Here is a 55,705-nt window from a genome sequence, read left to right as displayed (position 1 = left end):
CTTCGAGATACCGCGCCGCACACCGAGCACCATGATGGCGATGATGACGGCCCAGACGATGAACAGCGGGATCAAGACCCCCGGCACGTAGTCGAAGCTCAGGCCGGGGACTTCGGCGACCTGCAGGAAATCACTGGAGAAGAACGCGTCCGCGTCGTCGCCCCAGGCCTTGTCGAAGGAGAAGATCGTGTACATCGCAGCCCAGGCGATGATGACCGCATAGTAGATGGCGATGACGAAGCAGATCAGGACCTGCCACCAGCCCAGCGGTTCGGCGGCGCGGTGCATGCGCCGGTAGGCCAGCGGGGCCGACCCGCGGTATTTATGGCCCACTGCGTAGTCCAGGAAGAGCAGCGGGATGCCTGCCGTCAGCAGGGCCACCAGATACGGGATCAGGAAGGCGCCGCCACCGTTTTCGTAGGCAACGTAGGGAAAGCGCCAGATGTTGCCCAGGCCGACGGCGGAACCGATGGCCGAAATGATGAACAACTTGCGCGAGGAGAAGGTTTCTCGTTTGTGGCTCTTGGCTGTCGCTGCCCCGGCCTGAGATGGAGTGGTCATGCCATACACCGTAAACCGCTGTTGCGCTCGTCACAATTACCCCGAGTCGCGTTCGTCACAACAACCAAAGATCCCAACTGTTGTAAGGCCGATGCACAACCACGGACTAGACTGGCGCTTATGGCGATGACGCTCTCCGGACTTTTGTCCTCCCCCACCTTGAAACTCAAGCCCCTCGCCGGGACGGACGACGCCGCAGACAGCGCGCTGTCTTGGGCGGCCGTCACCGAATTGGCCGATCCCACGCCGTTCCTGGCCGGCGGCGAGGTCCTGTTGACCACCGGGGTCCGCCAGAAGACCGTCGCCTCCCAGACCGGGTTCGTCGATCATGCCGTCCGTGCCGGGGTGCTGGCCCTGGGCTACGGCACGGGGCTGACCCACGCCAGGGTCCCCGCCGCCGTCATCCGACGGGCCACGGAGGTGGGCCTGCCATTATTCGAGGTGCCGTACGAGACACCCTTCGTGGCCATCACCCGGATCATGGCCGAAGCACTGGCCGCCGAGAACGTCGCCCGTGTGGAAGGGCTCCTGCAGGGCCACCAACGACTGGCCTCGGCACTGCTCAGCGGCGGTCTGCACCCCTTGCTGCGCGAGCTGCGCCGACAAGTCCAACGGCCTGTTGCGCTCACCCAATACGGGGCCCGGATCCATGGGCCGGCCCCCGCTGCCGAGGGATGGCAGAGCGTGGCAGTCTCCACCGGCCTGCAGGATCGATGCACCTTGTATCTGGAAGGCTCCGGGGCCGGCGGGGGCCTCATCGAATACGCCCAGTCGCTGATCAGCGTCGAGCTGGCCGGCAGGGCCCGGTTGCGCGAATCCCGCCGCACCACCAGCGGACAGGTCCTCTCCGACCTCACCCGTGGAATGGTCGAGGGCCAGGACGCCGCCCTGCGGCTGCAGTCGATCGGGATCGCCCCCCACGCCGCGCACACCCTCCTGCTGGTCGAAGCGCTCAGACCCAACAGCAAGGCGCTACCCACCCTGCCGCTGCCGCCGGGACGGGAAAAGGCGGTCTCGGCCATGGTGGAGGATCGGCTCGCGGTGGTTCTGGACGCCGGGGACGGCGAGGTTGCTGCCTCGGAATTCGCCACCTACCTCTCGGGCGCCGGCATCCCGGCCAAGGTGTCCTACGGCGGCTCCTACGCCCAGGTGACCGGCCTGCGGTGGAGCTATTTCGAAGCCGTCGAGGCGCTGCGTCATGGGGCCCGGATCAACCACCCCTCCAGGATTTCGTTGACGTCGCTGCTCCTGGCGGCCCATGACGTGCCGCTGCAGGCACTGGCAGCCGAGGCGCTGGAGCCCCTGACGGACTTTGATGCCGCCCACGGCTCCGACCTGATGCTCACGCTGCGACGGTTCCTGGAGCTCAATGGCAGCGTCGGTACCGTCGCCGAGGCGTTGGGCCTGCACCGCAACACCGTCAGGTACCGGCTGCAGCAGATCGCCGATCTCAGCGGGTACGACCCTTCGAACACCCCGGACCGGGTCCAGTTGTGGCTGGCCCTCTCGGCCCGCGACGTCTACTGAGTCCCGGGACAGATAGTATTTAGGCATGGCTGAAATGTTCGTGGAGAAGTTCCGTTCCCTGATTCCCAAATACCTTGATGACCAGTGGATTTCACAGGACGGGTTGACTTCCGAAGAGCTCCGTGACGAGCTCGCGGATGCCGGCGTCGAGATCCCCCAGGTGCTCGAGGAGTTCTACCTGGCGGTCGGGGCCTGTGATGACCTCATGGAGGCCTACTACTTCTTCTTCGATCCGGACGAGTTGGAGATCGAGGACGGGTATCTGCTGTTCATGGAGGACGAGGACGAACAGTATGTCTGGGGCTTCCGGGCCGACCAGTTGGACGTCCCCGACCCGATCGTCCATCGTCGCCGCAACGCCAACGGATCATGGGACAGCGAGGAGGGGACCTTCAGCGAATACGTACTCGATTTGTTCGAGTGGGTCTTCGAGGAACTGGAACCCGAACTGGAGGTCTAGCCCACGTGCCGGTGCACCCCCATGGAAGCCATGAGCCGCCCGGGTACCACTGCCCCTTCTGCGAACTGCTGGCCGGCGGCCCGCTGTCGGAAGACAACCTGTGCGTGCCGACCGATCTGGTCTACAGCGACCAGACGGTCGCGGTCATCATGGCCTGCGACGGATTCGGTGATTACGGCGGGCATGCGATGGTCATTCCCGCAGCCCATCTGGAGTCCCTCTACGATCTGGATGACGCCGCCGCAGCGTCGATCATGATCATGACCCGCCAACTCGCCCTGGCCATGAAACTGGCGTGGAATCCCGAGGGGACCTCCACACGGCAGCATAATGAGCCGGCCGGAAACCAGCATGTCTGGCATTACCACCAGCATGTCTTTCCCCGGTATTCGGACGATAACCTGTACCGCCAGCTACGCCACCGGGTTCCCGCTGACATCAGGGCCCGCAAGGCCCGGGAGTTGTCGGCAGCCCTTGCGGCGCTCGGCTGGGCCCCGGACCCGGGACGAGCCCGCCCTTCGGGCTAGTTCTCCCGGGAGACCACGGCATCGGCGAAGGCCGCCAGTGAGGACTTCACCGGCCCCTCCGGCAAGGGGGCCAGGGCCCCGATGGCGTCTGCGGACCATTGGCGGGCCACTGCCCAGGATTTCCGGGTGACCTCATGGGCCGCCAGGGCGGTGACGGCGCGGGCCAGATCCTCGTCGCTGGACAGATCCCCGTCCACCAGTGTCAGCACCTCGGCCGCGGAGGCGTCCCCCGCGGCGGCGGCCTCGCGCAACAACAGCACCGGAAGCGTGGGGACTCCTTCACGCAGGTCGGTTCCGGGGGTCTTGCCCGAATCCACCTGGGCTCCGGTGACGTCGATGACGTCATCGGCCAGCTGGAAGGCCACCCCGACCTTCTCGCCGTAGTCACGCATGACGTCAACGTAGTCGGCGGCCCCGCCGAAGAGGGCGCCGAAGACTCCCGAGGTGGAGATCAACGACGCCGTCTTGTCCCCGATCACGTCGAGGTAATGCGCCACCGGGTCCTCCCCGTCGCGCGGGCCCACGGTTTCGTGCAATTGGCCCAGGCAGAGGCGTTCGAACGTCTTGGCCTGCAGTTCCACGGCCTGGGCCCCGAGCTCGGAGCCGATGACCGAGGCGCGGGCGAAGATCAGATCACCGGTGAGGATGGCCGTGGAGTTGCCCCAGACCTCATGGGCGGTGGGGGCTCCGCGCCGGTAGGAGGCCGAGTCCATGACATCGTCATGGTAGAGCGTGGCCAGGTGCGTGAGCTCGACGATGGCCGCGGCCTTGATGGTCTCGGGGCCCACGCCCTCGCCCAGCAGCGAGGTCAGAATGACCAGCAACGGGCGCACCCGTTTGCCGCCGGCTTCGACCAGGTGGCGGCTGGTGGCGTCGATGAGCGGATCGGAATTGGCCACGGCGGCGCGCAGGACCTTCTCGACCTTGGCCATGCCCTGCGAAATGGCGGGGCCGAATTCTGCGTCCTCGGCGACGGCTCGGAACCCCGGTGGCAGGTTGATGCCCGCGGCGATCGCCGAGGTTTCCGCGAACAAGTCAACGGATTCGGGCACACCGTGTCCGGCGGTCGTCCAGTTGGTCGGGGAATCATTCACGGTTCTAGGACCTGCTTGTCATCTGGGTGGGTCGTTTCTCGGGCCGTGCCCTTTGTGCTTGCCGGTTTCCCGTAGGCGGGGCCAACCGTTCCAGCACATGGATCACTCTATCCTCAAAAGAGCGTCCGCCGTCGTCGGTGAGGTTGGCGAGCATCCGCACGACGAACCGCATCAGCACCGGGGTGCTCATGCCGGTACGCAGCGCCAGTTTCATGATCTTCGGGTTGCCGATGAGCCGGGCGAACATCCGGCCGAGCGTGAAGTGGCTGCCCCAGGCGTTCCTCACCACGTCCGGGTAGGAAGCCAGGAGTGCCTCCCGGGCCGCCGGCGTCGTCCCGCGCAGCCCCGACCGGGCATCGATGATCAGCTCGGCCGCCATCCGGGCCGATTCCATTGCATAGCTGATTCCCTCGCCGTTGAACGGCGAGACCATGCCGCCGGCATCGCCGAGCAGCATCAGCCCCGGGGTGTAGTGGGGGGTGCGGTTGAACCCCATCGGCAGGGCGGCGCCGCGGATCGGCCCGACCTGGTTCGCTTCGGTGAACCCCCATTCCCCCGGCATCCCGGCGGTCCACTCGCGCAGCACCTGACGGTAGTCCATCTTGCCGAACTCCCGCGTGGAGTTCAGGATGCCCAGTCCGACGTTGGAGGTTCCGTCGCCGACCCCGAACACCCACCCGTAGCCGGGTAGAGGGCGTCCGGACTTATCCGGCAGTTCGAGCCATCCTTCCATCCAGTCGTCGTCGTGCCGGGGGGAGGTGAAGTAGGTCCGGTAGGCGACTCCCATGGGCCGGTCATCGCGCTTATGCAGCCCGCTACTGACCGCTGTACGCGTTGAGTTCCCATCGGCGGCCAGCACCACATCGGCCCGGAATTCGCGCCTCTGGCCCGTTTTGCGGCCGCGCTCGTCCAGGATGTTGGCCATGACGCCGGTGACGCGGCCCGTCGCATCCCGGACCACGTCGGAAACGCCGTGGCGTTCCAGCACGCGGGCGCCTCCGGCCTGGGCATGGCGGGCCAGCGTTTCGTCGAATCCCTCCCGGGTACGGATCAACCCGTAATCGGGGAAATCGCTGAGCTCGGGCCACGGGATCTCCAATGAACGTCCTCCGGCGACCAGACGAAGCCCCTGGTTCCGCCGCCAGATGCCGTTTTCGGAATGATCGACACCGAGCCGGGCGAGTTCACGGACGGCACGGGGGGTCAAGGCGTCGCCGCAGACCTTCTCCCGGGGGAAGGAGGTCTTTTCCAGGACGGTGACCTCGATGCCGGCACGGGCCAGGTAGCTGGCTGCGGTCGAGCCGGCCGGGCCGGCCCCGACGATCAATACAGACACGGGTGTTCCTTAATCGACTGGAGGCTAGCTGGCCGGACGGGCGGCGGCCCGGGGGTCAACCGGTTTGGTGGCCCGGTGAACGGCGACGATGCCGCCGCTGAGGTTGCGGTACCTGCAGTTTTGCCACCCGGCTTCGGCCACCCACCCGGCCATGCCTTCCTGGTTCGGCCAGGCACGGATCGATTCGGCCAGGTACACGTAGGCGGCGGGGTTGGAGGTGACCTTCCGTGCAACGGTCGGCAGCGCGCGCATCAGGTATTCGGTGTAGACGGTCCTGAAGGGTGCGAAGGTGGGGTGGGAGAATTCGCACAACACCAGCCGGCCGCCCGGCTTGGTGACCCGGAGCATCTCGGCCAGGGCCTTCTTCGGTTCGCTGACGTTCCGCAGGCCAAAGCTGATGGTGACGGCGTCGAAGCTGTCATCGGCGAAAGGCAGGTTCGTTGCGTCGCCGGCCACGAAATCAATATCCGGACGCCGGCGTTTGCCGACCTCGAGCATGCCCAGGGAGAAGTCGCAGGCCACGACGTCGATTCCGGCGTCGGCATAGGGTTCCGACGAGGTCCCGGTTCCGGCCGCCAGATCCAGCACCCGCTGACCGGGCACCGCGTCGACGGCTTCGACGACGACCTTGCGCCACAGCCGTGCCTGCCCCAACGAGAGGATGTCGTTGGCCAAGTCATAACGCGGGGCAACATCATCGAACATGGCTTGGACTTCTTCGGGACGCTTTTCCAGCGATGCACGGCTCATTCCCCAAGTATCCCAAAATTCAACGTCAGGGCGAAAAGCGCCCCGCACGCCCGGGTAGGCTGGGACCATCATGGACATTGATCTTCCCGGCTCCGTCGCGCCGGAAACCGGCAGCGCGCAGACCCAGGACCCATCCCGTCCCCGGTTGCGCAGCATCACCATCGCCCGCGCTACCGGCCAGGAGAGCTCACTGTTGGACCTGCTCGTTCGCGATGACTCCCTCGTCTGGGGCCGCCGCGGCGAGGGCCTGGTCGGGTTCGGGGAGGCAGCCCGCTTCACCGCCGACGGCCCGGATCGCTTCCGTCTGCTCCGTCATTGGTGGGCCGACGTCTCGGCGGCGGCCTCGGTCCAGGACGATGTCGACTTGCCCGGAACCGGACCGGTTGCCTTCTCCTCCATCGCCTTCTCGGGCACCAGCCCCCATGCTTCACGACTCATCGTCCCGCGCGTACTCGTGGGGCGCTCCGGCGACAGCGGCTGGTTGACCCTGGTCACCGACGACCCGGAGTTCGAGCTCAGCGCCGCTGCGGCCGAGGCGGAGCTGGCCGGGTTGCTCGAGGAGGCCTCCACCGAACGCGACCTCTCCCCCGGTGGCGACCAGCTGGTGCCCGGCCGGGTCTCGGAGGACCAGTATGAGGAGTCGGTGCGCGCCGGGGTCCGGGCGATCGCTGCGGGGGAACTGACCAAACTCGTTCTGGCCCGTGATGCCGTGGCCGAACTGGGCTCTCCGCTGGCCGTTTCCCAAGTGCTCAGGGAGTTGGCGCTTCGCTACGCCGATTGCTGGACCTACTCGGTCGACGGTCTGATCGGCTCAACCCCCGAGATGCTGGTCAAGGTCTCCGGGAACACCGCGCGGGCCCGGGTGCTCGCCGGGACCCTGGACCGGGCCACGGCACCATCCGGTGACGAGGGGTACGCCGAACGGATGCTCTCGGGCAACGAGAAGCAGCGCCACGAACACCGCCTGGCCATTGATTCGCTGACGGTCCAGCTGGGGCCCCTGGTGACCGGGATGACCGCCCCCGAGGAGCCCTTCGTCCTGGAGCTGCCCAATGTGTGGCATCTGGCCTCCGACGTCGAAGCGCAGCTGCGGGTGCACGAGGACGGAACCTCCCCCTCGGCGCTGGATCTGGCCGAGGTCCTCCACCCCACCGCTGCGGTCTGCGGAACCCCGACGGTGACGGCCGATGACCTCATCCTCCGGTTGGAGAACATGGACCGCGGCCCCTACGCCGGACCGGTCGGGTGGGTCGACGCCACCGGCAACGGGGAGTTCGGTATCGCCCTGCGCGGCGGGGTCGTCGAATCGCCGACGACCGTGCGGCTGTATGCCGGCTGTGGCATCGTCGCAGCCTCCGACCCGGCCGCCGAACTGGCTGAATCCTGGGCAAAGATGCGCCCCATGCGTGAAGCGCTTAATTTGTAATCTTTTTGTCACCTAAACAACTTGTTTACCGGAGCGACACCACTGTAGCTTGTGATGAACATCTCATTGGGCCCGTTCCCGGGCTACACTGGCCATCCCGGCGAGGATGTCCGTCGGATCACTCGAGAAGGACACTTACATGCGGATTCACTCCAGCTTCACTAAGGCTCTGGCCGTTTCGGCCGTTGCCTTGATGTCATTGACGGCTTGCGGCGGCTCGGACGGCGGGGACGAACAGTCCACCTCCTCGGCCGGCGGCGACGATCTGGGGCTGGTGACCGCGGGCACCCTGACGGTCTGCTCGGATATCCCGTACAAGCCCTTCGAATATGAGGAAAACGGTGAATACACCGGCTTCGACATGGACATGGTGGGCGCGATCGCCGAGGGGATGGGCCTGAAGCTGGACGTCAAGGACGTGGGCTTCGACGGCCTCCAGTCCGGCGTTGTCCTCGCCTCGGGGCAGTGCGACATGGGGGCCAGTGCCATGACCATCACCCCGGAACGCGAGAAGAAGCTCGCTTTCACCGATGGCTACTACGACTCCGAGCAGTCGCTGCTGGTGCCCAAGGGCTCGGATATCAAGTCAATTGATGACCTGGCCGGCAAGAAGGTGGGTGTCCAGCAGGGCACCACGGGTGAAAAATACACCCGCGAGAACGCCCCCGAGGACGCGAAGATCAAGGCCTACCCCTCGGATGCCGAGCTCTTCCCGGCCGTGCAGTCCAGGGGCGTGGACGCGGTGCTGCAGGACCTTCCGGTGAACCTTGAACACACCCAGGGTGGCAAGTTCGACATCGTCGCCAAGTACAAGACCGACGAGCAGTACGGCTTCGCCGTGAAGAAGGACGGCGGCGAGGCCCTCCTCAAGGAGCTCGATGCCCAGCTCGCCGAGCTCAAGGACAACGGCAAGTACGACGAGCTCTACGACAAGTACTTCTCCACGAAGTAGTAGTAATCCAGATGGCTGTGCCCCGGGGAAGAATCCCCGGGGCGCAGCCCTGACAACGCCCGGAAGGCCACACCGTTGAAACCCTCCACTCGCAGGCGCCTCTTCCGCGGCAGCCTGTACGTCATCCTCGTCGCCGCCATCGCAGCCCTCCTCCTGTCTGCGAACTGGAAGGAAATCAAATACAACTTCCTCGACGTGGAGATCGCCAAGCAGCTCTTCCCCGCGATCATCATCACGGCGGCGAAGAACACCGTGGTCTACACGGCCATCGCCTTTGCCGGTGGCCTGCTCCTGGGTCTGCTGCTGGCCCTGATGAAGCTGGCCCCGGTGGGCCCGTACCGCTGGATCGCCACCGCATACATTGAGACTTTCCGCGGTTTGCCGGCCCTGCTGGTCATCTTCGGTTTCGCTTTCGCCGTGCCCACCGCCTTCGCCTCCTGGGATCCACCCGGCGGTAGCGCCAGTAGCGGCCTGATCGGGCTGATCCTCGTCTCCGCCGCCTATATCGCCGAAACGATCCGCGCCGGCATCCAAGCCGTTCCTGCCGGACAGCGCGAGGCCGCCCGATCGCTGGGCATGGCACCGGGGTGGACCATGATCTCCGTGGTTCTTCCCCAGGCCTTCCGCATCATCACCCCACCGCTGACCAACGAACTGGTCATCATCATCAAGGACACCTCGCTGCTGTTCATCGCCGGCATGGCGCTGGGCGACCGCGAACTAACCGTATTCGCCCGAGATTCGCTGTCGCAGTTCGGCAACTCGACGCCGCTGATCGTGGCGGGACTGATGTACCTGGTCATCACGTTGCCGCTGACCCAGCTCGTGGCCAAGCTCGAACGCCACCAAAACAGAGGACGGTAAGGCCCATGAACGCACAGGAATCCGCACCGGCCCATCCGGCCATCGAGGTCCGCAATCTGCATAAGAGCTTCGGTGACAACGAGGTCCTCACCGGCATCGATTTCCATGTCGGCCAGGGCGAGGTGGTTTGCGTGATCGGGCCTTCCGGTTCAGGCAAGTCGACCCTGCTGCGCTGCGTGAACCGGCTCGAGGAACCCACCTCGGGAACGATCCTGGTCGAGGGGATCGACATCACCGACCCGGAAACGGACCTGAACAAGATCCGCACCCGCATCGGAATGGTCTTCCAGCAGTTCAATCTCTTCCCCCACCTGGACGTGCTGGACAACCTGGTGCTGGCCCAGCGCCGGGCCAAGAAACGTGGCAAGACCGAAGCCCGCCGGATCGCCCGTCAGAACCTGGAGAAGGTCGGGTTGGCCGATCGCGCCGACGCCTTCCCCTCCCAGCTCTCCGGTGGCCAACAGCAACGCGTGGCGATCGCCCGGGCCCTGTCGATGGATCCGGACATGATGCTCTTCGACGAGCCGACCTCGGCACTGGACCCCGAACTGGTGGGCGATGTCCTGGCGGTCATGCGTCGGCTGGTCGACGAGGGCATGACCATGATGGTGGTGACCCACGAGATGGGATTCGCCCGCGAGGTCGGCGACCGGGTGGTCTTCATGGACGGCGGGGTCGTCGTCGAACAAGGCAAACCGGACGATGTCCTGGGAAACCCCCAGCATGAACGCACCCGGGGATTCCTCTCCAAGGTCCTCTAGGAACACACCACCAGGACGAAGAGCGTGGCCCCTGCTTCGGTGGGAGCCACGCTCTTGCTGTGGTTGAAGGGCCCCGCCCACCGCCGGCCTCAGGTACGGGCGACGGAGGCCATGATGCGCTGGTGCAGTCCGCGCACTCCGACACGGTCGATCCGCACATCGACGATGCGCCGGCGCACCGCCGAGTCGGCCATCGGACCGGAGGCCAGGACGGTTTCCAGGGCGCGGCGGTCCTCGACCCGGACGTAGTCCACCCCGTAGGCGTCGGCCAGGGCGCGCAGATCCACCCCATGCGGGGTGGCGAAATAGCGTTCCACGGTTCCTGCATACTCCGGTTGTTCGGCCAGGGAACCATGTTCGAGCGTGGAGAAGATCGCCCCACCACCATCGTTGAGGACCACCAGGTCCATGACCGGGACCGTTTCCCCGGCGCCGACGAACAAGCCGCCGACGTCATGCAGGAAGGTCACGTCCCCCAGCAGGACCGTGGTGCGCTCCCCGACGCCGTGCGAGGTGCCCAGGGCGATGCCCGTGGCGGTGGCCAGGGTCCCGTCGATTCCTGCCAGCCCGCGGTTGGCATAGACGGCCCGCCCGGTACGGCCGGGGGTCCCGGCGAGATCGACATCGCGGATCGCATTGGAGGAGCCCAGGACCAGCGGGCCGGTATCTGCGCTCCAGACCGTCCGGGCCAGTTCCACACCGGTCAGTGTCGTCGCGGACGTCGCCTCGTCGATGATTCCGGTGGCCCGTTGCGCGGCAGCTCTCCACTCATCGAGCCACCCCGCGGGGCCCCGGCCGGCGAATCCCGCCAGTTCACCCAGTTCGGTGATGACCCGGTCCCGGCGGTGCCCGGCGTCGAACCAGGCCACCGGTTCGGGGACGTAGAGCGCCGGTGGCAGCTCGCGATGGGCCAGCAGCCGTCCCACCTGACGGTTCAACGTCGGCCTGCCGAAGACCACGACCCGGTCGATCCTGGCCTCGAATTCCGGGATCAATACCCGGTAGGGGCCGATCGCATTGGGACCGAAGCGGGCGTTGGAACTCGGCTCGGCCAGGAGCGGCAGGCCCAACATCCTGGCAAACCGTTCGGCAATGGCCGTTGCATCGTGTCCGGCGATGACCACCGTGCGTCGATTCTCCAGCTCCGCCTCGCGCAGTTCGTCCAGCACCGTGCCCGAAGACAGGTCCCCGACCGTGGCGGGATCCGGCTCGCCTGGCACACCGCTCCCGGGAGCCTCCGTCGGGTCCTCACGGCTGCCTTCGGTGTCCGGGACCAGCGGGTCCCGGAAGGCGAGGTTGATATGGATCGGTCCACGGGCCGCGAGTTGGACGGCGGGGCGCAGTGCCCTGGACGCCGGGGTGGGGGTGCTGACGTCCACCGCATGCACCCCGGCCCTGGTGGACCCTGCCAGCGGCAGCCCTTCCCCGGCCAGCAGGGCGCGCCTGACCTCCGGCGTCGGGTCCTGGCCTGCCGGGATGTCCACGCAGTAGCGGACATGCACCCCGAACAGGCCGGCCTGGTCGGTGGTCTGGTTGGCCCCGGTGCCGCGCAGCTCCTCCGGCCGGTCGGCGGAAACAACCACCAACGGCACGGCGGCGTGGTTGGCTTCCATCACGGCGGGGAGCAGCTCCCCCACCGCGGTGCCGGAGGTGGTCACGATGGCCACCGGGCGGCTCGTGGCCAACGATAGCCCCAGTGCGGTGAAACCGGCGTCGCGTTCGTCGATGCGGATGTGCACGCGCACCTGGCCCCGGGTCTCGGCCTCGGCGAGCGCATAGGCCAGCGGGGCACTGCGGGAGCCGGGACACAGGACGACTTCACGGACGCCGTCCTCGATCAGGGTCCCTACGGCGAACCGCGCCGCCTGCATGGAGGTCAGGAGGCTTTCCGAGAACGTCATGCCCCCATCCTATGGCTGGCCGGCCGCCAGGAGCCCGGCACAGCGCCGCAGGCGTTCCCTCCACCAATGCTGCCGCTCGGGGGAGGCAGCATGCCGGCACAGTAGATCCGGATCGGCCACCACGTCGCGGACCTGGAGCGAGCCGCCGTGGGCTTCATACCGGTCGAGGCAGACATCGTCGGCAAACAGCGATACCGTCCCGAGTCCGCAGGCGTATGGCAGCGCGGGCAACGCCGCGGCCAGGGCCACCCCGGTACGGATCCCGACGGAGGAATCCAGGGCCGAGGAGACGACGGCGGGCAGCCCGGCGTCGGCCACGACCCGCAGGGCGGCACGGACCCCGCCCAGGGGTTGGGCCTTGACGATGATCAGGTCGGCGGCCTCCGCCCGGGCCACCGCCAGCGGGTCCGATTCCTTGCGCACCGACTCATCCGCGGCGATCCGCACCCCCAGCCCCCGGCGCTGGACCTCCAGACGCAGCCGACGCAGCCCGTCGATTCCCGCGACGGGCTGTTCGGCGTATTGCAGGTCGAACCCGGCGAGCGCCTCGAGGCCTTCCAGGGCTTGTTCGTGGGTCCACCCCGCATTGGCGTCGACCCGCAGGGCGGCGGCGGGCAGCAGGCGACGGACCTCGGCGACGCGGGCCACGTCGTCGCGCAGGGTTTGACCGTGTTCGGCGACTTTGATCTTGACGGTGTCGGCGGCGTCGAATGAGGCGAGAACCCCCTGAACCCCTCCGGCCGGGACCGCCGGGACCGTGGCGTTGACCGGGATGCTGGTCCGCACGGGCGCGGGGAAACCCTGCCAGCCGGCCTCGAGTGCGCACCGCAACCAGGGGGCAGCCTCCGCGTCGTCGTATTCCAGGAACGGGGAGAATTCCGCCCATCCTGCTGGACCGTCCAGGAGCAGGACCTCACGGTGGGTCACTCCCCGGAAACGCACCCGCAACGGCAACGACACGACACGGGCCGAGGCCAGGATCTCCTCCACGGGGGGCAGCGCCCAGGGGGTCTTCATCTGCCTCGATGCCTGCGTGGGAACCTCGGAGGGGGATGGTGCGTTGTCCGGATTAGCCATCACACCATCGTATCGGCGGCGGTCCGCTCGAACCGGCCCGGCCCGTGGGATGCTAGGAGCGACATGAACGAGACCAGGGAAATACCCGTTCCGGGGGGACCGCCCCACCGTGCAGCCCGCAATCCGGGGTTGTGGATCCTGGCGATGCTGTTGGTCGCCGGACTGTTCGGCGTGGCCTATTGGGCCTTCGTCCTCACGGCCACGGGACAGCAGGCCGATGAAGACGCCCTGCGCGGGGCGACGGCCTTCCTTGACAGCGACACGGCCCGGGCCGCGGCCCTCTCGTTCTTGAACCAGCTGCCGTTGATCTCCGGCATCGTGGCGCTGGTGGCGCTGCTGGCTGCGGCAATCCTGCGGCGGGACCTGTATGCCCCCATCGTGGCAGCCTTGTCCTTCGGCGCCGCCATCGGCAGCACCCAGATACTCAAGCACTTCCTGCTGGTCCGCCCGAACCTGGGCATCTCGGAGGCCACCGGCAATTCCTTCCCTTCCGGGCACACCACGGTCGCCACCTCCGCGCTGATCGCGGTCTTCCTGGTGACCTCCCCCCGGTGGCGTCCCCTGATCGCGACCTGTGGCGGGCTCTATGCGGCGGTGACCGGGATCTCCACGTTTGCGCTGGGCTGGCATCGGCCCTCCGACGTGGTCGCCGCCTATCTGGTCGCCGGTTTCTGGGGGTTGCTGGCCGGCCTGATCATCCTGCGTCGGCAGCCGGAGTGGAACCGATGGAAGGGCCCGGATTCCTCCTGGTCCTCCTCCGGGATCTGGCCCACGCTCCTGTGGTTCCCGGGGATCCTGGGGTTCATCGGCGCCGCGGCGGTGTATCTGTTCGTCACGCATGTGGGCCCGACGGCGGGGACCACGGCCCGTGGCTGGTTCCTCGTCGCCGGGGCATTGCTCATCATCGGTGCCGCGGGCTGCCTGTTCGGCTTGTTGTGTGGGGTCTTTTCCCATCAGACCCGGAGCCGGGCCCCCCTGTCCTGACCCGGGCCGGACTCCTCACGAGGCCCGCGTCCTGCGGGCATCCAGGCTTCCCGGTGGTGCCTTGCGCGGGATGAACCAGGCGAAGAGACCTCCCCCGGCGAAGGAGAGGGCCGCGATGGCGAAGACCCCGGTCCCCAGGCTGGCCATCGCCGTCACCGCCGAAAGGAGGACGGGCCCGGACAACACCCCCACATCCGAGATCAGTCGCCAGAAGCCCAGGAACTGCGGCCGGCCCACCGAGGGGGAATGATCGGCGCCCAAGGTCATCACCAGACCCGAGCCGATCCCGTTGCCCAGGCCCAACAACATGGCCACCAGCAGCAGGGTCCCCGGCCCGGTGGTGAAGGGCATCAAGGCCAGGGAAACACCCATGACCACCATGCACGGTACCGCGATCCACGTCCGTCCACGCCGGTCCATCACCACTCCTGCCGGGTAGAACACCAGCATGTCCACGGCCCCGGAGAGCCCGTAGACCAGCGAGGTGGCGGAGGCGTCCATGCCCAGGTGTTCGGCCCAGAGCGGGATGACCGCCTGGCGGGTGGCCCGCACGGCGGAGATCACCACGATGGCACTGCCGATCGTGGCATAGGTGCGCCAGTGCGCGGCCAGGATCGCCCGCAACGTCACCGTCGCGGTCCGCGGCACCGGGGCGGCACCGGTTTCGCCCCTTTCCGGGCGTCCCGACCCGGCAGGGGCCTGGAGTTCGGGGATGCCGATGCAGACCCCGGCTGCGGCCACCATGGCCACCAGCCCGGCCCAGTAGGCCCCCTGCAGACCAAGGAAGTGCATGGTGGCTGCCCCGACGAAGGGCCCGACGAACAGGCCCACGCGCAGGGTTCCGCCCAGCCCCGACATGGCCCTGGCCCGGTAGGTGACCGGCACCGCTTCGGTCAGGTAGCTCTGCCGGGAGAGGTTGAAGACGGAACCGGCCATGCCGATCATCAGCACCCCGGCAGCATAGGGGGCCAGGTGGCCCGCCCCCAGGCAGACGGCCATGCCGACGCTGGCCCACAGCGCGGCACCGATCATGGCGGTGCGCTCGCCGAGGCGGGCGATCAGCAGGGACGCCGGGATGTTGGTGATCAGGGAGCCGACCCCCATGAGCGTGATGACCAATGCTGCTTCGGCGACCGTGGAGCCGTGCCCACGGGCGCTCAAGGCGATGACGGGCAGGATGCTGCCCCGGCCCACGGCATAAAGCAGTGACGGGGCGTAGATGCGGAAGATCAGCGTGCGCAGCGGGGGTCCACCGCCGGGCTGCGAAGTCGAGGTGATGTCCCTACTCCTGTTCCGTCCCGGCGGTGTCCCTCACCCGCAGGAACAGGTGCCGGGACTGGACCGGGTCGTAGGGCAGGGACGGGACGACCCCGGCGGGGTCGGTGGAGGGGTGCTCGAGCACGGCACGGCACCGCTCTATGGCTGTTTGAAGCTCCTCACGTTGGGCCCGGACGAACCCCAGGTCCACGATCTTCCCGTGCCCCGGCACCACCACCGGGTGCCTCGGGCCCAGGGCCAGGATCCGTCCGAGCGCCTCGTCCCAGGCGCCGGGGAAGGAGTCCTCGAATTGGGGGGCGGCCCCCTCTTCGACGAGGTCCCCGGCAAAGAGCACCCGGCCGGAAGCGATGAGTAGATCCCCGTCGGTGTGGGCGGGGCCCAGGTGGAAGAGCCTGATGGACCACCCGCCGAGATCCAGGTCCACCCCGTCGGCCCCCACGGTCCGGTTCGGGGGGAGGATCCGGGTGTGTGGACCCCGAGGTGCCGCCATGTCCGGATCCACCTCCAACACCAGGTCGCGCTGTTCGGCGCCGCGCAGGGCGATCGTCGTGGCGGCCCGGTCGTGGGCCCAGATATCGGCGACCCCTTGGGCACGGAAGTAGGCATTGCCGAAGAAGTGGTCCCCGTGGGCGTGGGTATTGATCAGCACCAGCGGCAGGTCGGTCAGCGTGCGGACTGCGGCATGTAGTTCGGCCGCTTCGGCCGGCCCGGCCCCCGAATCGATGACAGCTGCCCGCCGATCACCGATCACCAGCCCGGCATTGACGGCGAACCCCTCCAGGCGCAGGACGTGGGTGCGTCCCCCTGCCCGCTGCCAGGGAGCGGCCGTCGCCTTGGCACTCATGATCCGTCCTTGTCCCGGCAACCGTGGGTGGGCCGCGGTTCTCCGAAGTCGCTGTCGATGCTCCGACTCTATTCCCCCGGCCCCCCCGGGGCCGTGGGGGCCGGTCCTGGTAGGTAGGCTCGAGGGGACCAAGGCGCCGGCGAGGAACCGCCGGAACCACCCAAAGGACCGGGGGAAGCAGCGATGAAACGCATTTCGATCAAGCTCATGATCTACGGGGTCGTGATCTTCATCATCGGTGTGGCGCTGCAGCTGTTTTCGATGAACCTCATGCAGTACCTCTTCGACACGGTGGACCCGGAAGATATGGTCACCGCCAACGCCTTGAGGGCGCTGAGCACGATCTTCAGCACCGCGGTCATCCCGCTGGGCGTCGCGTTCATTGCCGCCTCGGTGGTGGTGCGCATGCTGGAGAACCATCTGCGGCTCGACGAACGGGCAACCCCGGCCGTGCCACACGGTGCCGCCGGGGACGAGGGACCCGAGGTCCCCCACGCCGCAGCCACGCCCGCCGAGGACGACGAGGCGGTGGAGACCTTCTCCGACGACTTCTACCGCCGTTAGGCCTTCCCTCCCGGCTGGCATCGGGGGCCCAACCCCACCTGTGTCGCCAGGAGCCGGATGGTTCGTTCGAAGATCTCCCCGGGGTCACCGAAGGTCGCGGGCCCATAGTGACCAAATACTTCGAAGGTGACTGCCCCGAATAGGCCCGACCAACAGCTGAATCCCCGGGCTACGAGTTCCGCGGGCATGGAGATTCCGTAGTCCTGCCTGATCGCCTCGAGGTCCCGGCCCAACCGCTCCGGGATGGCGGGCTCCTGGTCCCCGGCGGAACCACTGACCGCCGTCGTGATCATCCCGTTGGCCCACGCCTGGTCAAGAATCGTGAAGAGGGCGACCACCACCCGGGTCCCCGCGTCGTTCGTCAGCGCTGCCGGGGCCGCGTACCCCGGGACCGGGGTTCCGAACAGCAAGGCGTAGCGGGCGGCATCGTCCAGTGCCCAGCTGCGAACGGCCCGGGCCAGCGCCGTGAATCGTTCCAGCGGGTGCGCCGGGGCCGCGGCCACTGCCTTTTCGACCTGCCCACCGAGATCCGAATACGCCTCGACGATCAGCAGGGTCAGCAGTTCGTCCCGGCTGGAAACATAGCGGTAGATGGCCGAGGAGACGATGCCCAGCTGCCGGGCCACGGCCCGTAGCGACAGCGCGGCGGGCCCCTCGGCGACCAATTGGTCCCGGGCGATGCGCATGATCTCGGCCATGGTCCGTTCCCTGGCTTGTTCACGCGGCGTCAACGTCCTGGTCATGCCCTCATCAAACGACACCTCCGGGAGCACTGTCAACTTAAGAGAGCACTGCTCTTGACCACTCTGTTTCCCGGCTGTAGCCTTGCGTTAGAGAGCACTGCTCTCATTTCCGTCCAACGAAAGAGCGTGTCATGTCCCAGCATTTCCTGGTCACCGGATCCGGCCCCGTCGGATCCACCGTTGCCCTCCAACTGGCCGATGCCGGCCACACCGTGGTGATGGCCACCCGTTCAGGTGGCGGGCCGGCCCATCGGTTGATCCGCAGGGTCCGCGTCGACGCGACTGATGCCTCCCAACTGGCCGAGGCCGCCGCGGGTGCCTCCGCGATCTTCCACTGCGTCCACGCCGCCTACCGGGCCGACGCCTGGCGCAAGGTCCTGCCGCAGGCGGATCAGGTGGCCCTGGAGGTCGCCGGCGCCCAGGGGATTCCGGTCATCTTCCCCGAGGGCCTGTATTCCTACTCCGAGCCGGGGGTCGTCATGACCGAAGACTCCCCCCGCCAGGCGACGGGAGGCAAACGCGGGATCAGGACCGGGCTCTTGGCCGCGCGCGAGGCCTCGACGACCGCGACGGTCAGCGTGGTCGCTTCGGATTTCTTCGGCCCCCTGGTGGAGAACGCCCATGCCGGAGCGCGCATGCTGGAGGCCGTGTTCTCGGGCCAACGGCTCTTCGCGTTCGGTCACCCGGGACAGCTCCACTCCTTCACCTTCGTCCCGGACCTTGCCGCGGCGATGATCCGGGCCAGCGAACGGCCCGAGCTGTGGAACCGGATCCTCCACGCCCCCACCGCGACCGCCACGACGCAACGGGCCCTGGCGGCGGCGTATGCCCGGGCGGGCGGGGTGGAACCACCCCCGGTTTCGGGACTTCCTGGATGGCTGGTGCGCCTGCTGGGCGTCGCCGCCTCCGGCCTCGGGGAAATGGCGGAGATGGCCTACCAATTCGATCGCCCGTTCATCATGGATTCCCGCGCCAGCCAGGAAGCCCTCGGGCTCGAGCCCACCGCCCTGCCGGCGGCCGCAGCGGCGACCGTGGACTGGTGGCGGAACTCCCGGCTGGCACCGGCCTGAAACCTTCCGCCTCCAGGGCTTCCGCCGATTCCCTCGGGACCTTCATCGCCGGCTGCATGGTCCCGCCGGGCCGGCCCGGCCTACAGGTCCGCGAGCACCGAGCCGGGATTCTCGATGGCGTCGGCGATATAACGCAGGAACCCTCCTGCGGTACCGCCGTCGCAGACCCGGTGGTCGAAGGTCAGGGTCAGCTCCGTGACCTTGCGAACGGCCAGTTCCCCGTCCACGACCCATGGGCGGTCGATGATGCGCCCGACGCCGAGGATCGCGACCTCGGGGTGGTTGATGATCGCCGCGGACCCGTCCACCCCGAAGACGCCGTAGTTGTTCAGCGTGAACGTGCCACGGGTGAGCTCGGCGGGCGTGCATTTGCCCTCGCGGGCGACCCCCGCCAGACGGCGGACCTCGGTGTCGATCTGTCGGGCGCTGAGGTCCTGGGCCCGGGCGATGCTGGGCACCATCAGGCCGCGATCCGTCTGGGCGGCGATGCCCAGGTTGATCCCCTCGAAGCCGATGATCTCCTGTCCGCCATCGGAGGCGTCCTGGATCCGGGTGTTCAGTTCCGGGTACCGCTCCAGACCGGCGACGGTGAAGCGGGCGATGAACGCGAGCAGCCCGGGGGTGTTCTGCGGATCCGCCGCCTTGAGCTTCGCCCGCATCCGCACCAGTTCGGTGGCATCGACATCGACCCATACCGTGGCCTCGGGGATTTCACGGCGCGAGGTGCTCATGGCTTGGGCAATGGTCTTGCGGACGCCCTTCAACGGTGTCCGTGAGCTAATGCCCAGCCCCGAACGGGAGTCGGCTCCGACCATGCCATCGACCGAAGCTGCAGCCGCAGCCGGGGAGGCTGCCGACACTGCCGGCGCCCCGTCCGACGAGGCGTCGATGGCCCCTTGGACGTCGGCACGCATGATCAGCCCGCTGCGGCCCGAGCCGGTCAGCGTGGCGATGTCGATCCCGTGGTCCCGGGCCAGTTTGCGCACCAGCGGGGAGATCACGGTCGGTGCCGCGGTGCGGGCCTGCGTCAGAGCCGCTGCCGGGGCCGCGGTGGCGGATGGCGCCTTCGCCGCGGAGGGCGTCGAGGAGCGCGGGCGGCGGGTCCGCCGGGTCGCACCGGCCCCGCCGGGGGTGCCGTAGCCGACCAGCACGTTGCCGGAGCCCTCGCCGGTTCCGGCCCGCTCCTCCTCCCGGTAGGACTGGGCCGTTTCCACGGGGGCCGCCTCGGTGGCGACCGGGGCTTCCGGTGCCGCGTCACCGCCGTCGGCACCCTCGCCGTCGTCCACGGAGAGCAGTGCCTTGCCCACATCCATGGTGTCTCCAGCGGCACCATGGAGCTGGTGCACGGTGCCGGCGAACGGGCTGGGCACCTCGACCAGGGATTTGGCGGTCTCGACTTCGGCGATCGGCTGGTCCACGACGATCGTGTCGCCTTCGGCCACGAGCCAGTTCACCAGATCCGCTTCGGTCAGCCCTTCGCCCAGATCGGGCAGCAGGAATATCTTGATGCTCATGTCTAGTCCTCCCACTGCAGCGAGTCGACGGTGTCCAGGATGCGGTCCACGCCAGGCAGGAAGAAGCCTTCCAGCTTCGGTGCCGGGAACGGGATGTCGAATCCGGTCACCCGCAATACCGGGGCGGCCAGGGAGTGGAAGCAGCGTTCCTGCACCCGGGCCGTGATCTCCGAGGCGACGGAGGCGAACCCCGGGGCTTCGGAGATGACGACGGCGCGGCCGGTCTTGCGTACGGAAGCGCAGACGGCCTCATCGTCGAAGGGCACGATGCTCCGGACGTCGATGACCTCCAGCGAACGCCCCTCCTCGGCCGCGGCCGCAGCGGCGGCCAGTGCCGTGGAAACCGACGGACCGTAGGCGATCAACGTCGCGTCGGTGCCGGCACGGGCCACGGCGGCATGGCCCTCGGTGGGGTGTTCGCCGGCGGCGGCCGCGGCCTCGTATTCGGTGCGCAGGGCGTCCAGGTCCACCGTGTCCTTGGAGAAGTAGAGCTTCTTCGGCTCCAGGAACACCACGGGGTCGTTCGAGGCAATGGCCTCGCGCATCATCCGGTAGGCGTCGGACACCGTTGAGGGGGTCATGACCTTCAACCCGGGGGTATGCGCGTAGTAGGCCTCGGAGGAGTCGCAGTGGTGTTCGACACCGCCGATGCCCCCGGCGTAGGGGATGCGCACGACCACGGGCATGTCCACGGCACCGCGGGTGCGGTTGCGCATCTTGGCCAGATGCGAGGCGATCTGTTCGAAGGCCGGGTAGGCGAAGGCGTCGAACTGCATCTCGATGACCGGGCGCATCCCGTTCATGGCCATGCCGATAGCCATGCCGGCGATGCCGGATTCGGCCAGCGGGGTGTCGAAGCAGCGTTCGACTCCGAAGCGTGCCGTCAGCCCGTCGGTGATGCGGAAGACCCCACCCAAGGTGCCAATGTCCTCGCCGAAGAGCACGACGCCGGCGTCGGCTTCCATGGCGTCGGCCAGGGCCGTGTTCAGGGCCTTGGCGAAGGTGACCGGCCGCGGGCCTGCGGCCTCGGCCCGTTCTGCGGCGCGTTCGGTGGCTCGGGCCGTGGCGGCGCTGACGTTGCCGTTGGCCTCGGATGAAGTGGTGATGTGCGGGCTCACTTGGCGTCCCCTTCCCGGGAGAGTTCGTCCGCGAGCAGTGCGCGCTGTTCGGCCAGCTGCGGGGTCTGGGTGGCGTAGACGTGATCGAACAGTTCCAGCGGATCGATCTCCGGGTCCTGGTTCAGTCCATCACGCAGGGCCTGCGCCGTGTCTTCGGCGTGGGCGGCAATGCGTTCGGTGACCGCATCGTCGAGCAGACCCTTGTTCTTCAGGTAGGTGGTCATCCGGTTCAACGGGTCCTTCGCCTGCCAGGCCGTCACTTCCTCGTCCTCCCGGTACCGGGTGGCGTCATCGGCGTTGGTATGGGCCTGCATCCGGTAGGTATGGGCTTCCACCAGGAGCGGGCCGGAGCCGGTGCGGGCCAGTTCCACGGCGCGTCCCAGCACGGCCATGAGCGCGACCAGGTCGTTGCCGTCCACGCGTTCGCCGGCCATGCCGTAGCCGACGGCCTTATGGGCCAGCGACGGGGCCACCGACTGTTGGGACAGCGGCACGGAAATGGCGTACTGGTTGTTCTGCACGAAGAAGATCACCGGCAGGTTGAACACCGCGGCGAAGTTCAGGGCCTCGTGGAAATCGCCTTCGCTGGTCGCCCCATCGCCACACATCGCCAACACGACGGTGTCCTCGCCACGCAGCTTGGCGGCATGGGCGACACCGACCCCGTGCAGCAACTGGGTGGTCAGCGGGGTGGATTGGATGCCGACCTTGTACTGGCGGGGGTCGTAGCCGCCGTGCCAGTCTCCGCGGAAGAGCACCATCGTCTCCACCGGGTCCACTCCCTTGGCCATCACGGCCACGGAGTCCCGGTAGGTGGGGAACATCCAGTCGTTCTGGCCCAGGCAGAGGGCCGCTGCCACCTGGCAGGCCTCCTGGCCATGGCTGGAGGGGTAGACGGCCATGCGGCCCTGGCGGACCAGTGCCGAGTTCTGGTCGTTGGCCCGGCGGCCGATCACCAGCTGCTCGTAGGCCTTCAGCAGCGTCTCGTCGTCGGGAAGCGGGTATTCATGGCCCGGCTCGGTCCCCTGGTCCTCGGCGGGGCGCAACGAACCGCCCTCGTCGACGATCTGGATCTGGCCGCGCGAGGGCAGCAGGTAGTCCTCCACGGAAATGCCGAAGTGGCGGCAGACGCTGTCGAGGTCGGCGGCTTCGGCGGCTTGCGACTCACCTGGCACGGCGCTCATGATGTACTCCTTCGTAGAATCCCGGCGCCCGACGGGCCGCATCAGCACGGCAGCGTCGAAAGCACTTCGTGACTCAAGTATGCGAAGCGGGAGCGGATCGTATCCAGTTAAGGACAAATGCCTAGAAAATAGGGAATAAATACTCTATTCTTGAAGACAGAACGTCACCGTGAGTGACGTTACATCGTCTTTCGTAGACATCCGTTCCGGAGGAGACCATGGACTCGATCCCCGTGAAACTCGACGACGTCGATCACCGCATCATTGCCGAGCTGACCCGTGATGGCCGGCAGTCGGTGACCACCGTGGCCCAGAACGTCCACGTCTCACGCGCCCACGCCTACTCGCGCATCAACCGGTTGCAGGACGAAGGGGTCATCACCCGGTACATGGCCGTCGTGGACCCGGTGCGGGCGGGACTGCGCTCCTCGGCCTATGTCACCTTGAAGTTGCGCCAACACTCGTGGCGTGAGCTGCGTGAACGGCTCGCGGCCCTGCCGGAGGTCCACCACATCGGACTGGTGGGCGGGAACTTCGACGTGATCCTGCTGGTCCGGGCGAAGGACAACGTGGATCTGCGCCGCGTGGTGTTCGATAACATCCAGTCGATGCCCGGGGTGCTGGACACCCAGACGTTCCTGGTCTTCGAGGACGTCGACACCCGCTAACGGGCACGGACCGGGCGGATGCCGCCCGGACCGGCTCAGCCCTTGAAGTCGGGCTTGCGCTTCTCCTGGAAGGCCTTAAAACCCTCGGCGTAGTCGGCGGTGGCGCAGAGTCCGTCCTGGGCCCGGTTCTCGTGGGCCATGGACTCCCAGAGCCCGAGCCGCTGGTCGCGCACCTCGGCCACCAGCGCCTTGGAGGCCACGAAGGCCCGGGTGGCCCCCTGGGCGACCTTGCCCACGATTCCCCGCGTGGTCTCCAGCAGGTCATCGGCGGGCATGGACCGGCTGAACAGCCCCGAGCGCACCGCTTCCACCCCCGAGATCAGCTCGGCCGTGTAGATCATGTCCAGCGTCCGGTGGGCACCGAGCCGTTCGGTGAACAGCCAGTGGCCGCCCGAATCCAGCGTGGCCCCGAGATTGGCGAAGGGCGAACCGATCTTGGCGTTCTCCGCCACGTAGACGACGTCGGTGGCGATGGCCAGGCCCAGCCCGACGCCGAGGCAGGCGCCCTGCACCGAGGCGAAGGTCGGGGCCGGGAACTCGGACATCCGGCGCAGCAACGGCTGCACCAGACCGCCCAGGTAGCCCTGGACGTCGTCCTCCGCCGGGTCGACGTCGGAGATATCGCGTCCGGCGCAGAATCCGCGTCCTTCACCGCGCAGCAGCAGGGCCCTGACCTCTCCGGAGTCCGCGGCCCGGGCGGCACGCCCGTAGACCTCGGAGAGTTCGCGTAGGGCGTCCTCGTTGAGGGAGTTCATCTTCCCGGGTGCGTTGAGCACGACTTCGGCGATGCCGTCGGAGATCTGCAGATCGATCATGCGGTGCCTCCTAGGCGTCGTAGTTCACGGACACGGCGTCCGAGGTCGGGTGGGACTGGCAGGTCAGGATGTAGCCGGCTTCGATCTCCTCGGGTTCCAGCGCATAGTTCTCTTCCATCTCCACGGTTCCGGTGACCAGCTTGGCGCGGCACGTGCCGCAGACCCCGCCGGCACAGGCGAAGGGGACATCCGGGCGGACCCGCAGGGCGGCGTTGAGGATCGTCTCGCGGGCGGAGAGCGGGGATTTCACCTGGCCCTGAAGTCCGTCCAACCGGAATTCGATGTCGTAGTTCTCACCGGAGTCATCGACTTCCACTGCCCGGCCGATCTGGCCTTCGGGACGGTTGGGCCGGCCGGTGGTGAAGAGTTCGTACCGGACCTTCTCCGGCGATACCTCTTGTTCGGTCAGGTGGTCACGGACCAGCTGGACCAGCTCGAAGGGTCCACACAGGAACCATTCGTCGATCTGGTTGGTGCGGATGACCGAGCCCAACAGCGAGGTGAGCTTCTCGGCGTCCAGGCGTCCGGACAGCAGCGGGGAGATCCGTTGTTCACGCGAGAGCACGTGGTGCAGGGCGAAGCGGGAGGGGTAGCGGTCCTTCAGATCCGCCAGTTCCTCCAGGAACATGACGTCCATGGCGGCCCGGTTGGCATAGATGAGGTCGAAATGGACGTGCTCGTTGGCGGACAGCACGGTCCGGGCGATGGCCATGACCGGGGTGATCCCCGAGCCGGCGGCGACGGCGACGAAGTTATGGCTGACGTTCGTGTCGATCGATGTCGGGTCGTTCAGCGCGGTCATCTTGTGCTTGGAGATGAAGGCACCCGAGGGGCTCATCACTTCCATCGTGTCGCCGGCACGCAGCGATTCGTTGGCCCAGGAGGAGAAGAGGCCACCCAGATCGCGTTTGATCGCCACCTTGATCTCGCCCGGCTTCGGCTCGGCACAGATGGAGTAGCTGCGCCGGACCTCGGAGACGTTGCCCTCCTCGTCGGGCAGGTCCTTGCGCAGGGCGACGTACTGACCCGGAAGGTAGTCGTACTCCCCGATCAGGTCTTCCGGGACGGCGAAGGTGACCTCGATGGCCGCGGCCGTCAGGCGGCGGACCTCGCTCACCTCGAGGGTATGGAACGCGGCCCGGCGGCGCGAGGAGGTCCCGGTCCCGGAATCCTCCGGCATATCGGTGTCGGCTGCCTCGGGCAGGGGGGTCGTTTCAGTCATGAAAGCACCTTGAAGTAGTCGAAGGGTTCCAGGCACTCCCGGCACTGGTACAGCGCCTTGCAGGAGGTGGACCCGAAGCGGGAGAGTTCCTTGGTATTGAGGCTGTGGCACAGCGGGCATTTCACGGCCAGGCCGAGGGTGACCGGACCGCGGTGACCGGTTCCGGTCGGCGGGGCGATCCCGTATTCCTCGAGCTTGAGCTTGCCGGATTCGCTCATCCAGTCGGTGGTCCATGCCGGGGAGAGCACCAGGTCGACGGTGACGTCGCCGTAGCCCTCGGCGTGGAACGCCGTCTGCAGGTCCTCGCGGATGGCGTCCATGGCCGGGCACCCCGAATAGGTCGGGGTGATGACCACCCGCACACCGCCGTCCTCGGCGAGTTGGACATCACGCAGGATGCCCAGGTCCTCGATGCTCAACACCGGGATCTCGGGATCACAAACCTGCGCGGCGATGGCCCACAGGGTCGTCGTGCTCGTGCTCATGGCTTGCTCCTTACCAGCTGGCGCCGGGGTGCTTGCGCGCCAGGACCTGCATTTCCGCCAATAAATGGCCCAGGTGTTCGGAGTGCTCGCCGTGGCGGCCGCGGCAGAGCGCGAACGGGCCGGTCGGGACCTCGAGATCGGCCGACTCGAGGACGGCGGCGAATTCGGTGTCCCATCGTTCGCGCAGGCTCGAGGGCCGCACCCCGGCGTCGCCGAGTTCGTCGTAGAGGTCCTCGTCTTCGAAGAGTTCGCCCACATAGGGCCAGAGGACCTCGAGGGCATGGCGCATCCTGCGGGCCGATTCCTCGGTGCCGATGCCCAGCCGGCGGGTCCACATGATGGCGTGGTCACGGTGGTAGTCGACCTCCTTGACCGCCTTGGCACAGATCGCCGAGATGGTCTCATCGGAGGAATCCAGCAGCTCGGTGTAGAGCAGGTGCTGGTAGATCGAGATCATCAGCTGGCGCATGATGGTGACCCCGAAGTCGCCGTTGGGCTGCTCGAACAGGTGCAGCGAGCGGAAGTCCTCCTCCTCGCGCCAGTAGGCCAGATCGTCTTCGCTCTTGCCCCAGGCCAACCCGGCATAGGACAGGAACGAGCGGGCATGGCCGAGTTGGTCCAGGGCGATATTGCCCAGGGCGATGTCCTCTTCGATTTCCGGGCCGCGCGAAATCCAGTTCGATAGGCGCTGGGCCAGCACCAGGGCGTCGTCGCCCAGACGCAGGGCATACTGGGCCACCGCTTCGCCCGGTGCCCCCTGCTGCAGCTGGATGTCTTCCGGGCGCAGGGCGTTGCCGGGGGTGATGCGGGTGGCCGAGGCGGTGGAGTCGCCGTAGCTCTCGGTGGTCTCGGTGGCGCTCACAGGTGCTTCACGCCTTCGCTCTTCTTGTAGTACGTGGCGTGCCGGTAGTCCTTGCCCTGGGGGGATTCGAAGAACTGGCCCTTGGAATCCGGGTCTGAGGCGATGATGTCCGTGGAGGCCACGACCCAGAGCGAGACGCCCTCATTGCGCCGGGTGTACAGGTCCCGGGCATTGCGCACCGCCATTTCGGAATCCGGTGCGTGCAGCGATCCGGCGTGCACATGCGACAGACCGCGGGCGGAGCGCACGAAGACCTCCCACAGGGGCCATTCGCGGGTGGCGGGGGCCCCGGCGTCGTGCTGGTTCTTTTCCTGGGCCACCTAGGCCACCTCTGCTTCCTGTTGCATCTTCTCGGCATATGCTGCGGCGGCCTCGCGGACCCAGGCCCCTTCGTGGTGGGCATCGCGGCGACGCTGCAGGCGCTGCGCGTTGCACGGTCCGGCCCCGGCGATCACTGCCTTGAACTCGGCCCAGTCCAGGTCCTTGTGGATCCATTTGCCGGTTTCCTCGTCGAAACGCAGTTCCGGATCGGGCAGGGTCAGCCCCAGCACCTTGACCTGCTCGGCGATCATGCCCACGAAGCGCTGGCGCAGATCGTCGTTGGTGAAGCGCTTGATCTTCCACTTCATCGTCTGCTGCGAGTTCGGCGAATCCCCGTCCGGAGGACCGAACATCATCAACGAGGGTCCGTAGAAGCGGTTGATGGCATCCTGCGCCATCTGCTTCTGGGCCTCGGTGCCGGCGGCCAGCTCCATGAGGATCTCGAAGCCCTGGCGCTGGTGGAAGGATTCCTCCTTGCAGACCCGCACCATGGCCCGGCCGTAGGGCCCGTAGGAGGCACGGCACAACGGAACCTGGTTCACGATGGCGGCACCGTCGACCAGCCAGCCGATGGCGCCCATATCTGCCCAGGAGCGGGCCGGGTAGTTGAAGATCGAGGAGTATTTGGCCTTGCCGGAGATCAGCTGCTCGGTGAGCACGTCCCGGGGGGTGCCCAGGGTCTCGGCGGCCGAGTAGAGGTAGAGACCGTGGCCCGCCTCGTCCTGGACCTTGGCCATGAGGATGGATTTGCGCTTCAGGCTCGGGGCGCGGGTGATCCAGTTGGCCTCGGGCTGCATGCCGATGATCTCGGAGTGGGCATGCTGGGAGATCTGCCGCGTGAGGGTCTTGCGGTACCCCTCCGGCATCCAGTCGCGGGGCTCGATGCGCGAGCCTTCGGCGATGACCGCGTCGAAGTGCTCCTGCGCCGCCTCTTCCTCCGGCGTCGGAACCGTGGACAGGGGCCCGTTCGGGTCGTTCTGTGCAGCCAAGCGGCTCACCTCACTGTGACAAGTATTCGAATTACTGACCGTTCGTTCAGGATATGGGGCAGATCACCTATTCGTCAATTGATGCGCCCGACCTCCCAAAAGATTGACACACTTACTAGTTAGACAGACAATCTACTCATGTCCATCCACCACGCGGCTGCCGACGACGGGCCCCCGGGAACCCCGTGGCCCACCGATTGGATGCGTGCCCTCTTGGGGCTATGCACCCTGCGGGCCCTGGAATCCGGGCCGTCCTACGGCTACGCGATCATCGCAGAACTGGAAGAAGCGGGACTCGGCGTGGTCAAGGGCGGGACCCTGTACCCGCTGCTCACGCGGTACGAGGGGGCCGGCTGGGTGGAGACCGAATGGCGCGCCGGAACCTCCGGCCCGGGCCGCAAGTACTTCTCCCTCACGACCGAGGGGCGGGCCGAGCTCGAACGCCACCGCCGCGGGTGGCAGCAATTCGCGGCACTGACCTGCCGCTTCCTGGCCTCCGAGCCGGACCAGACGGCAGTATCGCCGTCCACTGATCACGAAAGGCAGCCCCGGCCATGAGCTCCACGCAACCCAACGAATCCTGGATCGAAGAGTTCATCCTCGCCCTGCGCCTGCGCGAGGTCCGCGGCGATGCCATCGGCGATGCGACAGCCGTGGTCCGCGGGCATATCGCGGATTCCGGGCAGGACGCCCACGAAGCCTTCGGGGATCCAAGCTTCTACGCGAAGCAACTCGACCTGCCGCGTCAACCGAATCTTCGACCAGGCAGCCCGGTCATCATGGGGCCGGCGATCTCGCTGACGGGGCTGCTGGTCTTCGCCCAGTCCATCCCTGCCGTGTTCGCGGGGAGCCCCATGGAGGTGTCACTGCCGCAACTACTGCTCTTCGCACTTCCCTGTGCGCTCGTACTGGCCTTGCCGTATTACTTCAACCTCGGGGTGCGCCACCTCTGGGTCTTCGCGGTGGCCTTCTTCGTGGTGATCGGCGCCGGTATCGGGGCGGGCCTCTTCGACCCCGACCGAGGCTTCCCGGCCTGGCTCAACCTCCAGCCCCTGTGGTTCGCCATCGGTTCCGGGGCCGCGATGCTTGCGGCTAGCGTCTGGTCGGTCGTCGACGATCTCCGCACCCCGCAGGATCCCTTGCCGGGCCCGACGGGCCCGGCCCCTGCCCCCACGGGTATCGTCGCCCGGCTCATCGGGACGATCCCGCATTTCTTGATGCCGCTGATCGCCCTGGCCTTCCTCGTCTCGGAACTCAGAATGCCATGACTGCGTCAAGCAGCGAACTATACGTCTCGGCGTCAACCGATCACGAAAGGCGGATCATGAGCCCCACGCAGACCGACAAGTCCTGGATCAACGATTTCATTCTCGCCCTGCGCCTACGGGGGGTGCGCGGCGAGGCCATCGGCGACGCGGTGGCCGTGGTGCGCGAGCACGTCGCCGATTCCGGCCAGGCCGCCGGTGACGCTTTCGGGGACCCCCGCACCTACGCCGAAGAACTGGAGTTGCCCACGGTCCGGCGAACCGGGGCGTCCAGCGTTTCCGTCATGGCTCCGGTGGTGTCCCTGCTGGCAATCGTGGTGCTCGGCCGCGCCGCTTCCGCGGTCTTCGGCGGTTCCGCACTCGGGCTCTCACTGACGCAGCTGGGCCTGGTCCTGATCCCGATGGCCCTGATGCTTGGCTTGCCGTACTACTTCAACTTTGCCGTACGGCACCTGTGGGTCTTCGCGGTGGTCTTCGTTCTGGCCACGGGTGCCGCGGCCCTGTCAGGTTTCTTCGACCCCCACCATGGAACACCGGCCATCGTGGTCCTGAACGCGGGATGGGTGCTGGCCGTGGCCGCGGTGACCATCGCCCTCATGTCCGCCTGGCAACTCCGCCGGGCGCTGACAGATGCCGCGGATCCACTGGTGGACCCGCTGCAGCCATCGCCGGCAGCCGAACGCCACGCGAGGATCGCGGCCATGCTGCCGGCGGTGCTCATGCCGGTCATGGCGCTCGTCGTTCTGGCCATCGCCTGGGTGGCACGCTAACCGGCCGCTTCCGGCGGACCCTAGTTCGAGTCGAGGTCGTCGTCCGGGTCCGGATCCCCGTCGAGGTTCACGTCGTCCCCGGCGTCGGCTGCCAGGACCCGGTCCAGCCCTTCGTCTTCTTCCTCGTCGATCGAGGCGTTGGCCAGTCGGTCGGCCTCCGGGTCGGAGAGCTCGCCCTGGTCTTCCAGGTCTTCCACTTCTTCCTCGACGAACGGCAGCTCCTCGGCTTCGGCGTATCCGGCTTCATGCAGCGGGTCGCCCTCTTCCATCATGGCGGCATCGTCCGAGGACCCCTCGGCCGGTTGTCCTCCCCGACCATCGGTGGGCACCGGGTCCATTGGATCTCCGGTGGACTCTTCGGGGTCGGGCGCGAACTCGGATCCGGGGTCCGGTTCCATATTCGGGTCTCGTTCTGGCGTTTCGGAACTCATGAATCGCTCCTTCGCTGGTTGCCTGCAGGGCGACGAACGCCGCCTTGCCGTCCCCGGGGTGCGGTTCCGGGAACGTCCATCTTCACCGTAGGCACGGAGAGGGCCCGCGGACAAGGAGCCAGGGCCCCGGGAAACGACGACGGAGGCGAGCCGGCATCCATGCCGGCCCCCGCCGTCGGACCGGGTGGCCCTGGCCGGGTCAGAGGACCTTCGAGAGGAACTCCTTGGTGCGTTCCTGCTGCGGGTCATTGAAGAGCTGCTCGGGGGTCCCCTCTTCGCAGACGACGCCGTCGGCCATGAAGATCACCCGGTCCCCCACCTCGCGGGCGAAGCCCATCTCGTGGGTGACCAGAACCAGGGTCATCCCCGAATTGGCAAGATCCCGGATGACTTGCAGGACCTCCCCGACCATCTCCGGGTCCAGGGCACTGGTGGCCTCGTCGAAGAGCATGATCCCGGGGTTCATGGCCAACGCCCGGGCGATGGCCACACGCTGCTTCTGCCCGCCCGAAAGTGCGGCCGGCCGGGCATTGGCCTTCTCGGCCAACCCGACCCGGGTCAACAATTCCATCGCCTTCTCCCGCCCTTCGGCCTTGGACGCCTTCTTCAACTCGACGGGAGCCAGCATCACGTTCTCCGCCACGGTCATATGCGGGAAGAGGTTGAAGTGTTGGAAGACCATGCCGATATGGCGGCGGACGTCGTTGATATCGACTTTCGGGTCGGTGAGGTCGAAGCCGTCGACCACCACCGTGCCTCCAGAGATGTCCTCGAGCTTGTTCAGGCAACGCAGGAACGTGGACTTGCCCGAGCCCGAAGGGCCGATCACGCAGACGACCTCCCCCTCGGCCACCTCGGCGTCGATCCCCTGCAGGACCTCGTTGGAGCCGAACGATTTGCGCAGTCCACGCACCTCGATCATCAGCTTGCGGGCCGTTTCCGTTGTCGACGCACTCATTTGTTGAACCTCCTGTCAGCGAAGTTGGCCAGCTTCGTCAGCAGCATGACCGCGACGAAGTAGATGACGCCGACAATGAACAGCGTCTCGGTGACGCGGAAGTTCGCCGCGTAGATTTGTTGGCCCTGGTACAGCAGTTCGGCGAAGCCGATGGCCAGCAGCAGGGAGGAGTCCTTGAGCATGATGATCAGCTGGTTGATCAGCGATGGGGTCATCATCTTGAACGCCTGCGGAACAACGACCTTCTGCATGGACTTTCCGTAGCCCAGGCCCAGCGACCGGCTGGCCTCCATCTGCCCCGGATCCACCGATTGGATGCCGCCGCGGACGATTTCCGCGACATAGGCCCCCGAGTTCAGTGACAGGGTCAATACCGCGGCAACCCAGATATTGATGGGCAGGCCCGTCAGTTGGGGGATGCCGAAGTAGAACATGAAGGCCCAGAGCAGCAGCGGGGTGCCACGGAAGACGTTCACGAACGTCGTGGAGATCCCGCGGACGATGATGTTCCGTGCGATCTTCATGAATCCCGCGGCCAGGCCGATGATCATGGCGACCACGAAGGAAATCCCGGTAACGACCATGGTGTTCTTCAGACCCTTGAGCAGTGCCGGCAACGAGCTTTCCAGGAGTTCCCAGAAGCTCGTGGGCTGGGCGGCCGTGGGATCGCCGAGGTACTTATCGAGGATCTTGTCGTATTCCCCGTCGGCCTTGAGCTTGGCCAGCCCGTCGTTGAAGGCAGCCAACAGGTCGGCGTTCTTGCCCTTGTTCACGGCGAAGCCGTAGGACCCGCCGGGCACCTTGTCGGTGACGGTCTTCAGCCCGTTATTCTGCGCGATGCCGTAGGCCAGGACCGGGTAGTCATCGAACACGGCGACGGCGTTTCCGGATTTCACCAATTCGTACATGCTCGCCGACTGGTCCAGTGACTTGACCTTGAAGTCGTATTTCTTGGCAATGGACTTGGCGTAGGTCTCGCCTTCGGCACCGGTCTTCGCGGTGACGGTCTTGCCCTTGAGATCCTCGTAGCCCTTGATGTCGTCGTTGCCCTTGGCAACGGCCATCTGGACGCCGGATTCGAAGTAGGGCTCCGAGAAGTCGTAGACCTCCTTGCGCTCATCGGTGATGGACATGCCCGCAATGACGCCATCGACCTGGTTGGAGGTCAACGCCTGCAGTGCGGCGTTGAACCCGAGCGATCGGATCTCCACCTTGAAGCCCTGGTCCTCGGCCACTGCGCGGACGATGTCCATGTCGATGCCGGTCAGTTCACCGTCGGCATTGCGGAATTCGAACGGCGCGAAGGTCGTATCCGTGCCGATGACGAAGGTCTTGCCTTCGACGGCGGAATTACCGGAGCCTGATGCCGAGGTATCGGCGGCTGCTCCCGTCGCACCGAATAAAAGCGAGGCCACGGCCAGGAACGCCGCGACCACCAGCCCTGTTCGACGGCGCCCGGTCCGGGCCGCCCTGATGTGATGTCGCAAGTTCTCTACCCCGTTCGCTGGTGGTGCGGCCCGTCTTCACGGGTCTTGGACTCCCTTAGACAATAAGGCATCGTGACCCAGCTCACAGGGAGTGCTCAGCGGCGTGTGTTATTTTTTCCACCCACACCCGACGCTCGCGACGACCAGGCCGGGTCAGCCTGCTGGGTCGGCCACCCTTGACGGCAACCGGAAATCGGATTGCCGGACCAGCTTCATGCCCCCGGGGCCCCGGATGGCTGCGGCTCCGGCGGCATCGAATTCAAAGACGAAGTCCTCCCCGTACCCGCCGAAACCGTTGGGATCGCGCGTACGCAGGGTCCGGGAATCCACATATTCCAGCGGTTCGGCCAGTGCCGGATCGGGGGCGGCGCCCAGGGACAGGCAATACAGCTTGCCCCCGAGTTCGACGATGTCCTGGACACCCCACAGACCCGCGAACCGCCCGGTGAACCGGTCGAGGTGTTCTGCGGGGACGTCGGCGTACGATGCCGGGGTGTCCGCCGCAGCGAGGGTCGCCAACCCGATGAGCTGCTCGCCCCAGGTCGTGGCCGGGCCGTCGATGGCATTGGTCAGGACGCTGAGGGCGACCCCGGTTTTCGGCAACGCCCAACTGCGGCTGATATGTCCCGGGTAGCCGCCGCTATGTCCGAAGGTCTCGTGTCCGTGGACCTCCTGCAGGATCATCCCCAACCCGTAATCCCGGCCGGGCACCCCCGAGGGTTCGAATTTGCGTTGCATGCGGCGTTTGGAGTGTTCGGAGACCGGGGATCCCGCGACCGGTCGTCCCGGGCGCTGCGGCAGATGGGCCGAGAGGAATCGCACGACGTCGCCTGCGGTGGAGTAGAAACCGGTTGCAGCACTCAGCGCGCCGGTATCCACGTGGTCGATCGTGCACCGGTGCTCGAGCGTATAGGGCTCCCCCATCACGGCCAACGCCCCGTACCCGGTCGCCAGCTCGGTGGCCCCCTCGTCCAGATCCGGCCCGGTGTCGTGGAGCCCCAACGGTTCGATCAGCTTCTCCCGGACGCATCCGCGGTAGTCCTGTCCGCTGGCGGCCTCGATGACCAGACCCAGCAGACCGTAGCCGATGTTCGTGTATTTGAAATGGACATGGCGCCCGATGCCCCCACCCCCGGCAGCGGTCTCGAGCAGGACCCCGCGGCCGGGGAAGGGCCGGGACAGGACCCAGAAGTCCGAATCCGTGCCGTCACGGGTCAACCCGGAAGAATGGGAGAGCAGCTCCGCTACGGTGACCTTCCCCGTCTCCGTCCCCGCCAATTCGGGCAGGTGGTCGGCGAGCGCGTCCTCAAGGGTCAGCGAGCCCTGTTCGGCCAGCTGGAGGATAGCGGTGGCGGTGAACATCTTCGAATGCGAGGCGATGCGGAACTGGTGGGCCGCCGTCAGCCCGGTACCGGAGCCGACATCGGCATAGCCGCCGGCGACCGTACCGATGACCACCCCATCAACGGCGACGGCAACCTGGTAGCCGGGCTGCCGGTCGAAGGAGCGCAGATGCTTCAGGAAGCGGGGGGCATAGGCGAGGACGGATTCCCAGACGGCGAGGGCGGGGTTGGTTTCAGCGGTCGGTTCTTCAAGGGCCATGGACCCATCCTGCCACCAGGGATTCCGGCTGCCGTCGATCACGAGGCCCCGGAACAGTAGCCGCGCCCCCAACACGCCGCTGGCGAACAGCGCGCGGGACCCCTTCGTCATGGCGTTGAATGGGACGCATGAGCGAATCCCCCATCGAAGCGCAGCCTCCCGTTGCTGCCAAGGTCCCCGTCCAGCGCACCCACCACGGCGACACGTTCGTCGACGACTACGAATGGTTGCGCGAGAAGGAGAATCCGGAGGTGATCGCCCATCTCGAGGCCGAGAACACCTATGCGGAGGCGGTGACCGCCGGGCAGCAGGAGCTGCGTGGGAGGATCTTCGCCGAGATCAAGGAGCGCACCGAGGAGACGGACCTTTCGGTCCCCGCCCGCAAACGCGGGTGGTGGTATTTCAGCCGGACCGCAGAGGGCCAGCAGTATGCGGTGCACTGCCGCGTCGCGGCCACCGACACCGGGGACCCCGTCGCCGACTGGACTCCGCCGGTCATCGAAGCCGGGAAGCCCTTCGACGGTGAACAGGTGCTGATCGATGGCAATGCCGAGGCGGAAGGCCAGCCGTTCTTCGCACTCGGCGGCCTGGCCGTCACCGAAGACGGCAACCTGCTCGCCTACGCCGAAGACAATGCAGGCGACGAACGCTTCACCCTGCGCCTCAAGGACCTGTCCACCGGCGAGCTGCTTCCCGATGTCATCGAGAACGTCTTCTACGGCTTGGCCTTCTCCCCGGACGGCAGCCGGGTCTACTACACGGTGGTCGATGACTCCTGGCGCCCGAACCAGATCAAGGTCCACACCCTGGGCCAGGATCCCTCCCGGGACGTCGTCGTGCTCCAGGAGGATGATCCGGGCATGTGGATGGGCTTCGACCTCGCCCCCGACCAGAAGGAACTGCTGATCTCCATCGGCAACTCCGAATATGCCGAGACCCATTCGCTGGATCTGATCGACCCGTTGGCCGCGCCCCGCCTGCTGTTGGGCCGCGAGGCACGGATCCTGCATGGCATGGACCCGGTGACGGTCGACGGCGAACGCTGCTACCTCGTCACCCACAACCTCGAGGCCGTGAACAACATGGTCTCGCTGGTCGCCGCCGACGAGTTCTCCAAGCACTTGGCCGACCAGGAGTGGGCCACTGTCTTCGCCCACCGCACCGATGTGAAGATCGAAGGCACCGCGGTCACCGCCACGCATGCCATGGTCTCCGTCCGCCAGGACACCATCGAACGGATCCAGGTCCTGCCGCTGTCCGGGCTGGGCACCGAGGCCCAGGCCGCGGTGACCGAACCGGACTTCGATGAGGAGCTCTACACCTGTTCGCTGGCCGGCGCCGAATACGATGCCCCGGTCATCCGGCTGGTCTACACCAGCTTCCTGGTTCCCCCGCGGATCTACGATTACCGGTTGGACTCCGGGGAACTATCCCTGCGCAAGGAGACCCCCGTGAAGGGCGGGTACGATCCAGCGGATTACGTGGCGGAACGCGAATGGGCCACTGCCGCCGACGGGACCCGGATCCCGCTGTCAGTGCTCCGCCGTCGGGAGGTCTCCCGGGATGGTTCCAACCCGGCTCTGGTCTATGGCTACGGCAGCTATGAGATGAGCATGGACCCCGGTTTCTCGATCCCGCGGCTTTCGCTGTTGGATCGCGGCGTCGTCTTCGTCATCGCCCATGTCCGCGGCGGGGGCGAGTTGGGACGCCACTGGTACGACGACGGCAAGAAGCTGGCGAAGAAGAACTCCTTCACCGATTTCGTCACCGCCACCGAACACGTGGTTGCCACCGGGTGGGCCCACCCGCGCCGCGTCGTGGCGATGGGTGGCTCGGCCGGTGGTCTGCTCATGGGCGCCATCGCCAACCTGGCCCCGCAGTTGTACACCGCGATCGTGGCGCAGGTCCCGTTCGTCGATGCCCTGACCAGCATCCTGGATCCGGAGCTGCCGCTCTCGGCCTTGGAATGGGAGGAGTGGGGCAACCCGATCACCGACGCGGACGTCTACGCGTACATGAAGTCCTACACCCCGTACGAGAACATCGCCGCGGTGCAGTACCCGAAGATCGCCGCGGTCACGAGCCTGAACGACACCCGGGTGCTCTACGTCGAACCGGCGAAATGGGTACAGCGCCTGCGTGACATCAGCACCGGCAGCGAACCGATCGTGTTGAAGATCGAAATGGACGGTGGGCACGGCGGCGCCTCGGGTCGTTACGAGGCGTGGAAGGACCGGGCGTGGGATTACGCCTTCGCCCTCGACGCGCTCGGTGCCACCGAACGTATCTGAGCAGAACTCACCTGAGGTTTCGGGCAGGGCGGGATCCATGCGGATCCCGCCCTGCCCCGTGCGTTAACAAAGCCTCTCCCACGGTTCATGGCTTGACTTGAATCACATTTCAAGATTACCTAATGAACGTTCAGTAATTCGTGGATGGAGTCCCAGCATGACCGATACCGACGTCGATGCGGCGGCAGCGGAAACCTCCCCGCAGCACGCCGTGCTCACCAACGACCACGCCTCGGAATGGCTCGGGATCAAGGTGGTCCACGTCAGCGAGGGCGAGGCCACGATCACGATGACCCTGCGTCGTGAAATGCTCAACGGCTTCGGCATCGGCCACGGCGGAATGATCTTCGCCTTGGCTGACACGGCCTTCGCGATGGCGTGCAACCCCGCCGAGGGCTCCGCGGACACCGTCACCGTGGCCTCGGGCGTGGACATCAACTTCATGAAGCCGGGCCTCCCGGGCCGACTGCTCACCGCCGAGGCGACCCGCCGTCACCAGTCGGGGCGCAGCGGCCTGTACGACATCCAGATCCGCCAGAGCACGCCGGAGGGCGGCGAGGAGATCGTCGCCGAGTTCCGCGGTCGTTCGCGCACCGTCACCAAGCGCTAGATGCCCGCCGCCGGAACCACTCCTGCGACCTCACGCATCCTCCACCCCACCCAGCTATCACCAAAGGGCCAGCAATGACGCATACAGTCCCAGAAACCGAACTCCCCAACCCGCTCGATGCCGAAGAGACGATGAGCCGGGACCAGATCGAGTCCCTCCAGCTCACCCGGTTGCAGGAGACCGTGGCCTACGCCTATGACCGCGTCCCGCTCTATAAGGAGAAGTACGACGCCGCAGGGGTCCACCCCACGGATCTGAAGGAACTCTCCGACCTGGCCAAGTTCCCCTTCACCGACAAGGAGGACCTGCGCAAGACCTACCCGTTCGGGATGTTCGCCGTCCCGCAGCACGAGGTCGCGCGGATCCACGCCTCCTCGGGAACCACCGGGCGGGCCACCGTGGTCGGCTACACCCAGACCGATCTGGACGACTGGGCCAAGCTCGGCGCCCGCTGCCTGCGCCTCTCGGGGGTCAAACCGGGGTGGAAGGTCCATAATGCCTACGGCTACGGGTTGTTCACCGGCGGACTCGGCGCCCACGCGGCGGCCGAACGGCTGGGCACCACGGTGATCCCGATGTCCGGCGGCCAGACCGAGAAGCAGATCACGCTGATCAACGACTTCGCCCCCGAAGCCATCCTGTGCACCCCCACCTATCTGCTGACCATCGGTGACGCCATGCAGCGCAAGGGCATCGATCCGCGGTCCACCTCGCTGAAGGTCGCCGTCCTCGGCGCCGAGCCATGGACCGAGGAGATGCGCCATGAGCTCGAGGTCATGTTCGATATCGATGCCTGCGACATCTACGGCCTCTCCGAGGTCATGGGCCCGGGGATGGCCGGCGAATCAGGTGAGACCAAGGACGGCAGCCACATCTGGGAGGACCATTTCCGTCCGGAGATCATCGATGCCTTCGACCCGTCCCAGGTCCTGCGCGACGGCGAACACGGCGAGCTGGTCTTCACGTCCCTGACGAAGCAGGCGCTGCCGATCATCCGCTACCGCACCCATGACCTGACCCGCCTGTTGCCGGGCACCGCGCGTCCCGGGCACCGTCGCATGGGCCGGATCACCGGGCGCAGTGATGACATGATCATCCTGCGCGGGGTGAACCTCTTCCCCAGCCAGATCGAGGAGATCGCGTTGAAGGTCGGTGGACTCTCACCCCACTTCCAGCTCGAAATCACCCGTCCGGGCCGGATGGACGAGCTCGCCGTGAAGATCGAACGCCGGGTGGACTGCACCTCGGACCGGGCCATCGAGGCCAGCCGCGAACTGCAGAAGCTCATCAAGATCCATGTCGGCTCCAGTTGCCGCGTCGACGTGGTGGACCCCGAGTCCCTGCCACGTTCGGTCGGCAAGCTGCGGCGCATCTACGACCTGCGCAACAAGTAGGATCGTCGGCATGCCCACCACCGCCAGCAGACCCTCCGGGGCCAAACGCGGCCGCCCCGGCCACGACCAGGACTCCGTCTTGTCCATCGCCGTCCAGGTCTTCAACAGATACGGCTACGATGCGACGTCCATGGGGACGCTGGCGGACCATCTGGGCATCAGCAAATCGGCGATCTACCACCATGTCCCCTCCAAGGGAGACTTGTTGGACCGGGCCCTGGACGAGGCCCTGGTGCCGCTGGAGGCCCTGGATCAGGATCCCCGCGCCTCCAACGGCACCGCCGGGCAGCGTCTCGAGTTCATCCTGCGTTCGACCATCAGGGTGCTGATCGAACGCCAGTCCTATGTGACCCTGCTGCTGCGACTGCGCGGGAACACCGAGATCGAACGTCTGGCGCTGGAACGCCGGCGTGCCGTGGACCGGCGTCTGGCCCGGTTGGTGATCGATGCCCAGCAGGAGGGCACGCTACGTCAGGACATCGACCCGCGCACCACCACGCGCCTGTTGTTCGGGACGATCAACTCGCTCGTGGAGTGGTACCGCACCGATGGCCCTTCGACTCCCGAGCAGGTCGAGGACAACGCAATCGCGATGATGCTCGACGGCCTTCGCCCCTGATTCCTGCCCTCGCCCGGCCCCGGATCGCTCCCGGCGTGGATTCGAATGCGGCCACGTTCCGGCGGTACCATCGTGGGGTTCCCTCCGTGTGGCTCCCCGCCCACGCCTGCTCCCATCCGTTCGATAGGCATTCTTCGTGGACCAGCTCTTCCAGACCCTCTTCAACCAGACCGCTGGCACCGCCGAGGCAACGATCCTCGCGCTCGACGCGCTGGGTGTGCTGCTGACCGGGATCGCCTTGCTGTTGCTGGCCCGCCGCAACGACCTCGGCTGGTGGTTCCAGATCATCGCCGTGTTCGCCGGTCCGATGGTCATCGCCCTGCAATTCGGTTACGACGGCTTCTTCAAGGCCGTCCCCTATCTGCTGGTCCCGATCTACGGTCTATGGCGTTTCAGCAAGTACCGCCTGCAGGGGAAGTTCGGCCGAGCCGTCGAGGTCAGGTCGTTCACGGCCTCCTCCCTGGTCTGGGGTTTCGTCATCACCCTGCTCATCGCCTTCGCCTCGGCCCTTCCCACGATCTTCAGCGGGCAGATCCTGGGCAGCATCCAAATCAGTTTCTGGTTGACCCTGGTCTTTTCTGCCTTGGTTCCCGCCGGCCTGGTGGGGGTGGCCAACGGCTTCCGGTGGGCCTGGCTCGTGGTGGCGGCATCGGCCGTCGCCCAGGTGGCCGTCTACTTCGGCAACCAGCCGGCCTTCGCCACGCTCGGGGTGCTTGTCCTGCAGTTCGGTGCCTCGCTCTTCGGCTGGTGGGCCTGGCGTCAACTCCCGGCCGAGGCCGTCCAGGACGACACCGTGGAATACCCGCCGAGCCCCTACCAGGAGGCCTGACAGCAGTCGGTTCCCGTCGCCACCGCGGCGTAGTAGCCTGTCGATCCATGGCCACCGACGAAGAAATCATGAACCATCATGATGAGGAACCGGATCCCGGCGTGTGGGTCACCGGCCCTCCCGTTCCACGTCCCATCGTCATCGCGGAGCCTGATCCCCTGTGGCCCGCCACCTTTGAACTCATAGCCGCACGTCTCCGCGCGGCGCTTGGCCCCACGGCCCTGGCGGTGGAGCATGTCGGGTCCACCGCGGTTTCCGGGCTGCCGGCCAAACCGGTCATCGACATCGATGTCACCGTCGCCGATCCTGCCGACGAATCCTCCTACCGCGAGGCGTTGGAGGGTGCGGGGTTCACCCTGGTCGTCCGCGAGCCGGACTGGCATGGGCACCGGTGCTTTCGGCTCGAGACCCCGGAGGCCAACGTGCACGTCTTCGGCCCCGACTGCCCCGAAACGATCCGCCACAGGCTCTTTCGCGACTGGTTGCGCGTCCACCCCGGGGACCGGGATCTGTATGTCGAGGCCAAACGCTCCGCGGCGGCGGCAACCATGGCCGCCGGCGGCGTCGTCATGGACTACAACCGCCGCAAGGAAGACACCATCCGGGCCATCTCCGACCGGATCTTCGCCACCTCGGGACTGCAGGCCACGGACGGTTGAACCCCTTTCCCCTGGCCGGCGGGCCTCACCCCGGCAGGATGTCCAGGGGGACGGTCTCAGGGGACGGGTCCGTGGCCAGCCGGGCCCAGAGCGCGGTATCAAAACGCTCCCAGGCCCCGCCGTCGTCCTGGTAGCGCAGCTTCTGGCGTTCGACGCCCTCCCGGATGAATCCCGCAGCCGCGGCGACGGCGCCGGAGGCCGGGTTGTTCAGCCGGTGCCCCAACTCCAGCCGATACAGGCCCCACGTCCTGAAACACGTGCCGGCGAGTGCCGCCACCGCGGCGGAGGCCAGCCTCTGGCCACGGGCCGAGGGCTCGACCCAATAGGACACCCAACCGGTCTGGTGCCGCCATTCCATCCCGGACACCATGACGTGTCCGACGGCCACGCCGTCCACGTCGATGGCCAGTGCCTGCAACGTGACCGGATCCGGCCCCTGGTCCTGGGCCTCCTCGGCGGTCGGTTCCCGGACCTCGGCGCGCGGGACCATGACGTCCAGCCAGGTCCGGGCCCCAGCGGCATCGGTGATGGGCCGCGCCGACTGTCCGGCCATGTCGGGTGCGGCGTGGGCCCGGATCACCGAGGCGATGTCACGGTCGCTGAAAGTCCAGGGGCGCAGGACGGCCACCCGGCCCGTGACGGTGTGGGAACTCTGGGTCATGCTCCCCATCCTACGGACGGACAGCCGCCGCCGGGACCCCTGTTTCATGACGATGCCATGTCGGTGTTTCTGGGACCAGAAGCTACTGTCCGGTAACTTAGCTGTCGGCACGCACGGACGCTTCGGCTCCTTCCCGGAGCCCGTGTCCCCAGTGACGGTTCATTCAACGGCGAAAAAGGTCACCCATGACAACCACCCCGCACGCATCCACCGCAGCCGATCCCACCCCGGCCCGGGGGTCGGCTGCAACCGGCACCACGACCGCCGGCCATCTGATCGTTGAGACCCTGGTCGCCCACGGAGTGGAGCGGGCCTACCTCGTCCCCGGCGAAAGCTACCTCGATGTCCTGGACGGGTTGCACGACTCCCCCATCGACACGGTGGTCTGCCGCCACGAAGGCGGGGCCGCCTACATGGCCGAGGCCGACGGCAAGATGAACCCGCGGCCGGGCATCGCGATGGTCACCCGTGGCCCCGGGGCGGCCAATGCCCACGTGGGCCTGCATACCGCCTGGCAGGATTCCACCCCGATGGTCCTCTTCGTCGGGCTCATCCCCTTCGAGCACCGGGAAAAGGAGGCCTTCCAGGAATTCGATCCCAAGGCCTGGTTCGGTACCGGCGCCAAACGCGTTATGATCCTCGACCACGCGGAACGCGCCTCGGAGGTCGTCGCCGAGGCGATGTTCGCCGCCATGTCCGGGCGCCCGGGGCCGGTGGTCGTCGGCCTGCCCGAGGACATCATCACCCGTCCCGTCCCCGCGGAACTGCACCCGCGGATCCCGGTCGCCTCCGGAGGCATGACCGTCACCGATTGGAAGGCACTGAACGGGGCCCTGAACGAGTCCGAGAAACCATTATTCGTTTTCGGAGGCAACGACTGGACGGCCGAGGGCGCCCGGGAATTCACCACCTGGCTCGAAGAGCACGACCTTCCGGCTGCCGCGGAATGGCGCTGCGAAGGTACCGTCCCCTTCACGTCGCCCTCGTATGTGGGGCCCATCGGTTACGGACGCCCCAAACCCACCTACGACCTGCTCGAGGAGACCGACCTGCTCATCTTCGTGGGCACCGTCCCCGGCGACGTCATCACCGATGGCTTCGCGGTCCGGCAGAACTGGGAGAAGAAGAACTTCCTGGTGACCATCGATCCGTCCCTGCGCGGGCGTTCGGGCCCGGTATCGCATCAGATCGTGGCCAAACCCGATGTCTTCATTCGTGACCTGGTCCGCATGGAACTGCCCGTGAAGGATTCCTGGCGTGAATGGACCACCCGGATGCGCGCCGAACAAGAGAAGTTCGCCGCCTTACCCGAGAACGGCCCCGGGGACGGACCGGCCCGGATGTCCACCCTGATGGCCCAACTGGTTCCCACGCTGCCCCGTGACGCCATGGTCACCTTCGGCGCCGGGGAACACACCAACTGGGCACACCGCTACTTCCCCACCAACGGCTATGCCTCCATGATCAGCGCCCGCAACGGGTCGATGGGCTATTCCATCCCTTCGGCCGTCGCCGCCTCCCTCGCCCACCCCGGCCGTCGCGTGGTGAGCATCGCCGGGGACGGGGAGTTCCTCATGAACGGCCAGGAACTGGCCACCGCCTTCGGCGGATTCGGCATCCGCGTCCAGGACGACGACGAGATCCCCGCGGCGCTTCAGGCGGCACTGGCCGCGATCGACGACGAGGGACGCTTCGCCCTGATCCATCTCATCGTCGAGCAACGCGTCAAGGCATACTAGGAAGCCTCTCATCTGCGGCTCATCCGAAGGAGGAACACTAGGGGCATGAGACGGTTCGTGAATCTGACCGCCGCCATCGTGATTCTGCTGGCGATGGTGGTCGGCGCCTTTGCTGCTGCCCGGGCGCTGACCACCCCGCACGATCAGGATGTGGGCCCCGGCCTCGTCGTCGACAACGGAACGCTGCCGGCACTGCCGGGGAACCTGAACGCCCCCGGCTCCGGCGACAAGGCCTCCTATAGTCCGCCGATCAACGCGACCGAATGGCCCGTATCGTCGCCGGCTTCCTCCCCGCCCGCCGACTCCTCCTCCGCGGAGGCGAGTCCCTCCAGCGCACCGGCAGCCCCGGCGAAGACGCGCGTCCCGCCCCAGACCAAGGCCCCCGTCGCGCCGCTTCCCCCGTCCCCCGCGGACGACGATGACGACGATGATGACGATGATGACGATGATGACGATGACGATGACGACGAGGATGATGACGATGAGGAGGATTAGCCCGGCCCGTGGGGGCTGGTCGGTCAGATCCCGCGTCCTCATCGGGATGATCGCCATCGTGACCATCACCCTGGTGGTCGCCGGGGCAACGATCTATCTGCTGCAACGGTCGGCCCTGAACGACCGGATCGATGATTCCCTGCGCCGGACCGTCGGTGAGTTCCAGGTCCTCGCGGCCCAGGGCCTGGATACCGAAACCGGCAAGGCCTTCACCGAGGCGAACGACCTGCTCTACATCGCCATGCAACGGACGTTGCCGGCCCGCACCGAGGGCATGGTCAGCTTCAGCCAGGGGAACCTGCAATGGACGGCCCCCGAAACGGTCGACCTCCGGTTGGAGAACGACGAGGAATTCGTGGACTGGGCGGCGACCACCGGCCCACCGCACCGGATCGCCCTCAGCTCAGTCACGACCTCCACCACCACCTACCGGGCCGTGATCGTCCCGGTCCAGCTGGCCGCCGACCAGGAACCGGCCCGACTCGTGCTGGCCTACGACTACGGCGCCGAGGTCAGGGCCCTGGATCGCGGCTTCGAATTCTTCATCGCCGTCGGTGCCGGCGTCACGGTCCTGGCGGGCATCGCCAGCTGGCTGATGGTCGGACGGATGCTCCTACCGGTCAGGCTCCTGCGTGAGACCGCCGTGCAGATCTCGGAAAACGATCTCTCCCAACGCATCGATACCGTGGGGAACGACGAGTTCGCCGATCTGACCCTCACCATCAACGCCATGCTCGATCGGCTCGAAACCGCACTGACCTCCCAACGGCAACTACTCAACGACGTCGGGCACGAGTTGCGCACCCCGGTGACGATCATCCGGGGCCATCTGGAACTGATGGACGACCACGACCCCCAGGACGTCATGCAGTCCCGGGACATCGCGGTGGATGAACTCGACCGCATGTCACTGCTCATCGACGACCTGGTCACGCTGGCGAAATCGGATGGCCCCGATTTCGTGGTTCCCCGGCCCGTGGAACTGGGTCCCTGGCTCGATGAGCTCCTGGACAAGGCCCGCGGCCTCGGTGACCGGAACTGGCAGGTGGACCAGCGCGCCGACGTGTCCGTCGCCGTGGACCCCCGGCGCTTGACCCAGGCCGTGCTGCAGCTGGCAGCCAACGCCGTGAAGTTCAGTGGCACCGGGACGGCGATCGGCCTCGGCTCGGCCATCATCCGCGACGGCGGTCCCGTCGGCGGACCCGGGACCGACCGGCTGCGGCTGTGGGTTCGCGACCAGGGAACGGGGATCGAGCCCACCGACCAGCAGCGGATCTTCGAGAGGTTCGGCCGGGGCCGCAACAGCACCCGGAGCTTCGGCTCGGGGCTCGGCCTGAACATCGTTTCGGCCATTGCCGCCGCCCACGGGGGTATTGTCGAAGTGGACTCCGCCCCGGGGCGCGGTTCGATCTTCACCCTCACACTTCCCGTCCAAGAGGAGAACACCGGACATGAGCCGGATCCTGATCATCGAAGATGAGCAGCGCATTTCATCCTTCGTCGCCAAGGGCCTGAAGGCGGCGGGCTTGCAACCCAGCGTCGCCGATACCGGCGAAGCAGGTCTGCGGTTGGCCACCGACGGGGAATTCGAGGCCATCATCCTGGATCTTGGTCTGCCCGATCTCGACGGATACGAGGTCCTCAAACGCCTGCGGGCCTTCGGGTTGCAGACCCCGGTGATCATCCTCACCGCCCGCAGCAGCATCGACGACACGGTGACCGGCCTGCAAAGCGGAGCGGACGACTACATGGCCAAGCCCTTCCATTTCGAGGAATTGCTGGCCCGGCTGCGGTTGCGTTTGAAACCCGAAAACAGCACCTCGGATCCCGCCCTGCTGAGCAATGGCGACCTGGAGATGGATTGCCGGGGCCGCCGGGCCCTGCTCCAGGGCCGGGAAGTCGACCTGTCGGCCCGCGAGTTCGCCTTGGCCGAGACGTTCCTGCGCAACCCGGGCCAGGTCCTCAGCCGGGAACAGCTGCTCTCCCGGGTCTGGGGCTACGACTTCGATCCGGGATCGAACATCGTGGACGTCTACGTGAGGTATCTGCGCAATAAGCTCGGCGCCGAACGCTTCGAGACCGTCAGGGGGATGGGATACCGGATGGTGGATCTGGGATGAGCTGCCAGCGGCACTCGCCGCCGGCAGGTTCCCGGAGGCCTCAGTCGCGCGTCGACCAGTCCCGGTAGATGGTGTCTTCCTTCTCCACCAGGGTCAGCACGTCATAGGTCGCCACGATCTCATCGTCCTGGTTGTGGATGATGGCGTCCCAGGCGACCTCTCCATACTCGTCGGTGACCCGAGGGGTGATCCGCTTGGCGGTGAGCGTGACCCGGACCCGGTCCCCGGCCGGAACGGGGGTGATGAACCGCAGGTTCTCCAACCCGTAGTTGGCCAGCACCGGCCCCGGGGCCGGCTGGACGAAGAGCCCCGCCGCCCAGGACACCAGCAGATACCCGTGGGCGACGACCCCGGGGAAGAACGGGTTGGCCGCCGCCGCCTCCTGATCGGTATGGGCGTAGAAGGTATCGCCGGTCGTGTTCGCGAAGGCGGTGATCTCGTCCAGGGTGACTTCACGCAACGGGGAGGCGAAGGCGTCGCCGATCCGCAACTCGGCCAATGATTTGCGGAACGGGTGGATGGCTCCTTCCACGGCCCCGAATTCGGGGGCCCCGGCGATGACCCGGTCTGCTCCGGCATGCCAGACGCCGGTGACGGCGGTCAGCAGGTTCGGGGAGCCCTGGATGGCGGAGCGCTGCATGTGGTGCTTGATGGACCGGACGCCGCCGAGTTCCTCGCCGCCGCCGGCGCGGCCCGGCCCGCCATGGACCAGATGCGGGACCGGGGACCCGTGACCGGTGGAGGTGCGGGCGGTCTCGCGGTTGAGGATGTGGATCCGGCCATGGTGGCCGGCGATCCCGATGGTCAGGTCACGGGCAACGTCCCCGTCGTTGGTGCACACCGTGGCCACCAGCGAGCCGCTGCCGCGGGCGGCGAGCTCCACTGCCTCGTCCAGGTCCGTGTAGCCCAGCACGCTGGCCACCGGGCCGAAGGCCTCCAGCGAGTGGACTGCTTCCGCCTTCGCATCGGCCCAGGTCAACAGCAGAGGGGACATGAACGCGCCCTCGGCGACCTCGTGTTCCTCCCCCGAAGCGGTTCTGACCACGGGGGCATCCAACGTGCCGTAGGCGATCTCGCCGCCGGCAGCCAGCATGTCCTGGACCGCGCCGCGGACATCGCGCAGTTGGTCCAGCGACGCCAGGGCCCCCATGGTGACCCCCTCGGCCCGCGGATCCCCCACGACCACCCGCTGGGTCAGTCGGGCGCCGATGGCGGCCACGACGTCGTCTTCGAGTCCCGCCGGGACGATGGCGCGGCGGATGGCGGTGCACTTCTGGCCGGCCTTGACAGTCATCTCGGTGGTGACGGATTTGATGAAGGCCTCGAACTCGGGGGTGCCGGCCACTGCGTCGGGGCCGAGGATCGCGGCGTTGAGGGAGTCCGTTTCGGCGGTGAAGCGGATGCCGCCGGAGACGACGTTCGGATGGGATTTCAGGGCGTCCGCGGTCGAGGCCGAACCGGTGAAGGAGACCATGTCCCGGTAGTCGAGCACGTCCAGCAGGGTGCGGGCGGAGCCGGAGACCAGTTGCAGGGAGCCGGCGGGCAGGAGTCCGGATTCGACCAGCATCCGCACGACGGCCTCGGAGAGGTATCCGGTCGGGGTGGCGGGCTTGACGAGGGTGGGGACACCGGCGATGAAGGCGGGGGCAAACTTCTCCAACATGCCCCAGACCGGGAAGTTGAAGGCATTGATCTGTGCGGCGACCCCGGGGATGCGGGTGAAGATATGGCCCCCGAGGAACGAACCGTCACGGGATAGCGGCTCGGCGGGGCCGTCCTGGACGACGTTGGAGTTGGGCATCTCACGACGGCCCTTGGAGGACAGGATGAACAGGGCCCCGATTCCGCCGTCGATATCGACCATGTTGTCGACCTTGGTGGCGCCGGTCCGGTAGGAGACGTCGTAGAGTTCCTCGCGGCGTTCGTTGAGGTACTGGGCCATCTCCTTGACCCGCAGGGCCCGCTCGTGCAACGTCAGCTTCCCGAGCTCACGGTGCCCCACGGAGCGGCCGTGGTCCACGGCCTCGGCCAGATCGAGACCAGCAGCGCTCACCAGGGCCAGCTGTTGGCCGGTGTTCGCGTCCAGGACCGTCGTGGCCCCGTCAGTGCCCTCGGGAGTCCACCAGGAGTCCTGGATATAGCTGGGTACCAGCTCGGGGGTCTGCGTTGTCATCGTCGACAAGTCCTTCCTGAACGATCGGTCGGTATTTGAGGCCCAGCCTACATGACGGCCAGTGGGGCGCGGTCGATCCGAAGGTGATTGACTTTCCTCGATCACTGTTGTTGACTCAGGGTCCCGCCCATCACCGACTCCCGGGAGGCCGCCATGACGACCCTTGTTGCCCCACACGCCCCGACCTCCATCGACCACCTCCCCGGGAGCCACCACCTACATGACTTCGAATTCCGCTACTGATCCGGAAACCACCTTCCAAAAACTGACGCCCGCGACGTCCGGACACGGCACCGGCGAGGAACGCCCCGCGGGATGGAACATGCTCGACGATTCCCTGGCCGCCAATCAACGCTGGTCCACCTGGAACAACGTGGAACGACTGATGCGCGGCCCCACGCCCCGCCCGGGGTTCATCATCGAGGACGCCGGGGCCATCGACACCGAACTCGGGATCCTGAAAACCGGCAAGGAAGCAGACGTCTTCCTGCTCGAACGCGCCACCGACACCCGCCGGTCCCTACTGGCCGCCAAGAGGTACCGGCCCCCCGAACAGCGCGCCTTCCGCCGCTCCACCATCTATACCGAGGGGCGCACGGTACGGCGCAGCCGGGATGCGCGGGCACTGAAGAACGGTTCCTCCTATGGCCGCCAGGTCGAGGCGGCCCAGTGGGCCGCCGCCGAATGGAACTTCCTGGTCCGGGCCCACGAAGCCGGGATCCCGGTCCCCTACCCCGTGCAGGTGGATGGCACCGAGATCCTCATGGAATTCATCACCGACCCCGACCATCCCGACGCCGCAGCCCCCAGACTGCAGCAATTGCGGCCGACGCGGCCTGTGCTCCAGTCCTTTTTCGACCAGCTCGTCGAGGCCATGGGCGGGTTCGCCTCGCTGGGATACGCCCATGGAGACCTCTCCCCATACAACATCCTGGTCTCCGGAAACCGGTTGGTGATCATCGACCTGCCACAACTGGTCGATCTGGCCGCGAACCCGCTGGGCGCCGATCTGCTGGCCAGGGATTGCCGGAACGTCTGCTCCTGGTTCACCAGCCGGGGACTCGACCAGGATCCCGAGGAGTTGCTCGCCGACCTTTTGGCCGCCGCCTGGACCTGACGATGATTCAACTCAGCCCAGTCGGTTGATCAGCTCCGCCTCGTGATCCGCGCTCAGTCCCGAGCGCAGCTCCTCGGTGGGGTCGTGCGCGGCGATGATATCGGAGAACGTCTCGGCCAACGGACGGCGCACCAGCCCCCACTTCAGGGCCCTGCGATCCGACCGGCGGGCGAAGCCGGCGAATTCGGTCCCGGCGGGCAGGATCAGCGGGAGCGAGCGGGGGCCCGACCAGGGGGCGACGGCGTCGTCCGGCATCCGGTGCAACGGGTAGGGCACGACGGCGGCACTGTATCCCGCGGCACTCTGGGCGCTGGCGATCACGTCACCCAGCGGCATCTCGGCACCGACGACATTGACCGGTCCGTTGCGGGCCTCGAGCCCGGCGCGCAGGATGAAGGCCGCCAGATCGCGGACGTCGACGATCTGGACATAGCGGGCCTCGCCGTCGTCGTCGGGGACGAGGACCGGCTCCTGCCCGCGGGCGAACCGCAGGGGCCAGTAGGTGGACCGGCCGGTGGGGTCCCCGGGGCCACCGATCAGTCCCGGACGGACCAGCAGTGCCGCATTGCCACGGGAGGCAACGGTGAGCCATTCGCAACCGGCCTTGGCTTCGCCGAACTTCTCGTCGCTGTAACCCAGGCTGGAGTCCTGGGCCACCAGGAGCTTCGAGGCCTCGGCGGCCCCCGCCCGGGAGTGGACGGCGTAGGCGGAGCAAGAGGAGACGAAGACCCAGTGTCCGGCTTGCGGGGACAAGGCTTCCACCGCCGCCTTGGCGTGGGCGGGCCGGCAGGTCAGTTCCACCACGAGGTCCCAGGGTTCGGCCGCGGCCCCCGCGTAGGCGTCCTCGACCTCACGATCGACCCGGAATTCGCGGACCCCCTCGGGGAAGCCGTCCGAACTGCCACGGGCCAAGCACCCGACATCGTGCCCGTCCTCGACGGCCTGCAGCGCAAGGGTTCGGCCCAGCCACTGGGTACCACCGAGGACGAGGATTTTTGCCATGCCAACCAGCCAACTCCCCCGGCCCGGGTTCTGGCAAGTCGAATTCGAAAAATCGTTGGATCGGACGATATGTGTCCTCCCGCCGATCCCCGACCGGCAGCGGTCAGGCCCGGGAGCCCGCGAGCAGTTCCCGCACCGCATCGATCTCGGCGACCGTCAGCCCCTGCCCGAGCAGAAAGGCCTCGACGTCGATCCCGTCGACGAATTCGGCCAGTGACTGCTGGCGTCCGGCAATGACCGGGGCCAGCTCTTCCTCGCTCAAATGCCGTTCATAGGGGTGTTTGACCGGGCTGATCCGGTGCCATTCGTTGATTCCGCGCGCTCCGGCATCGTATTGGCCGGGAATCAGATCCTGCCTGCCGACCAGGGCCAGCGCCATGGAGATGATCATTCCCGTCCGGTCCCGGCCGGCGGAACAATGCACGACGACGGAGCCCCGGGCCGCCGCCAGGGCACGGAAGACGCCGGCCACCAGCCGGGGGAAGTGCTCCAGGTTCGCCGGGTAGTAGCGCGGATCGCTGAGGTACGGGGTGTCTGCCGAGGCGGCCGCGGCCATGAATTCCTCATGGGCCTGGTCCTCGGTGGGGCAATGCAGCACGGTGATCCCCGCCAGCGCCCCGGGCTCGACCGCGGGGTCGGTGGGCCGACGTCGACGCTCGTCGGCATTGCGCAGGTCGATGACCGTGCGGATGCCTTCGTCATGGGCCTGGGCCCACCCGCGTTCGGTGAGCCATTCGCTGCGGCCCATCCGGTAGAGCCGTCCTGCCACGCGCCGCGCGTTGACGGCGCCTTCCCAGTTCACCTCGTTCATGGGCCCATCCTGCCATGCGCCCCCATCGCCGGCAGGAGGGGCCCCACGGATCAGCTCCAGTCGTAGAAGCCCTGCCCGGTTTTGCGGCCCAGGTCCCCGCGTTCGACCTTCCGGCGCAGGATCGCCGGCGGGGCGAAGCGTTCACCGAGCTGCTCGGCCAGGTATTCGGCGATCCCCAGCCGCACGTCCAGCCCCACGAGGTCCGTGGTCTTCAACGGGCCGGTGGGGTGTTTATAGCCGAGCACCATGGCGTTGTCGATGTCCTCGGCGGAGGCAACGCCCTCCTCGAGCATGCGCATCGCCTCCACGGCGAGCATGACCCCCAGCCGGGAGGAGGCGAAGCCGGGGGCGTCGTTGACGACGACGGCGGTCTTGCCCAGACCGGCCACCCAGCCGCGGGCCTTCTCCACCAGGGCCGGCGCGGTCTGCTCGGCGATGACGACTTCGAGCAGGGTCGAGGCCGGGACCGGGTTGAAGAAGTGCAGCCCCAGGAAGCTCCCGGGACGGGCCAGATGACCGGCCAGGCCGCTCATGGACAGCGAGGAGGTGTTCGAGGCCAAGACGGCCTCGGAGCCCAGCTCGGCTTCTACCGCCTGCAGCGAGGAGACCTTCAGGTCCCAGATCTCCGGGACGGCTTCGACGACCAGTTCGCGGTCCCCGAAGTCGGCGTAGTCGGTGCTCACCGTCAGGTGGGCCAGATGGTCCTCGACGGCTCCCGCCAGGCCGCGGTCGATGGATTTGCCCACGGCCGTGGCGACCCGTTCCCGGGCGGCTTCGGCACTGGGTGCGTCGCGTTCGACGATGAGCACGTCGGCTCCCTTGATGAGGAAGCCATGGGCGATGCCGGCGCCCATGCGGCCCCCGCCCAGGACCCCGACCCGGGTGGGCAGGGACGTCGAGGCGTCGGCCTCGCTCGGGACGGCGGTGTTCTTTTCCGGGGTGCTGGGGGTCATCGTTACTTCTTCTTCCTGTCGAGGAATGCCTGCATGCGGTCGAATTTGGCTTCTGACTCAAAGAGCATCGACTGGGCCAGGGTGTCGATCACCGGGTGGGCTTCCCGCGGGGTGTGGAACACGGCCTTGGTGACCCTGACCGCCAATGGGTCCTGGGCGCCGATCCGGTCCGCCAGCGCCTCGGCGGCACCGCCCAGTTCGGCCGAGCCGACCAGTTCGCCGATCAAACCCACCTTCAGGCAGTCCTCTCCGGTGAGCACCTTCCCGGCGAGCAGGATCTGTTTGGCCATCGGCTCCCCGACGAGCTCCTTCAACCGCCAGGTGGCCCCGGCGGCTGCCATGATGCCCAGATTCGTTTCGGGGTTGCCCATCCGCAGGGCCTCGGTGCCGATCCTGAAGTCGGCGGCGTAGGCCAGCTCGGCACCCCCACCGAGCGCGTAACCGTCCAGGGCGGCAATGACGGGCATCGGCAACCGGGCGATCCGCTCGAAGAGCGAGGAGTTGATCCCGGCCAGGGCGTCTTCGCGGCGGCGTTGGCGCAATTGGGCGATATCGGCGCCGGAGGCGAAGATGCCCTTGGCCCCGGTCTCCGGATCCGAGGGGGTCCCCGAAAGGATGAGGATCTTCGGGGAGGCCTCCAGATGGCTGCAGACCGCATGGAGTTCATCGACCATCGTCTGGTCGATGGCGTTGCGGACCTCCGGGCGGTGCAGCCGGACGGTGATCCGGTCGGCTGCCTCGGTGACGATCAGCGTGGCGAAGCCCGCGGCGTCGAGCCCGGCTGCGCCGTCGTGCTGCTCCTGGGGACCCAGGTCTTGTGCACTCACCACTAGACCCCCTCGACGAGCAGGGCTGCTCCCTGGCCGACGCCCACGCACATGGTCGCCAGTCCCAATTTGTTCCCTGCGGAGGCTTCACGGTCCAGCCGGCCCAGCAAGGTCAGGGCGATGCGGGAGCCGGAGGAGCCCAAGGGGTGGCCCAGCGAGATGGCGCCGCCGTCGTTGTTGACGATGTCGGGGTCCAGGCCGAGTTCGCGCATGGAGGCCAGGGACTGGGAGGAGAAGGCCTCGTTGAGTTCCACGGCGGCGAGCTCGTCCACGGTATGCCCGGTGCGTTCGAGGACCTTCCTGGAGGAGGGGACCGGGCCCATCCCCATGATTTCCGGGGCCACCCCGGCCGAGGCCCCGTCGAGGATGCGGGCGCGCGGGGTCAACCCGTATTTCTCGATGGCCGCCTCGGAGGCGACGATGATCGCCGAGGCGCCGTCGTTGAGCGTCGAGGCGTTGCCTGCGGTGACGACCGAACCGCCCTTGACCACCGGGCGCAGTCCGGACAGGACCTCCATGGTGGTCCCGGCGCGCGGCCCCTCATCGGTATCGACGATGGTCCGGGCGCCCTTACGCCCGGTCACGGTGACCGGAACGATCTCCTCGGCGAAGCGGCCGGCGGCGATGGCTGCCAGGGCGCGTTCGTGGGAGCGTACGGCGAAGGCGTCGCAATCCTCCCGTGAGGTGCCGAAGACGCGGGCGACCTCTTCGGCGGTCTCGGGCATGGAGAAGGTGGTCTTCCCGTCGCGGGAGAGCTCCCCGGAGAGGAAGGCCGGGTTGGGGAACCGCCAGCCGATCGAGGTGTCGTAGGTGGCGCCGGGCTTCGCGAAGGCCTTGGAGGGCTTCTCCATCACCCACGGGGCGCGGGACATCGATTCGACCCCACCGGCGACGACGATGTCGGCGGCCCCCGCCTTGATCATGTGGCTGGCCATCGTGATGGCGGACATCCCCGAGGCGCACAGCCGGTTCACGGTGATCCCCGGGACCGAATCGGGGTACCCGGCCAGCAGCCAGGCCATGCGGGCGATGTTCCGGTTCTCCTCCCCGGCCCCGTTGGCGTTGCCGAAGATGACCTCGTCCACCAGCTCCGGATCGACTCCGGCCCGTTCGACGGCGGCCCGGACGGTCAACGCCGCCAGGTCATCGGGACGCACGGAGGCCAGGGCCCCGCCATAACGACCGACCGGAGTGCGGGCTCCGCCCACCAGGAATGCTTCGGACATGAAAACCCCTCTTCGGTTGGCCTCTGTTCAGGCATCTTTGCCGGCCGTGGAATGCGTCTCGGGACACAATTACCGACCAATCGTTCACTAAGAGATTCCCACCCCGCATCCCACCGGTCAACTCACCCCGGCCTGATGACGAAATTGACCGCTTTTATACCTGCCGGTAATATGGATGCCTTTGACAGACTCCGATGCTCGACACCGGATCGTGGACCGTCGCCGGCCCTCCGCCCTGGGCGCTCAGAACCGGCCCCTGTCGACGAAAGCTGAAGAATTTTGGGAGGCACCCATGCCACCGAACGACAGCACAGACTCCCCCTCGACGGAGGGCACCCCCGACGCCACCGCGCAGGCCCCCATCGACTACTCCGAGGACATCGGCCCGGATCTTGACACCGCCGAGGGACGCTCGATGATCCACAAGGCCACCGCGGCTTCAGCCATGGGCAACCTGACCGAATGGTTCGACTACGGCGTATATGCGGTGGCGGTGACCTACATCACCGCTCATTTCTTTCCCGGGGAGTACGGAACGATCCTGGCGTTGGCCACCTTCGCCGTCTCGTTCGTAGTGCGCCCCCTGGGTGGAATCATCTGGGGCCCGCTGGGCGACAAGCTCGGACGCAAAACCGTCCTGACCCTGACCATCCTCATGATGTCCGGGGCCACGTTCCTCATCGGCGTGCTCCCGACGTTCGACATGGTCGGGATCCTGGCTCCGATCCTGCTGATCCTGCTGCGCCTGGTGCAGGGTTTCTCCACCGGCGGCGAGTACGGCGGCGCGGCGACCTTCATGGCCGAATACGCCCCGGACAAGAAGCGCGGTTTCTTCGGCTCCTTCCTGGAGTTCGGCACACTGGGCGGCTTCGCCCTCGGTGCTGCCGTCATGTTGCTTTTCCAACTGGTGCTTCCCGAGGCGGCCATGGATTCCTGGGGCTGGCGGATCCCGTTCATGCTGGCCCTCCCGATGGGCCTGGTCGGTTTGTACCTGCGTAATAAGCTCGAAGACACCCCGGTGTTCCAAGAGCTCGAGGAGACCGGCGGGGTGGAGGAGGGCGGCAGCCTCAAGGCCGTGATCACCCAATACTGGCGCCCGATGTTGGTCATGTTCGGCATGGTCTCCTGCCTGAACATGGTGAACTACACCTTGATCACCTACATGCCCACCTATTTGGAAAGCCAGCTGGGAATGGATTCGAATCAGGCGCTGATCGTCATCATCCTCGGTGAGGTGGCCATGATGTGCGTCATCCCGTTCGTTGGCGGCCTCTCCGACAAGGTGGGTCGCAAGCCCATGTGGTATGCCTCCACCCTCGGTCTGATCATCTTCCCGGTACCGATGTTCTGGCTCATCGGCCAGAACTTCGGGCTGGCCATCATCGGCTTCGCGGTACTGGGTCTGTTGTACCTCCCGCAGCTGGCCACGATCACGGCCACCTTCCCGGCGATGTTCCCCTCCCAGGTCCGCTTTGCCGGCTTCGCCATCACCTACAACGTGGCCACTGCGTTGCTCGGTGGCACCGCGGCCATTGTCAACGAGGCGGTCATCGACAGCACCGGATTCGTGCTCTTCCCGGCCGTCTACATGATGATTGCGGCGGTCGTGGGTCTGATCGCCGTGCGTTACATGGTCGAAACCGCCGGCGCATCGCTGCGCGGCACGGAGACCCCGAATGCCAACGACACCGGGATCCTCGCCGAGGATCCCCGCTAGGCCCTGGAGGCAACTACGGCGGGGCCCGACCCCACCCGGTGGGTGCCGGCCC

55 protein-coding genes (1 of these 55 cut by a window edge) are annotated in these 55,705 nt (G+C 67.0%); 26 read left to right on the top strand and 29 right to left on the bottom strand.

Going from position 1 to position 55,705, the window contains the following annotated elements:
- Positions 1–561: the start of a sodium-dependent transporter gene (locus ACT3UE_RS04740; RefSeq protein ID WP_443382530.1), read on the bottom strand. 1,041 nt of this gene lie to the left of the window's left edge; the window shows 561 of its 1,602 coding nt (coding positions 1–561); the start codon lies at positions 559–561; the stop codon falls past the left edge of the window.
- A gap of 120 nt (positions 562–681) precedes the next feature.
- Between ACT3UE_RS04740 and ACT3UE_RS04735 the strand changes: the two genes are divergently transcribed.
- The 3 genes from ACT3UE_RS04735 to ACT3UE_RS04725 are packed head-to-tail and all read left to right on the top strand — an operon-like array spanning position 682 to position 3,075.
- The gene (locus tag ACT3UE_RS04735) at positions 682–2,088 is read left to right on the top strand and encodes a PucR family transcriptional regulator (protein WP_443382527.1); all 1,407 of its coding nucleotides are present in this window, start codon (positions 682–684) and stop codon (positions 2,086–2,088) included.
- A 25-nt stretch (positions 2,089–2,113) separates the two neighbouring features.
- Positions 2,114–2,548 carry a hypothetical protein gene (locus ACT3UE_RS04730; RefSeq protein ID WP_444561078.1) on the top strand — a complete coding sequence of 145 codons (435 nt, stop codon included), beginning with the start codon at positions 2,114–2,116 and terminating at the stop codon, positions 2,546–2,548.
- Between the two features lie 5 nt (positions 2,549–2,553).
- Entirely contained in the window at positions 2,554–3,075 is a 522-nt protein-coding gene (locus ACT3UE_RS04725) for an HIT family protein (RefSeq protein WP_443382522.1), read from the top strand.
- Here ACT3UE_RS04725 and ACT3UE_RS04720 read toward each other — a convergent pair.
- Genes ACT3UE_RS04720 through ACT3UE_RS04710 form a run of 3 tightly spaced genes read right to left on the bottom strand, consistent with a single transcriptional unit; the run spans position 3,072 to position 6,255 of the window.
- Complete coding sequence (locus tag ACT3UE_RS04720) at positions 3,072–4,169, bottom strand: polyprenyl synthetase family protein (RefSeq protein ID WP_443382519.1); 1,098 nt, start codon at positions 4,167–4,169, stop codon at positions 3,072–3,074. The genes ACT3UE_RS04725 and ACT3UE_RS04720 overlap by 4 nt on opposite strands.
- Before the next feature lie 4 nt (positions 4,170–4,173).
- Positions 4,174–5,505, bottom strand: a complete 1,332-nt coding sequence (locus ACT3UE_RS04715) for a geranylgeranyl reductase family protein (protein ID WP_443382517.1) — start codon at positions 5,503–5,505, stop codon at positions 4,174–4,176.
- Between the two features lie 24 nt (positions 5,506–5,529).
- Positions 5,530–6,255 carry a demethylmenaquinone methyltransferase gene (locus ACT3UE_RS04710; RefSeq protein ID WP_443382515.1) on the bottom strand — a complete coding sequence of 242 codons (726 nt, stop codon included), beginning with the start codon at positions 6,253–6,255 and terminating at the stop codon, positions 5,530–5,532.
- 70 nt (positions 6,256–6,325) lie between these two features.
- Here ACT3UE_RS04710 and ACT3UE_RS04705 point away from each other — a divergent pair, with 70 nt between their 5' ends.
- The 4 genes from ACT3UE_RS04705 (at position 6,326) to ACT3UE_RS04690 (ending at position 10,258) form a co-directional block, all read left to right on the top strand.
- Positions 6,326–7,681, top strand: a complete 1,356-nt coding sequence (locus ACT3UE_RS04705; RefSeq protein ID WP_443382512.1) for an isochorismate synthase — start codon at positions 6,326–6,328, stop codon at positions 7,679–7,681.
- A 139-nt stretch (positions 7,682–7,820) separates the two neighbouring features.
- Positions 7,821–8,633 (top strand): basic amino acid ABC transporter substrate-binding protein, encoded by an 813-nt coding sequence (locus ACT3UE_RS04700; RefSeq protein ID WP_443382509.1) that lies wholly within the window; start codon positions 7,821–7,823, stop codon positions 8,631–8,633.
- Between the two features lie 75 nt (positions 8,634–8,708).
- Positions 8,709–9,497: an amino acid ABC transporter permease gene (locus ACT3UE_RS04695; RefSeq protein WP_443382507.1), complete on the top strand. Its 789-nt coding sequence runs from the start codon at positions 8,709–8,711 to the stop codon at positions 9,495–9,497.
- A gap of 5 nt (positions 9,498–9,502) precedes the next feature.
- The gene (locus tag ACT3UE_RS04690) at positions 9,503–10,258 is read left to right on the top strand and encodes an amino acid ABC transporter ATP-binding protein (RefSeq protein WP_443382504.1); all 756 of its coding nucleotides are present in this window, start codon (positions 9,503–9,505) and stop codon (positions 10,256–10,258) included.
- 89 nt (positions 10,259–10,347) lie between these two features.
- On the opposite strand, the gene menD is transcribed toward ACT3UE_RS04690, so the two are convergent.
- Both menD and ACT3UE_RS04680 read right to left on the bottom strand, forming a co-directional pair.
- Positions 10,348–12,159, bottom strand: a complete 1,812-nt coding sequence (gene menD, locus ACT3UE_RS04685; RefSeq protein WP_443382501.1) for a 2-succinyl-5-enolpyruvyl-6-hydroxy-3-cyclohexene-1-carboxylic-acid synthase — start codon at positions 12,157–12,159, stop codon at positions 10,348–10,350.
- Between the two features lie 9 nt (positions 12,160–12,168).
- On the bottom strand, positions 12,169–13,176 hold the full coding sequence (locus ACT3UE_RS04680) for an o-succinylbenzoate synthase (protein ID WP_443382582.1): 1,008 nt from the start codon (positions 13,174–13,176) through the stop codon (positions 12,169–12,171).
- Between the two features lie 123 nt (positions 13,177–13,299).
- On the opposite strand from ACT3UE_RS04680, the gene ACT3UE_RS04675 reads away from it, so the two are divergent.
- Positions 13,300–14,220 carry a phosphatase PAP2 family protein gene (locus tag ACT3UE_RS04675; protein WP_444561080.1) on the top strand — a complete coding sequence of 307 codons (921 nt, stop codon included), beginning with the start codon at positions 13,300–13,302 and terminating at the stop codon, positions 14,218–14,220.
- A 15-nt stretch (positions 14,221–14,235) separates the two neighbouring features.
- On the opposite strand, the gene ACT3UE_RS04670 is transcribed toward ACT3UE_RS04675, so the two are convergent.
- Entirely contained in the window at positions 14,236–15,498 is a 1,263-nt protein-coding gene (locus ACT3UE_RS04670; protein ID WP_444561109.1) for an MFS transporter, read from the bottom strand.
- A gap of 4 nt (positions 15,499–15,502) precedes the next feature.
- On the bottom strand, positions 15,503–16,342 hold the full coding sequence (locus ACT3UE_RS04665; RefSeq protein WP_444561081.1) for an MBL fold metallo-hydrolase: 840 nt from the start codon (positions 16,340–16,342) through the stop codon (positions 15,503–15,505).
- Positions 16,343–16,525: 183 nt separating this feature from the next.
- Between ACT3UE_RS04665 and ACT3UE_RS04660 the strand changes: the two genes are divergently transcribed.
- Complete coding sequence (locus ACT3UE_RS04660; RefSeq protein WP_443382494.1) at positions 16,526–16,906, top strand: hypothetical protein; 381 nt, start codon at positions 16,526–16,528, stop codon at positions 16,904–16,906.
- Here the strand turns inward: ACT3UE_RS04660 and ACT3UE_RS04655 are convergent.
- Positions 16,903–17,649, bottom strand: a complete 747-nt coding sequence (locus ACT3UE_RS04655; RefSeq protein WP_443382491.1) for a TetR/AcrR family transcriptional regulator — start codon at positions 17,647–17,649, stop codon at positions 16,903–16,905. The two genes, ACT3UE_RS04660 and ACT3UE_RS04655, sit on opposite strands and share 4 nt — an antisense overlap.
- A gap of 131 nt (positions 17,650–17,780) precedes the next feature.
- Here ACT3UE_RS04655 and ACT3UE_RS04650 point away from each other — a divergent pair, with 131 nt between their 5' ends.
- Positions 17,781–18,719, top strand: a complete 939-nt coding sequence (locus ACT3UE_RS04650; protein ID WP_444561082.1) for an NAD-dependent epimerase/dehydratase family protein — start codon at positions 17,781–17,783, stop codon at positions 18,717–18,719.
- Between the two features lie 80 nt (positions 18,720–18,799).
- Here the strand turns inward: ACT3UE_RS04650 and ACT3UE_RS04645 are convergent, their stop codons facing one another.
- Genes ACT3UE_RS04645 through pdhA form a run of 3 tightly spaced genes read right to left on the bottom strand, consistent with a single transcriptional unit; the run spans position 18,800 to position 22,535 of the window.
- On the bottom strand, positions 18,800–20,233 hold the full coding sequence (locus tag ACT3UE_RS04645) for a dihydrolipoamide acetyltransferase family protein (RefSeq protein ID WP_443382487.1): 1,434 nt from the start codon (positions 20,231–20,233) through the stop codon (positions 18,800–18,802).
- Positions 20,234–20,235: 2 nt separating this feature from the next.
- Entirely contained in the window at positions 20,236–21,351 is a 1,116-nt protein-coding gene (locus tag ACT3UE_RS04640; protein ID WP_443382484.1) for an alpha-ketoacid dehydrogenase subunit beta, read from the bottom strand.
- A complete protein-coding gene (gene pdhA, locus ACT3UE_RS04635) occupies positions 21,348–22,535 on the bottom strand; it encodes a pyruvate dehydrogenase (acetyl-transferring) E1 component subunit alpha (protein WP_443382482.1) in 1,188 nt (395 codons plus the stop codon). The genes ACT3UE_RS04640 and pdhA overlap by 4 nt, the downstream gene beginning before the upstream one ends.
- Positions 22,536–22,753: 218 nt before the next feature.
- Between pdhA and ACT3UE_RS04630 the strand changes: the two genes are divergently transcribed.
- Positions 22,754–23,203, top strand: a complete 450-nt coding sequence (locus ACT3UE_RS04630; protein ID WP_087000797.1) for an Lrp/AsnC family transcriptional regulator — start codon at positions 22,754–22,756, stop codon at positions 23,201–23,203.
- Between the two features lie 35 nt (positions 23,204–23,238).
- Here the strand turns inward: ACT3UE_RS04630 and ACT3UE_RS04625 are convergent, their stop codons facing one another.
- From ACT3UE_RS04625 to paaA, 6 genes are read right to left on the bottom strand one after another with little or no spacing between them, the layout of a single operon-like run.
- A complete protein-coding gene (locus tag ACT3UE_RS04625) occupies positions 23,239–24,018 on the bottom strand; it encodes an enoyl-CoA hydratase/isomerase family protein (protein ID WP_443382480.1) in 780 nt (259 codons plus the stop codon).
- A gap of 10 nt (positions 24,019–24,028) precedes the next feature.
- Positions 24,029–25,198: a 1,2-phenylacetyl-CoA epoxidase subunit PaaE gene (paaE, locus tag ACT3UE_RS04620; protein WP_444561110.1), complete on the bottom strand. Its 1,170-nt coding sequence runs from the start codon at positions 25,196–25,198 to the stop codon at positions 24,029–24,031.
- Positions 25,199–25,236: 38 nt separating this feature from the next.
- Positions 25,237–25,725, bottom strand: coding sequence for a 1,2-phenylacetyl-CoA epoxidase subunit PaaD (gene paaD / locus ACT3UE_RS04615; RefSeq protein ID WP_443382478.1), 489 nt, complete (start codon positions 25,723–25,725; stop codon positions 25,237–25,239).
- Between the two features lie 10 nt (positions 25,726–25,735).
- Entirely contained in the window at positions 25,736–26,587 is an 852-nt protein-coding gene (gene paaC, locus ACT3UE_RS04610) for a 1,2-phenylacetyl-CoA epoxidase subunit PaaC (protein ID WP_443382476.1), read from the bottom strand.
- Complete coding sequence (gene paaB, locus ACT3UE_RS04605; protein WP_443382474.1) at positions 26,584–26,907, bottom strand: 1,2-phenylacetyl-CoA epoxidase subunit PaaB; 324 nt, start codon at positions 26,905–26,907, stop codon at positions 26,584–26,586. The genes paaC and paaB overlap by 4 nt, the downstream gene beginning before the upstream one ends.
- Positions 26,908–27,897 carry a 1,2-phenylacetyl-CoA epoxidase subunit PaaA gene (paaA, locus tag ACT3UE_RS04600; RefSeq protein ID WP_444566310.1) on the bottom strand — a complete coding sequence of 330 codons (990 nt, stop codon included), beginning with the start codon at positions 27,895–27,897 and terminating at the stop codon, positions 26,908–26,910. It abuts the gene before it with no gap.
- Between the two features lie 138 nt (positions 27,898–28,035).
- On the opposite strand from paaA, the gene ACT3UE_RS04595 reads away from it, so the two are divergent.
- Genes ACT3UE_RS04595 through ACT3UE_RS04585 form a run of 3 tightly spaced genes read left to right on the top strand, consistent with a single transcriptional unit; the run spans position 28,036 to position 29,932 of the window.
- Entirely contained in the window at positions 28,036–28,455 is a 420-nt protein-coding gene (locus ACT3UE_RS04595; protein ID WP_443382470.1) for a PadR family transcriptional regulator, read from the top strand.
- The gene (locus ACT3UE_RS04590; protein WP_443382468.1) at positions 28,452–29,165 is read left to right on the top strand and encodes a hypothetical protein; all 714 of its coding nucleotides are present in this window, start codon (positions 28,452–28,454) and stop codon (positions 29,163–29,165) included. Before ACT3UE_RS04595 ends, ACT3UE_RS04590 begins: the two co-directional genes overlap by 4 nt.
- Positions 29,166–29,221: 56 nt before the next feature.
- Positions 29,222–29,932 (top strand): hypothetical protein, encoded by a 711-nt coding sequence (locus ACT3UE_RS04585; RefSeq protein ID WP_444566309.1) that lies wholly within the window; start codon positions 29,222–29,224, stop codon positions 29,930–29,932.
- A 20-nt stretch (positions 29,933–29,952) separates the two neighbouring features.
- Here ACT3UE_RS04585 and ACT3UE_RS04580 read toward each other — a convergent pair whose 3' ends face one another.
- From ACT3UE_RS04580 to ACT3UE_RS04565, 4 genes are all read right to left on the bottom strand, one after another.
- On the bottom strand, positions 29,953–30,363 hold the full coding sequence (locus ACT3UE_RS04580) for a hypothetical protein (RefSeq protein ID WP_443382464.1): 411 nt from the start codon (positions 30,361–30,363) through the stop codon (positions 29,953–29,955).
- Between the two features lie 199 nt (positions 30,364–30,562).
- Positions 30,563–31,321: an amino acid ABC transporter ATP-binding protein gene (locus ACT3UE_RS04575; protein WP_444566308.1), complete on the bottom strand. Its 759-nt coding sequence runs from the start codon at positions 31,319–31,321 to the stop codon at positions 30,563–30,565.
- On the bottom strand, positions 31,318–32,808 hold the full coding sequence (locus tag ACT3UE_RS04570) for an amino acid ABC transporter substrate-binding protein/permease (RefSeq protein ID WP_443382460.1): 1,491 nt from the start codon (positions 32,806–32,808) through the stop codon (positions 31,318–31,320). The genes ACT3UE_RS04575 and ACT3UE_RS04570 overlap by 4 nt, the downstream gene beginning before the upstream one ends.
- Positions 32,809–32,961: 153 nt before the next feature.
- Complete coding sequence (locus ACT3UE_RS04565) at positions 32,962–34,410, bottom strand: serine hydrolase domain-containing protein (protein WP_444566307.1); 1,449 nt, start codon at positions 34,408–34,410, stop codon at positions 32,962–32,964.
- Between the two features lie 119 nt (positions 34,411–34,529).
- On the opposite strand from ACT3UE_RS04565, the gene ACT3UE_RS04560 reads away from it, so the two are divergent.
- The 6 genes from ACT3UE_RS04560 to ACT3UE_RS04535 all read left to right on the top strand — a co-directional run bounded on the left by ACT3UE_RS04560 (position 34,530) and on the right by ACT3UE_RS04535 (position 40,812).
- Complete coding sequence (locus ACT3UE_RS04560; protein ID WP_444566306.1) at positions 34,530–36,701, top strand: S9 family peptidase; 2,172 nt, start codon at positions 34,530–34,532, stop codon at positions 36,699–36,701.
- Positions 36,702–36,858: 157 nt separating this feature from the next.
- Positions 36,859–37,311, top strand: coding sequence for a hydroxyphenylacetyl-CoA thioesterase PaaI (gene paaI, locus ACT3UE_RS04555; RefSeq protein ID WP_443382454.1), 453 nt, complete (start codon positions 36,859–36,861; stop codon positions 37,309–37,311).
- Between the two features lie 74 nt (positions 37,312–37,385).
- On the top strand, positions 37,386–38,705 hold the full coding sequence (locus ACT3UE_RS04550; RefSeq protein ID WP_443382452.1) for an AMP-binding protein: 1,320 nt from the start codon (positions 37,386–37,388) through the stop codon (positions 38,703–38,705).
- Between the two features lie 10 nt (positions 38,706–38,715).
- Positions 38,716–39,324 carry a TetR/AcrR family transcriptional regulator gene (locus ACT3UE_RS04545; RefSeq protein ID WP_443382450.1) on the top strand — a complete coding sequence of 203 codons (609 nt, stop codon included), beginning with the start codon at positions 38,716–38,718 and terminating at the stop codon, positions 39,322–39,324.
- Between the two features lie 136 nt (positions 39,325–39,460).
- Positions 39,461–40,153, top strand: coding sequence for a nicotinamide mononucleotide transporter (locus ACT3UE_RS04540; RefSeq protein ID WP_443382448.1), 693 nt, complete (start codon positions 39,461–39,463; stop codon positions 40,151–40,153).
- Positions 40,154–40,200: 47 nt separating this feature from the next.
- On the top strand, positions 40,201–40,812 hold the full coding sequence (locus tag ACT3UE_RS04535; protein WP_443382446.1) for a GrpB family protein: 612 nt from the start codon (positions 40,201–40,203) through the stop codon (positions 40,810–40,812).
- A gap of 25 nt (positions 40,813–40,837) precedes the next feature.
- Here ACT3UE_RS04535 and ACT3UE_RS04530 read toward each other — a convergent pair whose 3' ends face one another.
- Positions 40,838–41,473, bottom strand: a complete 636-nt coding sequence (locus ACT3UE_RS04530) for a GNAT family N-acetyltransferase (RefSeq protein WP_443382444.1) — start codon at positions 41,471–41,473, stop codon at positions 40,838–40,840.
- Between the two features lie 185 nt (positions 41,474–41,658).
- Here ACT3UE_RS04530 and ACT3UE_RS04525 point away from each other — a divergent pair, with 185 nt between their 5' ends.
- The 4 genes from ACT3UE_RS04525 to ACT3UE_RS04510 are packed head-to-tail and all read left to right on the top strand — an operon-like array spanning position 41,659 to position 45,827.
- Complete coding sequence (locus ACT3UE_RS04525) at positions 41,659–43,212, top strand: thiamine pyrophosphate-binding protein (protein ID WP_444553348.1); 1,554 nt, start codon at positions 41,659–41,661, stop codon at positions 43,210–43,212.
- 45 nt (positions 43,213–43,257) lie between these two features.
- Positions 43,258–43,707 (top strand): hypothetical protein, encoded by a 450-nt coding sequence (locus tag ACT3UE_RS04520; RefSeq protein WP_444566305.1) that lies wholly within the window; start codon positions 43,258–43,260, stop codon positions 43,705–43,707.
- The gene (locus ACT3UE_RS04515) at positions 43,694–45,187 is read left to right on the top strand and encodes a sensor histidine kinase (RefSeq protein WP_443382438.1); all 1,494 of its coding nucleotides are present in this window, start codon (positions 43,694–43,696) and stop codon (positions 45,185–45,187) included. The genes ACT3UE_RS04520 and ACT3UE_RS04515 overlap by 14 nt, the downstream gene beginning before the upstream one ends.
- The gene (locus ACT3UE_RS04510) at positions 45,159–45,827 is read left to right on the top strand and encodes a response regulator transcription factor (RefSeq protein WP_443382436.1); all 669 of its coding nucleotides are present in this window, start codon (positions 45,159–45,161) and stop codon (positions 45,825–45,827) included. Before ACT3UE_RS04515 ends, ACT3UE_RS04510 begins: the two co-directional genes overlap by 29 nt.
- A gap of 40 nt (positions 45,828–45,867) precedes the next feature.
- On the opposite strand, the gene paaZ is transcribed toward ACT3UE_RS04510, so the two are convergent.
- A complete protein-coding gene (gene paaZ, locus ACT3UE_RS04505) occupies positions 45,868–48,000 on the bottom strand; it encodes a phenylacetic acid degradation bifunctional protein PaaZ (RefSeq protein WP_443382434.1) in 2,133 nt (710 codons plus the stop codon).
- 220 nt (positions 48,001–48,220) lie between these two features.
- On the opposite strand from paaZ, the gene ACT3UE_RS04500 reads away from it, so the two are divergent.
- Entirely contained in the window at positions 48,221–49,117 is an 897-nt protein-coding gene (locus ACT3UE_RS04500) for a serine protein kinase RIO (protein WP_443382432.1), read from the top strand.
- A gap of 12 nt (positions 49,118–49,129) precedes the next feature.
- Here the strand turns inward: ACT3UE_RS04500 and ACT3UE_RS04495 are convergent, their stop codons facing one another.
- The 5 genes from ACT3UE_RS04495 to ACT3UE_RS04475 form a co-directional block, all read right to left on the bottom strand.
- The gene (locus tag ACT3UE_RS04495; protein ID WP_443382430.1) at positions 49,130–50,119 is read right to left on the bottom strand and encodes an NAD-dependent epimerase/dehydratase family protein; all 990 of its coding nucleotides are present in this window, start codon (positions 50,117–50,119) and stop codon (positions 49,130–49,132) included.
- A gap of 103 nt (positions 50,120–50,222) precedes the next feature.
- Positions 50,223–50,930 carry a tyrosine-protein phosphatase gene (locus ACT3UE_RS04490; RefSeq protein WP_444566304.1) on the bottom strand — a complete coding sequence of 236 codons (708 nt, stop codon included), beginning with the start codon at positions 50,928–50,930 and terminating at the stop codon, positions 50,223–50,225.
- A gap of 50 nt (positions 50,931–50,980) precedes the next feature.
- Positions 50,981–51,883, bottom strand: coding sequence for a 3-hydroxyacyl-CoA dehydrogenase family protein (locus ACT3UE_RS04485; protein WP_444566303.1), 903 nt, complete (start codon positions 51,881–51,883; stop codon positions 50,981–50,983).
- Positions 51,884–51,885: 2 nt separating this feature from the next.
- A complete protein-coding gene (locus ACT3UE_RS04480) occupies positions 51,886–52,695 on the bottom strand; it encodes an enoyl-CoA hydratase/isomerase family protein (RefSeq protein WP_444553424.1) in 810 nt (269 codons plus the stop codon).
- A 17-nt stretch (positions 52,696–52,712) separates the two neighbouring features.
- Positions 52,713–53,936, bottom strand: coding sequence for an acetyl-CoA C-acyltransferase (locus ACT3UE_RS04475; protein WP_443382424.1), 1,224 nt, complete (start codon positions 53,934–53,936; stop codon positions 52,713–52,715).
- Positions 53,937–54,228: 292 nt separating this feature from the next.
- Here ACT3UE_RS04475 and ACT3UE_RS04470 point away from each other — a divergent pair, with 292 nt between their 5' ends.
- Positions 54,229–55,653, top strand: a complete 1,425-nt coding sequence (locus ACT3UE_RS04470; RefSeq protein WP_444553350.1) for an MFS transporter — start codon at positions 54,229–54,231, stop codon at positions 55,651–55,653.
- The last annotated feature ends 52 nt before the right edge of the window (positions 55,654–55,705 follow it).

Origin of the sequence: Arthrobacter sp. 179 (assembly GCF_052379645.1) — a bacterium.
In the GTDB taxonomy this organism is placed as follows: Bacteria; Actinomycetota; Actinomycetes; order Actinomycetales; family Micrococcaceae; genus Arthrobacter_H.
Note: the sequence above shows the minus strand (reverse complement) of the source record. Positions and strands in the feature narration are given on the sequence as shown.

Bases quoted from the DNA above. Each gene is read 5' to 3' on its own strand.
- ACT3UE_RS04735 (WP_443382527.1), top strand. From the start codon at position 682: ATGGCGATGACGCTCTCCGGACTTTTGTCCTCCCCCACCTTGAAACTC.
- ACT3UE_RS04730 (WP_444561078.1), top strand. From the start codon at position 2,114: ATGGCTGAAATGTTCGTGGAGAAGTTCCGTTCCCTGATTCCCAAATAC.
- ACT3UE_RS04710 (WP_443382515.1), bottom strand. From the start codon at position 6,255: ATGAGCCGTGCATCGCTGGAAAAGCGTCCCGAAGAAGTCCAAGCCATG.
- ACT3UE_RS04705 (WP_443382512.1), top strand. From the start codon at position 6,326: ATGGACATTGATCTTCCCGGCTCCGTCGCGCCGGAAACCGGCAGCGCG.
- ACT3UE_RS04700 (WP_443382509.1), top strand. From the start codon at position 7,821: ATGCGGATTCACTCCAGCTTCACTAAGGCTCTGGCCGTTTCGGCCGTT.
- ACT3UE_RS04690 (WP_443382504.1), top strand. From the start codon at position 9,503: ATGAACGCACAGGAATCCGCACCGGCCCATCCGGCCATCGAGGTCCGC.
- menD (WP_443382501.1), bottom strand. From the start codon at position 12,159: ATGACGTTCTCGGAAAGCCTCCTGACCTCCATGCAGGCGGCGCGGTTC.
- ACT3UE_RS04680 (WP_443382582.1), bottom strand. From the start codon at position 13,176: ATGAAGACCCCCTGGGCGCTGCCCCCCGTGGAGGAGATCCTGGCCTCG.
- ACT3UE_RS04675 (WP_444561080.1), top strand. From the start codon at position 13,300: ATGAACGAGACCAGGGAAATACCCGTTCCGGGGGGACCGCCCCACCGT.
- ACT3UE_RS04665 (WP_444561081.1), bottom strand. From the start codon at position 16,342: ATGAGTGCCAAGGCGACGGCCGCTCCCTGGCAGCGGGCAGGGGGACGC.
- ACT3UE_RS04660 (WP_443382494.1), top strand. From the start codon at position 16,526: ATGAAACGCATTTCGATCAAGCTCATGATCTACGGGGTCGTGATCTTC.
- ACT3UE_RS04655 (WP_443382491.1), bottom strand. From the start codon at position 17,649: ATGACCAGGACGTTGACGCCGCGTGAACAAGCCAGGGAACGGACCATG.
- ACT3UE_RS04650 (WP_444561082.1), top strand. From the start codon at position 17,781: ATGTCCCAGCATTTCCTGGTCACCGGATCCGGCCCCGTCGGATCCACC.
- ACT3UE_RS04645 (WP_443382487.1), bottom strand. From the start codon at position 20,233: ATGAGCATCAAGATATTCCTGCTGCCCGATCTGGGCGAAGGGCTGACC.
- pdhA (WP_443382482.1), bottom strand. From the start codon at position 22,535: ATGAGCGCCGTGCCAGGTGAGTCGCAAGCCGCCGAAGCCGCCGACCTC.
- ACT3UE_RS04630 (WP_087000797.1), top strand. From the start codon at position 22,754: ATGGACTCGATCCCCGTGAAACTCGACGACGTCGATCACCGCATCATT.
- ACT3UE_RS04625 (WP_443382480.1), bottom strand. From the start codon at position 24,018: ATGATCGATCTGCAGATCTCCGACGGCATCGCCGAAGTCGTGCTCAAC.
- paaE (WP_444561110.1), bottom strand. From the start codon at position 25,198: ATGCCGGAGGATTCCGGGACCGGGACCTCCTCGCGCCGCCGGGCCGCG.
- paaD (WP_443382478.1), bottom strand. From the start codon at position 25,725: ATGAGCACGAGCACGACGACCCTGTGGGCCATCGCCGCGCAGGTTTGT.
- ACT3UE_RS04595 (WP_443382470.1), top strand. From the start codon at position 28,036: ATGTCCATCCACCACGCGGCTGCCGACGACGGGCCCCCGGGAACCCCG.
- ACT3UE_RS04590 (WP_443382468.1), top strand. From the start codon at position 28,452: ATGAGCTCCACGCAACCCAACGAATCCTGGATCGAAGAGTTCATCCTC.
- ACT3UE_RS04585 (WP_444566309.1), top strand. From the start codon at position 29,222: ATGAGCCCCACGCAGACCGACAAGTCCTGGATCAACGATTTCATTCTC.
- ACT3UE_RS04580 (WP_443382464.1), bottom strand. From the start codon at position 30,363: ATGAGTTCCGAAACGCCAGAACGAGACCCGAATATGGAACCGGACCCC.
- ACT3UE_RS04575 (WP_444566308.1), bottom strand. From the start codon at position 31,321: ATGAGTGCGTCGACAACGGAAACGGCCCGCAAGCTGATGATCGAGGTG.
- ACT3UE_RS04565 (WP_444566307.1), bottom strand. From the start codon at position 34,410: ATGGCCCTTGAAGAACCGACCGCTGAAACCAACCCCGCCCTCGCCGTC.
- ACT3UE_RS04560 (WP_444566306.1), top strand. From the start codon at position 34,530: ATGGGACGCATGAGCGAATCCCCCATCGAAGCGCAGCCTCCCGTTGCT.
- paaI (WP_443382454.1), top strand. From the start codon at position 36,859: ATGACCGATACCGACGTCGATGCGGCGGCAGCGGAAACCTCCCCGCAG.
- ACT3UE_RS04550 (WP_443382452.1), top strand. From the start codon at position 37,386: ATGACGCATACAGTCCCAGAAACCGAACTCCCCAACCCGCTCGATGCC.
- ACT3UE_RS04545 (WP_443382450.1), top strand. From the start codon at position 38,716: ATGCCCACCACCGCCAGCAGACCCTCCGGGGCCAAACGCGGCCGCCCC.
- ACT3UE_RS04535 (WP_443382446.1), top strand. From the start codon at position 40,201: ATGGCCACCGACGAAGAAATCATGAACCATCATGATGAGGAACCGGAT.
- ACT3UE_RS04530 (WP_443382444.1), bottom strand. From the start codon at position 41,473: ATGACCCAGAGTTCCCACACCGTCACGGGCCGGGTGGCCGTCCTGCGC.
- ACT3UE_RS04525 (WP_444553348.1), top strand. From the start codon at position 41,659: ATGACAACCACCCCGCACGCATCCACCGCAGCCGATCCCACCCCGGCC.
- ACT3UE_RS04520 (WP_444566305.1), top strand. From the start codon at position 43,258: ATGAGACGGTTCGTGAATCTGACCGCCGCCATCGTGATTCTGCTGGCG.
- ACT3UE_RS04515 (WP_443382438.1), top strand. From the start codon at position 43,694: ATGAGGAGGATTAGCCCGGCCCGTGGGGGCTGGTCGGTCAGATCCCGC.
- ACT3UE_RS04510 (WP_443382436.1), top strand. From the start codon at position 45,159: ATGAGCCGGATCCTGATCATCGAAGATGAGCAGCGCATTTCATCCTTC.
- paaZ (WP_443382434.1), bottom strand. From the start codon at position 48,000: ATGACAACGCAGACCCCCGAGCTGGTACCCAGCTATATCCAGGACTCC.
- ACT3UE_RS04500 (WP_443382432.1), top strand. From the start codon at position 48,221: ATGACTTCGAATTCCGCTACTGATCCGGAAACCACCTTCCAAAAACTG.
- ACT3UE_RS04495 (WP_443382430.1), bottom strand. From the start codon at position 50,119: ATGGCAAAAATCCTCGTCCTCGGTGGTACCCAGTGGCTGGGCCGAACC.
- ACT3UE_RS04490 (WP_444566304.1), bottom strand. From the start codon at position 50,930: ATGAACGAGGTGAACTGGGAAGGCGCCGTCAACGCGCGGCGCGTGGCA.
- ACT3UE_RS04485 (WP_444566303.1), bottom strand. From the start codon at position 51,883: ATGACCCCCAGCACCCCGGAAAAGAACACCGCCGTCCCGAGCGAGGCC.
- ACT3UE_RS04475 (WP_443382424.1), bottom strand. From the start codon at position 53,936: ATGTCCGAAGCATTCCTGGTGGGCGGAGCCCGCACTCCGGTCGGTCGT.
- ACT3UE_RS04470 (WP_444553350.1), top strand. From the start codon at position 54,229: ATGCCACCGAACGACAGCACAGACTCCCCCTCGACGGAGGGCACCCCC.